We start from the raw sequence: 45,768 nt of genomic DNA on the forward strand, positions 1-45,768 counted from the left end.
TCCAAATATCCGCGCTGGGCCGCCTCAATTCCTTGCATACACCCAGTCTTAAGGACCACTGCGCGAAGTCCAGCAGGCGCGCCTTAAACCACCCAAATTGTTCAGCGCAGTCCTAGCGTCCGCCGAGCGCCGCGGCCCGGGCCTGTGCCTGCCCGGCCGCCTCCGGGTCTCCCAGGCGGCCGTAGATCCTGGCCAGAATGGTCCAGGGTTCCGCTGACTCCGGCGCCCGTTCCGCCGCGGCGGCGAGGTCGGCGATGCTGTCCTCAACATGGCCGAGGCCGAAGTTGGCGATGCCGCGATGGAGGTAAGGGGCGGAGTCGAAGGGGGCGCGCTTGATGATTGAATCGAGGGTGTCCTTGCCCTGCTGGAGGCGTCCGCTGTTGATGTAGCCGATGGCGAGGACGAGACCTGCCTCGGATGAGCCAGGGGTCCGGTCCAGGGAGATGCGGGCCCACTCGATGGCATGAGTGGCGGCTGCGGCGTCGCCGTCCGCGGCCGGCCCGGCGAAGGCCTGTGCCGCCAGCAGCGCCGTGTCCGAGTCCCAGGGCCGCAGGCCGTAGGCGCGCTGGAACTGCCCCTCCGCCGTCGGCAGGTCTCCGGCCGCGGCGGCGGATGAGGCGGCGGCCATCGGCCATTCGGCAATCGCCGCCGGCACGGCGACGCCAAGCCCCAGGGCCACGAGCAGGCCCGAAGCCACTGCTCCGGCGGGGAAGGACTTCCAGCCCCGGGCCGGGCGGGTTCCCTTCGCTGCGGGCCGGATCACGGGCGCGGCAACCCCCGACGTCGCCACCAGGCCGCCGCAGATGAACGCGGCCAATGGAGTGGTGGCCGGCGAGGTGAACGCGGTGAGGAGCATGAGGCCGTAGGCGGCCACGGCAGCCAAAGCGCCGGCGAGATTGTCGCGGTCGGCGCCCGGTGGCGCAGCGCGGATGCCGTTCCGGGCGCTGCGCAGAACGAGGAAGGTCAGCAGCACCGCCCCAAGCAGCAGCGGAAGTCCACCCGCTGCTGCGGCCTGAAGCGGCCAGAAGTGCGGCGAGTCCGGAGGGAAGGCAGTGCCCGCCCGGACGGCCCAATCCAGCGTGTGGTAGCCGGTGATGGCATCAACGAATCCGTTCGGGCCCACCCCGGCCCACGGATGGTCGCGGACGAGGTTCAGGGTCTCCTCCCACAGGAGCCACCGGCCGTTGACGGTGTCGCCGCTGAGGAGCCGTTCCCGGGCCACCGGAATGGCGACGGCGGCCGCGGCCAGCACGAAGAGTGCGGCAGCGCCGGCCACCATGGCTCGGGTCCGGCCGAGGGTCCGCGTTGCCGCCATTGTCGCTGCCAGCACAAGGACGACGGCGGCCAGCCCGAGTATTGCGGCGCGGGAACCTGACAGCACCGTCGTCAGGACCGCCGCCGTCAGGCCGATCCGGGCCGGCCAGTTGCGGCCGCGCAGGGCCGGGAGCGCCAGCACCGCGGCCGCCATGACGCCGATGATTCCTTGGTCTGTCGCGTTTCCCAGGGTGGCACCGGGGCGCAGGTCAGCGGCTCCGCCCAGGGGCCGGAAGCCGGCTGCCTCGAAGGCGCTGATGGCGCCCACGATCACCACCGCCGGGGTGAGGGCGCTGCGGAATGCGGCCCAGTTTCCGGCGCCGGCCCGTCCGCCGAGAACCTTGGCGCCCAAGGTAAGGACGGCGAAGTACAGCGTGATGACCAGCGCGCCTTCGAACCGCGGCCAGCGCCCCAGGAAACTGGCCACCGGGTTGGCGGAGAATGCCATCGAGACAGCCAGCACGATGGCCGTGGTCCACATGGCCCGCCGGATGCCCTGCGGCAGCCGGCCTCCGGCGGGGACGAGGGCTCCGGCGCCAAGTGCGATGAGCAGCCAGACAACCTTGATCCAGGTGAATCGGAACAGGCCGCCGGGCTGGAAGACCAGAACCGAACAGGCCAGCAGCCACACACAGGCCTGGGGCGCGAAGACCCGCGCCCTTCCCAACGCTTGGCTTGGGAAGGGCACGGGTCTCCTTTGTGATGCTGGATGGTGTACGGACTGGCAGCCGGGACGCTGTGCCCGGTGGACCTACCCGGCCATGACGGCCTTGCTGGCCACGCTGGTCTTGGCCGCCGTCGTGTACCCGGCCTTGGAACCGGTCACCGTGACCGTGACCGTCTTGCCGACATCAGCCGTGGTGAGGACATAAGTGGCCGCCGTCGCCCCGACGATGTTCAGGCCCGCACGCTTCCACTGATAGGCCAGGGTCACTGGCGCCGGAGCCCAGGTGCCGGGGACCGCCGTCAGCTTCTGCCCGGACACGGTGCTACCCGTGACCGTCGGAACGGGTGCAGCGGTCAATGCCAGCGGCGCCGTGACCGCCTTCGTCGCCGCGCTGGTCTTGGCCGCCGTCGTGTACCCGGCCTTGGATCCCGTCACCGTCACCGTGACCGTCTTCCCGACATCAGCCGTGGTGAGGACGTAAGTGGCCGCGGTCGCCCCGACGATGTTCACGCCGGCACGCTTCCACTGATACGCCAGCGTCACCGGCGCCGGAGCCCAGGTGCCGGGAACCGCCGTCAGCTTCTGCCCGGACACGGTGCTGCCCGTGACCGTCGGAACGGGTGCAGCGGTCAATGCCAGCGGCGCCGCCGTGACGGCCGTGGTGGCCGCGCTGGACGTGGCCGTGGTCGTGTAGCCGGCCTTGGAACCGGTCACCGTCACTGTGATTGTCTTGCCGACATCACCGGCGGTCAGCGTATAGCTGGCCGCCGTCGCCCCGGCAACCACCACACCCGAGCGCTTCCACTGATACGCCAGGGTCACCGGCGCCGGAGCCCAGGTGCCGGGGACCGCCGTCAGCTTCTGCCCGGACACGGAGGTACCCGTGACCGTCGGAACGGGCGCAGCGGCCAACGCCGGCAGCGCAGTGACGGCTGAGGTGGCCGCGCTGGTCTTCGCCGTCGTCGTGTACCCGGCCTTGGAACCGGTGACGGTCACCGTGATCGTCTTGCCGACATCGCCGGCGGTCAGCGTATAACTGGCCGCCGTTGCCCCGAGAATGTTCACACCCGAACGTTTCCACTGATACGCCAGGGTCACCGGAGCCGGACCCCAGGCACCGGGAACCGCCGTCAGCTTCTGCCCGGCCACGGGGGTACCGGTGACCGTCGGCACCGGCGCGCCCGTCAACGCCAGCGGCGCGGAGCCGAAGGAAAGCGTGCCGACGTCGGTCGGTTGGCCGACGGTTACCGCGACCGGAGTGGCGCTGGCCTCGCCGACGACGTTTCCTGAGTAGATCTTCGTTCCGTCCGCACCGGACTGCGCAACGACGAAGTACTTGCCGGTGCTTAGGCCCGTGAGGCTGAACCTGCCGCTTGAGTCGGTACCCCCGCTGCGTGTGGTGAGGCTTCCATCGCGGGTATAGGCCTGCACTCCCGCGTTGGGCAGCGGTTTGCCCGCCTTGTCCGTGAGCGTCCCGGTAATCGAGCCGCCGGTGACGAGGGTGGCGTCGATATTCGCCACCTTCTGGCTTGCCCCGACGGTCAGCGCCTGCGCTGCGCCCAACCCGGCGGATTCCGGCTTGTTGTTGTAGAACTGCGCCTCGGCGAGGGAAGAGCCGCTGGCCCGGTTGTAGGCGACTTTGTAGGACCCTGCCGCGAGGCCGCCGATGCTGTAGGTTCCATCAGGATCGGCGGAACCGTCCTTGACGACAGCCCCCGCTGAGTCCAGCACACTGATCGGGGTGTACTTGCCTCCGGCTCCGGTGATCTTGCCACTGATGGTGGAACCGGCGGCCAAAGCGGGATTAATACCGGTCAGGTCCTGCCCGGCCGCCACCGTCAAGGTACGGGCCGCATCGAAAGAGGCTGCCCTGTCGTACCACTGGTCGACTGCGCCCGTGTTCCAACCGGAAATGAAGAACTTGTAGGATCCGGCGGGCAATCCGATTACCTGGTAATTGCCGTCTGCGCCCACGTCGGCGCGTGCAACCTGGGTCGTGGAAGAGCCCGCAGGATAGACGCGCACCTCCGTAGCAGCGACGGTGATGCCGCGCATTATGGTCTTCCTGAGCTCGACGCCGATGGGTGCCGAGACTTTTCCGCTGATGGTGGCACCCTTGACCAGGGCGGCATCGATGCCGGTCAGGTCCTGGCCCGCAGCCACAGTCACAGCCGTGGCCGTGTCGAAGGAACCACCGCCCTTGTACCACTGGTCAACGGCACCGCTGACCCCTCCTCTGAAGGCCAGCTTGTAGGATCCCGCCGACAGGCCGGTGATCTTGTAGCTGCCGTCCGGTGCCACGCTGGAGTATTGACTCGGCTGACCTTGGGAGGCCGCCGGAGAGGCACTGACGGAAACGTTGGAAGGACTGGCGCCTGCCGGGGCGGCGACTTTGCCGCTGATCGTGGCGCCCTTGGTCAAGCTGGCGTTGACGCCGGTGAGGTCTTGTCCGGCAGTGACGGTGACGGCGGTGGCCTGGTAAGGGGAGACCGCATCCTGGTGCCACTGTTCCACGGCTCCGGTGTCGTAGCCCCAGAACTGGAGCCGATAGGATCCCGCCGGCAGCCCGAGGATCTTATAGCTGCCGTCCGGTGCCACGCTGACGGACTGACCCACCGGTGTCATTGAGGACGCCGACCAGGTTGAGACCCGCACGTTGGAAGCAGTGACGCCTGCCGGGGCGGTGACTTTGCCGCTGATCGTGGCGCCCTTCACCAGCGAGGCGTTGATGCCGGTGAGGTCCTGTCCGGCGGTGACGGTCACTGCCGTGGCCGTGTCAAAGGAGGCGGCATTCTGGTACCACTGCCCGAGGGCACCGTCGTTCGAGCCGGAGAACCTGAGCTTGTAGGATCCAGCCGGCAGGCCGACGATCTTGTAACTGCCGTCCGGTGCCACGCTGGAAGACTGTCCGCCCGGACCTTGCGAGGCCACCGGCGAGGCCACCGGCGAGGCACTGACCTCAGCCCCGGAAAGCCCCACGCCTGCGGGGGCCGTTACCTTGCCGCTGATCGTGGCGCCCTTGACCAGGGCAGTGTTGACACCTGCGAGGTCCTGGCCGGCGGTGACGGTCACGGCCGTGGCCGTGTCAAAGGAGGAAGCGTTCTGGTACCACTGGTCAGGGGCACCGCTGTTCGAGCCGGAGAACCTGAGCTTGTAGGATCCAGCCGGCAGGCCCGTGATCCTGTAGCTGCCGTCCGATGCCACGAAGGCTAACTGGCCCCACATGTCCCATGAGGCCGCCGACGAGGCACTGACGGAAACGCGGGAAAGATCGACGCCGGCCGGGGCGGTGACTTTTCCGCTGATCGTGGCGACCTTCACCAGGGTGGCGTTGACTCCGGTGAGGTCCTGGTTGGCGATGACGGTCACGGCCGTGGCGGTGTCAAACGAGGTGGCGCCCCCATACCACTGCTCCAGGACGCCGCTGTTCCAGCCGGAGAACCGAAGCTTGTAGGATCCCGCCGGGAGACCGGCGACAGTGTAGCTGCCGTCCTGTGCCACGGAGGCTGACTGAACCGATGGGCCTTGTGAGGACGCCAACGAGGCACTCACGGAAACGTAGGAAAGACTGACGCCGGCCGGGGCGGTGATTTTTCCGCTGATCGTGGCGCCCTTCATCAGGGTGGCGTTGACTCCGGTAAGGTCCTGCCCGGCGGTGACGGTCAGTGCGGTGGCCGTGTCAAACGAGGCGGCCTTCTCGTGCCACTGCTCAAGGGCGCCGCCGGAAAACCGGAGTTTGTAGGATCCCGCCGCCAGGCCGATGATGTTGTAGGTGCCGTCCGGTGCCACGCCGGACTGGCCCATTTGGCCGCGTGTGGCCGCAGAGGAGGCACTGACGGAAACGTTGGAAAGATTGGCGCCTGCCGGTACAGTGACTTTTCCGCTGATCGTGGCGCCCTTCACCAGGGTGGTGTTAGCACCGATGAGGTCCTGCCCTGCGGTGACTGTCACGGCCGTTGCCGTGTCGAAGGAGGCGGCGTTCTGGTACCACTGCTCAAGGGCGCCGCTGTTCCAGCCGGAGAAGTGGAGTTTATAGGATCCCGCCGCCAGTCCCGCGATTTTGTAACTGCCGTCCGGTGCCAGGTTGGACTGGCCCAATTGGCTTTGCGAGGTTGTCGAGGAGGCACTGACGAAAAAATTCGAAAGATTGACGCCTGCCGGTACGGTGACTTTTCCGCTGATCGAGGCGCCCTTCACCAGGGTGGTGTTAACACCGGTGAGGTCCTGCCCTGCGGTGACTGTCACCGCAGTTGCCGTGTCGAAGGAGGCCGCGTTCTGGTACCACTGCTCCAGGGCGCCGCTGTTCCAGCCGGAGAACCGGACTTTATAGGATCCCGCCGCGAGACCCGTGATTTTGTAGCTGCCGTCCAATTCCACGCTCACGTACTGGCCCATTTGCCATTGCGAGGCAACCGGAGAGGCACTGACGTAGACGCTGGAACGAATGACGCCTGCCGGTACGGTGACCTTGCCGCTGATCGTGGCACCCTTGGCCAGGGTCACGTTGACTCCCGTGAGAGTCTGGCCGGCGGTGACGGTCACTGCCGTGGCGGTGTTGAACGAGGCGGCGTTCTGGTACCACTGATCAAGGGCACCGCCACTTTTGCCGGAGAACTGGAGTTTGTAGGATCCCGCCGCGAGACCGGTGATTTTGTAACTGCCGTCCGGTGACACGCTGACAGGCGGGCCGCCTGGCTGGCCTTGCGAGGCCTCGGTGTAGGCATAAACAGAGGTTCCGGCGACGCTCACCCCAGCGGGAGCAGTCACGGTCCCCTGGATGGAAGCCGAAGCCGTATCGACTGCGATGGCCGGGACCATGCCCAGCATCATGAATATCGCCAGAACTGCGCTTATTAAGGCAGGCAGGCGGAATCGACTCGTCGTCGCGAGCATGTACATCCCCAAAAGTTCATGCGTCAGCCGGAGCTGCGCAACCAAAGTCTGCTGAGCCAGACTTTGCAAATCGTAACCTGTGACTTGCAATTTGACTCTCACTTATTACGAGGAGCTTCACCGTGTGACGCAGGAATGTGTTTTGCCCTTTGCGGCTCCGATTTCCAAGAAATGGGGCAGCCTGGTCTGAACGTGAAGCAATCCGGCCGCCGCCACCGCTCCTCCACAGAAATATGTCGGCGGTTGCAGGTAGCTTAGGTAGAGGGAAACCCGCCAGGCCGGGGACGCCGCAACCAGACCGCAACCGAGCCGCAACCAAGGACACCATGGACTACTACGCGATCAATTCGCTTCGTGAGAACCACGCGGGATGGTCCCTGCTCCGTGCCCAGAACGGCCCGCTGGCGGTCTGCTTCTTCATGACGGCGTTTACCGAGCCGAACCAGCGCAACATCGGCCGCCAGCAACTCATTGACGCCCTGGATGATGTGCTGTTCGGATTGCGGGATGCCTACGGCGAGGACAGGTTCCCGCGACCGGCGTCGGAATACCTCGACGACTGGGCCGCGCCGGAACGCGCGTGGCTGCGGAAATACTACGTGCCGGGCCAGGACGAGCCCCGCTACGACCTCACCCCCGCCGCGGAGGACGTGGTGCACTGGGTGGAGAGCCTGCGCGGCAGGGACTTCGTCGCCACCCAGTCACGGTTGACCAGTATCTTCGCCGTGCTCAAGGCCCTGGTCCAGCAGTCCGAGACGGACCCGGAGGTGCGGCTTGCCGAGCTCCAGCGCCAGCGCGACGGGATCGACGCCGAGATGCAGCGCATCCGCGACGGCAACATCCGGGTCATGAGCACCCCCGAAGCACTGGACCATTTCCAGCAGCTGACCGCGCTGGCCCGGGACCTGCTCTCGGACTTCCGCGAGGTCGAACAGAACTTCCGGAAGCTGGACCGCCAGGTCCGCGAACAGATCGCCACGTGGGACGGGTCCCAGGGCGAGCTCCTGGAGACCATCTTCGCCAACCAGCAGGACATCAGCAGCTCCCTGCAGGGCCGGACGTTCCAGGGCTTCTGGGACTACCTGATGTCCCCGCAGCTGCGCACCGAACTCCGGGACCTGCTGCAGCGGGCCACCCGGATCGAGGCGCTGGCCGGCGCCGAGAACCTCCACGCCGTGACCAGGCTGCACCAGGACTGGCTGCCCGCCGTCGAGCAGACCCAGGCGACGGTCCGCCAGCTCTCCCAGCAGATGCGCCGGCTCCTCGACGACAAGGTCTTCCTGGAGAACAAACGCATCATGCAGCTGATCCGGAGCATCGAATCCGGCGCGCTGTCCACCCGGGAGGCGCCGCCGTCGGGCGTCTTCATGGAAATCGCCGCCCCGTCCGTGGACGTGGCACTGCCGTTCGAACGGCCCCTCTATGAGCCCAGCCGGAAGGTGATGGTGGATGACGACGTCGTCGCCGCCGACGACGCGGACGTGGACGCCGGCGCCCTGTTCAGCCAGTTCCATGTGGACACGGAGCGGCTCAAAGCCAACATCGACGCCGTCCTGGCCGACGCGGAGCAGGCCACCCTCGCGGACATCACCGACGCCTACCCGCTGTCCCAGGGCCTGGCTGAAGTCGTCGCCTACTACCAGCTGGCCACGGAGTCGGACTGGGCGGACATCAACCCCGAGGCCACGCAGCAACTGTCCTGGTCACTGCCGGACGGAAGCATCCGCGAAGCGACCATCGACCGGATCATCTTTGGAAGGCCCGCATGAACCCCGCCGAAGCACTGGAAACACCGGAAACCCGGACGCCGGAGGAACTTCCCGGCGTCATCACCAGGCTGTTCAAGGGCGTGGTCTACGCCGAAGCGGACGAGAAGATCTGGCAGTCGCTGATCGGCCTGGCCTCCCAGATCCGCGACTATGTTGCCGTGCTCGGGCTGGACCTGATCCTCGACGAATCCGAGGGCTACGCCTTCCTGAAGTCACGGGAGGACCCGGACGGCGACCTCCCGCGGCTCATCGCGCGGCGCCAGCTGACCTTCAACGTGAGCCTGCTGCTGGCCCTGCTGCGCGCCCGGATGCTGGAGTTCGACACCAACAGCAGCGAGCTCCGCCTCATCATGACGGAGCAGGACATCGCGGACATGGTGTCGGTCTTCCTGCCCGAATCCAGCAACGAGGCCCGGATCCTGGACCAGCTCGGCGCCAACATCAAGAAAGTCGTCGAGCTGGGTTTCCTGCGGAAAATGCGCGGGCAGGCGGGCACCTACGAGGTGGCCAGGATCCTCAAGGCCTACGTGGACGCCCAGTGGCTCGAGGAGTTCGACGCGCGGCTGGCGGACTACCGCGCGTCGCTCACCGGCGCCAGCGCCGAGGCAACGGAAGGGGACGGCAAATGAGCACTAACACGGAACTGCAGGACAGCCTGTTCAGCCTGGACGAATCAGCCGCCGTGACGGCGGGCGATCAAGCGGACGACGCCGGCACTCCCCCGGGTTTCCGGCTGCACCGCCTGGAGCTGCTCAACTGGGGCACCTTCCATCAGGGGATCCGCACGTTCCGGCTGGACGGCGCCAACAGCCTCCTGACCGGTGACATCGGCTCGGGCAAGTCCACCGTGGTGGACGCCATCACCACCCTGCTGCTGCCGGCCAACAAAATTGAGTACAACAAGGCCGCCGGGGCGCAGAAGAAGGAACGCACCCTGATGTCCTACGTGCGCGGCTTCCACAAGAGCACCCGCAGCACGGGAGGCGAATACTCCAAGCCCGTGGCGCTGCGCGGGACGGGAACGCTCACCGTGGTGCTGGGCGTCTTCCACAACGCGGTGCTGGACAAGTCCGTCACCCTGGCCGTCACGCTCTGGGCCATGCAGGAGGCCGGCCAGCCCAGCCGCTTCTACTCCCTCGCCGAGACGGACCAGTCCATCGCGGCGGACTTTGCCAACTTCGGCCAGGATCCGGCGAAGCTGAAAAAGAAGCTGCGCGCCGCGGGCGCGACCGTCCATGACTCCTTCGACCCCTACGCCGCGGCCTTCAAGCGGCAGTTCGGCATCAGCGGGAACCAGGCCATGGAGCTGTTCCACCGCACCGTGTCCATGAAGCAGGTGGAGAACATCACCCACTTCGTGCGCACCAACATGCTCGAGGAAGACGACGTCGAGTCGCGGATCGGCAACCTCATCCACCACTTCGACGACCTGAAGAAGGCGCACGACGCCGTGCTCCGGGCCAAGGACCAGATCGGCCTGCTGACGCCCATCAAGGAGGGCTCCGCCCAGCACGCCCGGCTGAGCCGTGAGGACCAGGAGACCCGGACCCAGCGGGACCAGCTGCACCCCTGGTTCACGGACCGGCGGCTGACGTTGAGCCTGGAACACCAGGCGGAGCTGGCGCGCACCGGAGTCCGGCTGCGGGAGGACGGCGGCAAACTGTCCACCGAAATGAGCCAGCTGCGCCACGATCTGTCCGCCGTCAAGGAGGACATCCGCAGCAACGGCGGCGGCCGGCTGGCCGCCATCGACGCCGAGGCCACCCGCCTGGCCGAGGAATCACGCACCCAGCGGGCGCGCTTCGAGAACTACACCGAAGCGGCCGCCGGCCTGGGCCTGCAGGTCCCGGAGGACAAGGTCCTCTTCGACGCCAACCGGGCCCGGCTGGCCGAGGTGGAAGCGGAGCTCGGCGAGAACTCCCGCGGGCTGCAGGAAAGCCGGACCGCGCTGACCATCGAGCGGACCACGCTCACCGAGCGCGCCGCCGAGATCGGCGCCGAACTGACCAGCCTGCAGTCCCGCCCCAACCTGCTGCCGCGCCCCCAGCTGGAGCTCCGCCGTCGGCTGTGTGACGGGACCGGTATCCCGGAGAACGCGCTGCCGTACGCCGGCGAACTGCTGCGGGTCCGCGACGGGGAAGCCGAGTGGGAGGGCGCCGCGGAACGCACCCTCCACGGCTTCGCGCTCTCGCTGCTGGTGCCATCCGAGCACTATCAGGCCGTAAGCAAGTGGGTGGATGCCAACAACCTCCGGGGCCGGCTGGTGTACCTGAAGATCGGGGAGTCGTATTCACCCAGGGCAGCCGAGCCGGGGACGCTGGCGGCCAAAATCGCGATCAAGCAGGGCACCCCGTTCCGCGACTTCCTCCTGGACGAACTCAACAGCCGGTTCGACTACTTCTGCTGCGGGAATCTGGACGATTTCCGCCGCTATCCGAAGGCCCTGACCCTCAACGGCCAGCTCAAGGGCGGCCGGGGGCGGCATGAGAAGGACGACCGCCGGGACCTGGCGGACCGGCGCAACTATGTGCTGGGCTGGGACAACCAGGACAAGGTCACCCGCTTCCTCGCCGAGCAGGATGAGGTCCGGGGCCAGCTCCAGGGCAACACCGCCCGGCTCGGCAAGGTAGACCACTACCTCGGCGCGCTCGGGCGGCAGAACCAGCAGCTCGGCACGGTCCGGTCCGTGGCGGATTTCGCCGAGATCAGCTGGCAGCTCACGGCCCGCCGCATCGAGGACCTCAAGAAGGAGAAGAGCGACCTCGAGTCCGCCAGCGACGTCCTGCAGCAGCTGGCCGCCAGGGAAACGGAGATGTCCTCCCGGCTCGGTCGCCTGGAGGACCAGGCGAACAAACTCCAGCAGCGCATCGGCGCCAATGAGGAAGCGGCCAAGGAGATCGCCGCCGCGATCGAGGAATGCGCTGCCGTGCTGGGTGAGCAGCCGTTGACGGACGACGGCGGCGTGCTGGCCGCCGTCGGGAAGCTCGCCGCCGTCGCGCTCGGGGACAAGCCGCTGACGTACAAGAACACCGCGGCGGTGGAAAGCACCGTACGTGCCGGGCTGACGGACATCATCGACGCGCTGGTCAAGCGGATCGCCCGCACGGCGGAAACCACGGTGCGGCTGATGGCCGACTTCCGCAACAGGTACCCGAACGAGACCACCGAAATCGACGCCGCCCTCGAGGCCGCCGGGGACTACAACCGGCTCCTGGAGCAGCTGGTCAGCAACGACCTGCCCCGGTTCGAAGCGCACTTCAAGGACTCGCTCAACCAGAACACCATCCACGAGGTGGTGGCGTTCAACGCCTTCCTGGACAGCCGCCGGCAGGACATCGTGAACCGGATCGGCGAAATCAACCTCTCCCTGGCCGGGATCGAGTACAACACCGGCCGGCACATCCAGCTGGAGCACCAGAACACCACCGACCTGGACGTCCGCCAGTTCGGCATGGACCTGCTGGCCTGCTCGGAAGGGACCATCGGCGACGAGGAGCAGTACTCGGAGCAGAAATACCTGCAGGTGTCGCGGCTGATCGAGCGGTTCCGCGGCCGGGACGGCTACACCACGCTGGATGAACGCTGGACGGCCAAGGTGACCGATGTGCGGAACTGGTTCACGTTCTCCGCCTCCGAGAAGTGGACCGAGACCGGGGAGGAGTTCGAGCACTTCACCGACTCGGGCGGAAAATCCGGCGGCCAGAAGGAGAAACTGGCCTACACCATCCTCGCCGCCGCACTGGCATTCCAGTTCGGGCTCGGTTCCGGGCAGGGCTCCGGGCAGGGCGCCGGCCGGAATGCGGGCAAGAATTCCGGCGCCGGCCGCAGTTTCCGGTTCGTCGTCATCGATGAGGCCTTCGGCCGCGGCTCCGACGAGTCCGCTCGTTACGGCCTGGAGCTGTTCCAGCGGATGAAGCTCCAGCTGCTGATCGTCACTCCCCTGCAGAAGATCCATGTGATCGAACCGTTCGTGGCCCATGTGGGCTTCGTGGCGAACACCAACGGCGACGATTCCCAGCTGCGCAACATGACCATCCAGGAATACCGGGACGAACGGGACCGGCGTGCCGGCTGAGGCGTCGGCTAAACCCTCGCGGAGCTGGACCACGATTTCAGCGCTGCGGGCAGTGTCCCTTGAAGCCTGGAACCGCGGTCATTTGCTGCGTGAACTGCTGGAGCCTTCCGGCGCTTACCCGCGCCGCCGCCCGCTGAAACGCCCGACGGCGGCCGCGCTCCGGAGTGATTACGCCGCGGCGAGAGCATGGGCGGCTGAGTTGTTTGCCGCCACGGGTCCCTTCACCCTGGAGACCGCGGAGGTGGGCCGCACCACCATCGGTTCCAACCTGCTGCCCGCAGCGGCGGTGTTCGAGACTGTGGAGGATGAGATTGCCTTTGTTGGTAAGTCCAAGGACGCGGCCCGGTTCCGTGGGTTCTCCGAGGAGTTGTCTGCGCTGGAGCCCGCCTTCCGTGTGTGGGCGCAGAGACGTCCGCTGCAGCTGCTGGAACTGGGCGGTGACGCGTTGACCGCCGCCCGGGTGTCCCTTTGGCTTCGGGACAATCCGGACCCCGGCGTCTATGTCCGGCAGCTCAGCCTGCCAGGGGTCCACACCAAGTTCATCGAGAATCACCGGAAAGTGATCGATGAGCTGGCTGGGGAGCTGCGTGCAGACCCAGCCCTCCCCGCGGACGCCGCCGCGGGCACCGCCGCGGGCACCGCCGCGGAGGATGTCCTCCCGGACATGGCCGCTGAGCCGGGGTCCCTGCTGGGCCAGGCACCGGCACGGACACCGGCGGCACGCTTCGCCGCGCGGCACGGCTTCCTGCACCCGCCAGAGCTCGTCAGGTTCCGGGCGCTGGACCCCGAGCTGCCGCTGCTGGGTGACGCGCGGGACCTGACCCTCACGGCCGAGGCGTTCAGCACCCTGAACCTGCCGGTCCAAACCGTGATCGTCACCGAAAACCTGGTGAATTTCCTGGCTCTGCCCGATCATCCCGGCACCCTGGCCGTCTACGGCGGCGGGTACGGGTTTTCGGCGCTGCGGGACGCTGGCTGGCTCCGCGACTGCGAGATCCGGTACTGGGGCGACCTGGACACCCACGGCTTCCGGATCCTGGACCAGCTCCGGGCGGTGCACCCGCACGTGGTCAGCGCGCTGATGGACGAGGCCACGCTGTTGGCACACCGTGAGGCGTGGGGCAGCGAGCCAACTCCTTCCCGGGCTGCGCTCAGCAGGCTGACCACTGAAGAGTCGGCGCTCTACGCCGCGCTGGGCAGCGACCAGTTCGGACAGTCCGTTCGGCTGGAGCAGGAGCTGATCCGCTGGGACTGGGCGCTTGAGCGGCTGGAACCCGGTGGTAGAAGACGCTAAATGGGAAAACCCCTGAGGGGTCCTGACACTTCGCGATAAACGTCAGAATCCACTTCAGGTTCTCACAGATAGGTCCACATGCAACGGCCGCAGATCGGCGGCACGAACCTAGCGGCATCCGTACAAGTGCCTTAGGTTGGAATGTGGAGGTTGCACCATGGCAACAAAGAGAGCTCACCGCACTATCGTCCCTGCCGGGCAAGCAGCGCAGAAGATCACTTCTTGCTCGGACGTCACTCTCATGGCTCCGCATGTTTTCGACGACGTGATGGCATCTCTGGATGTTCCTGACGAGTCTGCAGAGCTGTCGGCGTTGTCCACGCTCCCGCGGCTGACCGGTCGATGACCAACGCGATCTGGCGCTCCTGACGGCAACGCGGAGAAAGCGTGCAGGAGGCACGTGCCGACCGAGCCGCTGCCAGCGGGCGCCGGAACGGTTCCGGGGACAGCGAGGCACGGCAAGGATGGCTGGACATGTAGTGAAAACTTCCGCAAAATCGTCGACCCCAACGGTACGATCTCCCTAGCCCTGCACGGCAGCAGCTTCCACGGAGCTGAAGATTGATGGGGACGAGCCAATTGTGGAACTGAAACGCATCTACTGGAGTCGCCAGGCTCTGCGCCTGGCATACATGGCTGTGACTTTGTGGCTACTCGCCTCCGCCATTCTGGCGCTGATGCCGAAGACAAACGTAGGTGCTGGCGCGAGCGCCTCGTCCGCCGCCGAGATTTTTCGCGGAATGTTCGACGATGTACTGGCGGCGGTCATAGCACCGGGCGCACTTGTCGTCATCCTGACCATTGCGGCGGCCATCATCAGCGGCCGCGACGTCCGACGCCGCGATCCGGTCCGGCGCTTCACGCGCCAACAGCGCCGCGATGGCATGGCGCGGGCTGGCGGTCAGTGTGAGCTGGAAGCGGGGTTCCAGCGTCGTTGTTCCCGGCCCGCCGAGCACGGCGACCATTTCTATCCATGGTCCAAGGGCGGATCCACCAGCCTGCAGAATTTCGTCGCCGCCTGCGGGAGATGCACCCGGGCCAAAAGCGCCAGGATCCCGTCGCCCCGCCAGCAGGAGAAGATAGAACGACGACGGCGGGACTACGTCACCCCCGACCGCTCCGTTGCCGTCGGCGAACGGCAGGCGCTCCCCTGAACCGGACGCCTCCGGAAACCGGCGCTGCTTGTCCAACAAACGCGTCACACACTGGAGTAGGCTGGATTTTCCGAACACCACTAAGCGAGGCATAACGTGCACGAGGACGCCGTCCGGTTCCTGTCTCAGCCGGTGGAGGCCCAGCCCGGCTCGCCGCTCCGGGTAGCGGTGTACTCCCGGATCGCCGAGGCCATCCGCAACAACCTTCTGACGCCCGGCTCGATGCTTCCCACTGAAACGGAGCTCGGCGCGGACATGAAGGTCAGCCGCACCGTGGTCCGCGAAGCGCTGATGCTGCTCGAGGAAGACGGGCTCATCCGGGCCCGCCGGGGCGTCGGCCGGTTTGTCGCCGACACTCTCCCCCGCATCGGAATCGAGCGGATCCGCCCCTTCGAGGAAGTTCTCGGCGGCCCCGGGCAGCACATCGAGATCAAGCGAATCCTCAAGGAGCGGCAGCCCGCCTCAGAGTTCGTCGCCCCCGGCGTGGGCGTGGAGCCCGGCGCCGATTGCTGGCTGTGGGAGTCGGTCCTGATCCGCGACGGTGAGGCCATCGCCCACCTGCAGGAAAACATCTCGGCCCTGCCGGTGAGCCTGGGCAGCAGTTCCGCTGCCGCCGGGCCGTTGGAGATCGACGACGACGGCGGCAGCACCCTGCTTGCCAGCCTGAACAACCGCTTCGGCCGGGTCCTCGGGCCCGGCGAATGCCAGATCAGCCTGAGCCAGGTGGGGCCCAGCCGGGCCAAGCTGCTGGACTTGCGGGCCCCGGATCCGGTCCTCGTGCTGACGCAGTACGTCAGGCACGCGAACCGGCCCTTCTACCTGGCGAAGTGCCTGATCGCGGCACGCGCCGGGCACCTGTCCGTGATGCAGTCCATCCAGTCCTAGGCAAATCCTTGCAGCACCTCCACAAGGTGCGGCGCGAAGTCGCCGTCGAGCTCCAGCACCACCCGGCAGCGGGCGCCGGGCTGCTCCGGGTAATCCATGTACCGTCCGCGGAGGTCGCAAATGGTCTGGCCACGGCCGGGACCGTCGGTCGTATCGACGTCGACGGTCACCACCGGGGCCACCGCTGCACTGACGCCGCCCACCGCGAGGGCCGCCGCGAGGGGGTCGTGCATCGCCGAGCAGGCCCGGCCGAACTGGCTCTCGTAGAAGCGGAAGTAATAGCCGAGCATGTCGCCGAGTGCCTGCGGGACCGGATGGCCCGCGGCGAGCAGTTCCTGTCGGTGGCTCTCCTCGAGCACGCTGGACATGGTGACGTCCAGCGGCACCAGGGTCACGTTCCAGTCGGCGGCGAGCACGTCCGCCGCGGCTTCGGGGTCGTTGGCGATGTTGGCCTCTGCCACGGGGGTGATGTTCCCGGGAGCGAAAGCGGCGCCGCCCATGATGGTGATGTCCTGCACCAGACCTGGCAACTCCGGGTCCAAACGCAACGCTTCGGCGATGTTGGTGAGCGGTCCGATGGCCAGGATCCGCAGCTGGCCGGGGTGTTCGTGGGCGAGCCGGACCAGCAACTCAGCGGCGGTTCCCGGCACCAGCTCGGCGTCGGCGGTCTCAAGGTCCACTCCGCCGATCCCGTTGGAGCCGTGGACGTGCGGGGCGCCGCCGCGGAAGGCGCCGGCCTGCGGGTCGTGGGCTCCGAGCGCGACGGGGATGTGGGCATGCCCGGCAAGCTGGAGCAGGTCCAGGGTGTTCCGGGCGCCGACGGCCGCACTGACGTTGCCGCTGACGGTACCGATCCCCCTGAGGTCCGCCTGCGGCGCGGCGAGCAGGTAGGCCAGGGCGAGGGCGTCGTCGATTCCGGTATCGCAGTCGAGGTAGAACGGGTGGCTGGTGGGCATGGTCATTGCTGGGTCTCTCGTTTCGTTGGTGCTGGACGTGTTACTGGACGGCATGGGGTTCAAAGCTTTTCGCCCTTGGGCGCCGCGACGAAGAGGCTGACGAGGAAGGCGGCCGCGGTGACGGCCACCGAGATCCAGAGGGCGGTGGTGTAGCCGGCGGAGGTGGCCTGGGCGGCGAACGGTGCCACGAGCACAACGCCGAGGCTCGCGCCGATGCCGAAGGAGGCGCCGTTGATGCCGGGCAGGGCGGCGGGTGCTTCCTTGGGTGAGAGCAGGACTGAGAGTCCGTTGATGGCGGTGAGGAACAAGCCGTTGTAGAAGATGCCGAGGGCTGCGACGGCGATCAGGACGGCCACCTGGTTATCGGCGAACGTGGCCGCGGCGATGGCGCAGGCCAGGCTCAGCCCGGTTCCGACCCGGAGGGTTTTGATCCAGCCGCGCCGGTCGGCGAGCCAGCCGGCGAGGGGTGCGGCGAAGACGCCGATCAGCGCGGCGGGGGTCAGGAACAGCAGCGCCGACAGGGAAGCGCTGAGCCCGAAGCCGTGGTGGATGTCCTGGCTGAGCAGCACCACCGTGAAGTTGATGATGGCGAAGATGCCGGCGAGGGTCAGTACGGTGGTGGCGATGACGGGCCAGACCTGGCGGGAGCGCAGGTGGTGGACGGCGATGAGCGGATGGCTGCGCTTCTTCTCGATCATCCAAAAGGCGGCAAAGGACGCGACCGCGCCGGCCAGCAGCGCCAGCGTGCTGGGCGCGGTCCAGCCGGCGGCCGAGCCGCCGGAGACGAAGTAGGTGATGAAGACCAGGAACACGGACAGTGACCCTGCGCCCCACCAGTCCATGGCGCCGCGTACCCCCTGTGGACGTCCGCTCGGGACGGTTTTGATGATGCAGGCGGCGGCGATGGCCGTCAGGACCAGGACGACGACGAAGATGGACCGGAAGCCGACGGTTTCGGCCATGAGGCCGCCGACGTAGCCGTCCGCGCCGCCGACGCCTCCGTTGATGGCGGCGATGATGCCCACGGAGGTGCCGAAGACGCGGGCCTGCAGGTTTTCGCTGAGGACGATGTAGGCGAGCGCGAAGACGGCACTGGAGACGCCCTGGAGGAACCTGCCGGCGATGAGGAGCGGCAGGGTGGGGGCGGCGATGCAGAGGATGGTCCCCGCGCCCATGATCCCGAGGACCAGGAGCAGGGCGGCGCGGCGGCCGATGAAGTCGCTCCAGCGTCCGATGACGGGTCCGGCGATGGCGCCGGCGAGGAAGAACATGGACTGGACGGGGGCTGCGCTCTCGGGGCCTTGGCCGAAGGAGGCCGCGATCTGCGGCAGCGCGGGGGTGACCATGCTGGCGTTCAGCTGGAAGGACAGCACGCCGAGGACAAGGGTGGAGATCAGCAGGGCGGCGCGGCGGCCGGCAATCTTCGGCGTCTCCTCGGTGATGGCCGGCGGCGAAGTGGTGACTGAAGCGGGGGTGTTCACATCAAACTCCTTTGTTCTGCAGGGGCGGTCCTGCCCTTGGATGTGAGTTGTTATACAACCATGTATGACGAACAAGTACAACCATGCCGTACACTATTTCCTAATCCAGCCCCCTTGGCACCGATAGGACTTCCCATGAGCACTCGACTTCCTGCCGTCACCGTCGTCGGCAGCATCAACCTCGACATCATCGCCACCGCGGACAGGCTCCCGGCCGCCGGGGAGACCATCGGCGGCGGCAGCCTGCACCAGCAGCCGGGCGGCAAGGGAGCCAACCAGGCGGTAGCCGCTGCCCGTCTGGGCGCCAGCGCGAGGATCATCGGGGCGGTGGGCGATGACGCCTCCGGCCGCCTGATGCTGGAGTCCCTTTCAGGCGCGGGAGTGGACGCCGCTGGTGTGGCAGTGCTCGACGGCGACGCAACGGGTACCGCGCTGATCGTGGTGGACCGCGACGGCGAAAACCAGATCGTGGTCTGCCCGGGGGCAAACTCCAGGTTCGCGGTGGAGGGCCTGCAGTTCGGGCCGGACGAGACGGTGCTGTGCCAGCTCGAAGTGGGCCTGCCCCTGGTGCTGGAAGCCGCCCGCCATTCCTCCGGTTTCTTCGTCCTGAACGCGGCCCCGGCGCTGGACCTGCCGCCGGAGCTGCTCGAGCGCTGCGACCTGGTGATCGTCAACGAGACCGAGTACGAGCTGATTCCGGCGCTGGCAGAGGCAAAGCTTGTCGCCGTGACGTACGGGAAGGACGGGTCGGCGATGTTCGAGCACGGGCGACGGGTGGCAGAGGCTCCCGCGTCGGCCGTGACAGTGGCGAACACCATCGGTGCGGGGGACGCATTTTGCGCGGCTCTGGTTCTGGCACTCCGGGCGGGCCTCGACTACTCCACGGCGCTGGCCGTGGCTAACGCCGTGGGGGCCGATGCGGTGGGAGATCCTTCTTCACAGCCGGCGCTGGCTCGCTTGGAGGAGTACGTTGCCCGGGTAGCTGGAGCCGGGGTTGCTGGGCAGTGAATTTGGTTTTCAGGCCGGCACGGCCCGCCGATTATTCAAAGGTCCGGACAATTACCCGGGAGGCGTACCTCCACGCTGGGCATTTCACGGCCGACCACCCGTATCTGAGCGTGCTGGACAACGTGGAACACCGGGCGGAGCATGCTGAGGTGTGGGTGGCCGAAGCCTCCGGCGCGGTGGTCGCGGCAGTGACGCTGACCTTCGCGGGGCGGCCGTACAGCGAGATCGCGATTGAAAATGAGCTCGAGTTCCGGATGCTCGCGGTTGATCCTTCTGTTCAAGGCGGCGGGGTTGGGCGCGCCGTTGTTCGTCAGGTCATCGAACACGCCCAGTCGCTGCCGGCTATCAGGGCGATCAGCATTACGAGTGCGACGTTTATGGAACGGGCACATGTTCTCTACGAATCCCTGGGCTTCCAGAGGGTTCCGTCTCGTGACTGGTACGTGCCCGGCGAGGACGTACTTCTCTGGGTGTTCCGGCTTGAGCTGCAGCCCTCCGGCGTTCCTCGCGGTACGCGACCGCGACTAGGCTCCTGACATCGGAGCGGGCCGCGGCGATGACGAAAGCGCCGTCCTCCCTAGCGGTTGACACGGCGTCAGGGTGCCGGCCCCGTTGATCCGGATCCCGTCCCTGCCGTGGCGTATGGTGCCGCTGAACAGCGTTGAACTTAGCCATATCGCATTCTGGGGAAGCGGCTTGGGGAGCGAGATGCCCGCCGCCAAGTCCCCGCCGAAGGTGACTTATGTACGGAACTGGTTCACCTTTTCAGCCTCGGAGAAGTGGACGGAGACCGGCGAGGAGTTTGAGCATTCACCGATTCCGGCGGCAAGTCCGGCGGTCAGAAAGAGAAGCTGGCCTACACCATCCTGGCCGCGGCACTGGCGTTCCAGTTCGGACTGGGCGCAGGGCAGGGCGCCGGCAGGAATACCGGCAAGGGCCGCAGTTTCTGGTTCGTCGTGATCGATGAGGCCTTCGGCCGCGGCTCCGACGAGTCCGCGCGCTACGGCCTGGAGCTGTTCCAGCGGATGAAGCTCCAGCTGCTGATCGTGACTCCCCTGCAGAAAATCCATGTGATCGAACCGTTCGTGGCCCATGTCGGCTTCGTGGCGAACACCAACGGCGACGACTCCCAGCTGCGCAACATGACCATCCAGGAATACCGGGACGAACGGGACCGGCGTGCCGGCTGACGCTTCAGCCGGACGGTCGCAGGGCTGGACGGCTCTGGCCGAGCTGCGCGGGCTGTCCCTCGCCGCATGGAACGGGGGCCAGCTGCTGCGCGAGCGGCTGGAACCCGGCGGCGTGTATCCCCGCCGCCGCTCCCTGAAGCGTCCGACGGCGGCCGGCCTCCGGAGTGACTACGCCGCGGCCCGGGCGTGGGCGGCCGAGCTGTTCACCGCCACGGGCCACTTCAGTCTGGAGACCGCGGAGGTGGGGCGCACCACGATCGGGTCCAACTTTCTCCCGGCCGCGGCGGTGTTCGAGACGGTGGAGGATGAGATTGCGTTTGTGGGCAAATCGAAGGATGCTGCCCGGTTCGGTGAGCTCGCCGAGCGGTTGTCAGAGCTGGACGCTGCCTTCCGTGCGTGGGCGCTGAAGCGGCCGCTGCAGCTGCTGGAACTGGGCGGGGACGCGCTGACCGCCGCCCGGGTGGCCCTCTGGCTCCGGGACAACCCGGCGCCGGGAATTTATGTGCGGCAGCTCGGCCTTTCCGGGGTGCACACGAAGTTCATCGAGAACCACCGGCGGACCATTGATGAACTGGCGGCGGAGCTGCGTGCAGACCCGGCCCTCCCCGCGGACGCCGCCGCGGACACCGCCGTGGAGGATGTCCTTCCGGACATGGCCGCTGAGCCGGGGTCCCTGCTGGGCCAGGCACCGGCACGGACACCGGCGGCACGCTTCGCCGCGCGGCATGGCTTCCTGCACCCGCCGGAGCTCGTCAGGTTCCGGTCGCTGGACCCCCAGCTGCCGCTGCTGGGCGACGCGAGGGACCTGACCCTCACGGCCGAGGCGTTCAGCACCCTGAACCTGCCGGTCCAAACCGTGATCGTCACCGAAAACCTGGTGAATTTCCTGGCTCTGCCCGAGCATCCCGGCACCCTGGCCGTCTACGGCGGCGGGTACGGGTTTTCGTCGCTGCGGGACGCTGGCTGGCTCCGCGGCTGCGAGATCCGGTACTGGGGCGACCTGGACACGCACGGCTTCCGGATCCTGGACCAGCTCCGGGCAGTGCCCCCGCACGTGGTGAGCGTCCTCATGGACGAGGAAACCCTGCTGGCGCATCGCGGTGGTTGAGCCTGTCGAAAATCCGGCCACAATTATCGGCTACAAAATGTTAGAATGAACACATGGCGCCGAAGTGGGTGGGATCAAGCGAGAAACACGGGATCCCGAGGGCCGACCAGATCCATGCCATCCTAAATGCAACGTTTGAGGCCGAACTGGAGGGCGAGGCGCAGGAGGGCCGGATTATGCTATTTATTGGACCGGCTCATGATCAGACCGACCGTGAATGGAAATCCTCGTGAACGATTTTCCTGGCACAGGGAAAGAAGCCGTCGTGTTCCATGCAATGACACTCGGTCCAAAATTCAAGCGATTCCGGGAGGAGTACAGCTATGACTGATCAGAGGAAAACGGACTACGATGCATTGGCCGATCGGCTGACCGGCGACTCGCCCCTGGAGGTGGCTGCTGTACAAGTCGGCAGCGACGCCGCTGCTTCTGGGCGCGCATTCCTGTTGCGAGAGTACGGCGGTGATGCTGCCATCAGGCAAGCCATACGCCGCGGCCGGCCCCGCGTCGGGGACTCGACACCGGGCGAATCCGCCACCGTGCGTGGGCGGATCGCCGATGTCGAATACCGGGCTTTTATGGAACTGGTGACGGAACTGGGTAAGCCGCAGTCCGAACTCATTCGCGAAGCCGTGCACCTATTGCTGGAACACCACAAGAAGCTCGCCAGTTAGGCTCAGAATCAGCTCACTTGTTCGCCACATCGCCGGGGTTACGCCTATAACGTCCAGGCGGAGGAGGCTCGGTGGTTGAGCCTGTCGAAACCGGGCCTGCCAAAACCCGGTGGTTGAGCCTGTCGAAACCACTGCGGGGCTTCCGGATCTCGACAAGCTCGATCACCGACGCGTGGTTGAGGCTGTCGAAACCACTGCGGGGCTTCTGGATCTCGACAAGCTCGATCACCGACGCGTGGTTGAGCCCGTCGAAACCGGGCCTGTCGAAACCCGATTGTAGGCAGTGCCGTGTAATTTAGGCATTACATCACCCCGGTCCGAGGACGCCCATGCATAGAGCCCCCACCACGCCCCGCTCGTGGAGCCTGCAGCGTGAATGGTCCCGGGCCTTCACGGTGATGCTGCTGGCCCTGCTGATCGGGGCGGTGGTCACCATCGTGGGCGTCCGGCTAGTCCTGGGCCAAGAGGAAGGTGCAGCCCGCCGTCTCCAGGCCGAGTACGGAAGCGTGGCGGAACTGGCCGCCGCCCTTGACACGCATGAGCAGCTGGGGCACCAGCTGCTGTCAGCGGCGCCCGTCAACCGGCAGGCGTTCATCCTGGAGCAGGAGAATATTTCGGGCCTCTTCAACAGTGCTGCCGCGGTCCAGGCCGCGGATGACCGCCGGCAGGCGGCCCTTCGCACCGCACGGCAGGACTGGCAGACCGGCCTGGAGAAGGGCGGCCTCTGGGGTGACCAGGTGGTGGGCCTCACGGGGAACAACGCGGCTGACGCTCCCGCCTTCGCGGCCGCAAACGCGCATGTGCGGGCGGAGCTGGCGGGGATCCAGCATTCCTCCCTGGAAGCGCTGAACAGGGGAATCGTTGACACCGGCGACCTCGAAAATCTCCTGATCGTTGGCAGGTCCGGGCTGCTGTTCGTGGCGATCGGCGCCACCCTGTACTTCCGCCGTCGTATGGTCAAGGATCTGGTGCACCCCGTCAACAACCTTCGGCGGGGCGTCCTCAAGCTGCAGGCCGGGGATTACAGCCACCGCCTGGACGTCGCCCGGCATGATGAGCTGGGTGAGGTGGCCGTTGCCTTTAACGGGATGGCCGCCGCGCTCCAGGACAGCCATCGGACGTTGACGTACCGGGCGACGCACGATGACCTCACCGGGCTCGCCAACCGCGCGGCCCTGGCTGAGCGCCTGGCGGCATCGTTTGAACCGGGCAGCGACCTCCGGACCCGGCACGAGGGCCTGCTGTTCATCGACATCGACGATTTCAAGGACGTCAACGACTCGCTGGGCCATGGGGGCGGCGACGCGCTGCTGGTCCAGCTGGCGGGGCGGCTGCGGGCCAGCGTGCGTGGCCACGACCTGGTGGCCCGGCTGGGAGGCGACGAGTTCGCCGTCGTGGTTTTGGATAACGACGACGGCAGCCCGGCCACCGGGCGCGTGGCCGAACGGATCTACGAGGCGCTGAGCGAGCCGTTCCTGATTGGGGAGCGGTCCCTGCGGGTGTCCTTGAGCATGGGCGTCGCCCAAAGGACCGCGGACACGGCGGACGTCACTGAGCTCCTGCGGCAGGCGGATTCGGCCATGTACCGGGCAAAGCATGGTGGAAAAGCCCGGTACGAAAACTTCAGCTGAGGTGAAAAGCGGGGCTATGGGCTCGCAGGCCAAAACATCAGGCTGGCCCGTGTCGGTCCCGGTTTCAGTCGGCCTGCTGACAAACGTAGGGCCGTACCACGAGGCACTCACGGCCTACCGGTACGGCGACCCCGAGCCGATCATCACCGTCACCGCCGAAGCGTCGTTCCTGGCGATCGACAACGGAGCCCGGCTCGCCAACGACGTCGTCGCCATCACCGAAGGCTGGGCCTCGGTGAATGCCCGTGGTCATCGCAACACTCGCTGGCAATGCACCACAGCCTAACCACGAAGAGCTCCGGACAGATAATTCTGGCCGGAGCTCTTCTCTATTTATGTTTGTTGTTGCGGTTGGAATTGTCCTCGAGACTGAGACCTTCGGATGCTTAGCTGGGTCGCGTGGCGGTGCGTGCGGGAAGGCGCCGGCGGAGCCTGACCATCCCGTACAGTGCCGGCAGGAGGGCGAGCAGGCCGAGCGCCCAGCCGAGGGCCGGCTGGGCGGTCAGCTCCGTCCATACGGTGACGGCGAGCAGCACCGCGGCCCAGAAGCCAAGGAATCCGATGATGATGTCGAAGTCCTCGCCGGAACGGACACGCTGGCGCCCGATGCCGGCTGTCTGCTTGTTGCCCCGCGGTGCTGCTCCGTCCGTCATTTGACTGCACCCGCTGTCAGACCGGCGACGATCTTCCGCTGGAAGACCAGCACCAGGATCACCAACGGGACTGTGACAATGGTGCCCGCCGCCATGATGGCGGTGTACGGGATCTGGTTGGGCTGCGCACCGGCAAAGCTCGCGATAGCCACCGTGACGGGCTGCGTCTTGTCGCTGGAGAGCTGGCTGGCGATCAGGAACTCGTTCCACGAGGAGATGAACGCCAGGATCGCCGTCGTAAAGATGGCCGGCGCTGCCAGCGGCATGATCACCTTGCGGAAGGCCTGCCCCTGGGTGCACCCGTCCACGCGGGCCGATTCCTCCAGCTCCCACGGCATTTCGCGGAAGAAGGAGGTCATGGTGTAAACGGTCAGCGGAAGCACGAATGAAATGTTGGGGATGATCAGCGCCTGGTAGGTTCCGATCCAGCCGATGTTGGTGAACAGCTGGAACAGCGGCGTGATGAGGGCGACGCCGGGAAACATCGAAGCCCCCAGGATGAAGCCCAGCACGAGGTACTTGAACCGGAAGTTCAGCCGGGCCAGCGCGTAGGCGGCGAAGACACCGATGAGGAGGGACACAGCAGTGACCACCACACCGATGAACACGCTGTTGAGCAGCGCCTGGCCGAACCGGTTGCCGAAGGACGTGTCGAACGCCGTGTTGAAGTTGTCCAGCGTGACGTGGGTCGGCAGCAGCGAGGTGTCGTAAGTGAAGCCGACGTCCCGGAATGCCGTGACGACCATCCAGTACGCGGGGGCCAGGCACCAGGTCAGGATCACGGCGGCACTGATATACGTGCGGCTCTGGACCCATTTCTCCCGGTTCTGGGAAGCCCTTCTGCCCTTGTCCTGCTCCGCCCGGAGGGTTGATGCGGCCGTCGCGGTGCTCATTTCTTCCCCTTACCGGTGGCTCCGCTTTGCTCCACGACATTCGCGCCGAGGAACCGGACGAAGATGAAAGCGACCAGGAAAATGATGACGAACGTGATGGTGGACAATGCCGCCGCCGCGTTGAACCCTTGCCTGATCTGGTTGATCACCAGGATGGACAGCGTGGTGGTGTTGTTGGCGCCGCCCGTCAGGATGTAGGGCAGGTCGAACATGCGCAGTGCGTCCAGGGTACGGAACAGGACGGCCACCATAAGCGCTGGCTTTACCAGCGGCAGGGTGATCATCCGGAACCTCTGCCAGGCAGTGGCACCGTCCACCTTGGCGGCCTCATAGACCTCCGCGGGGATCATCTGCAGCCCTGCGAGGATGAGCAGTGCCATGAACGGCGTCGTCTTCCAAACGTCCGCGATGATGACTGCCCACTTGGCCGGCCACTCACTACCGGTCCAGAGAATGGAGGTGTTGAACAGCTTGTTGGCGATGCCCTCGAAAGCGAAGATGAACAGCCACAGCTTGGCGGTCACGGCTGTGGGGATAGCCCACGGCACGAGCACGGCTGCGCGAACCAGGCTGCGGCCCTTGAAGGTCCGTGCCATGATCATGGCCATCCAGAATCCCAGCACGGTCTCCAGCGTCACGGTCACGATCGTAAAGAAGAACGTGGTGGCCGTGGCCGACCAGAACTGGGCGCCCAGGGTTCCCGGCGGACAGGCCAGCGTCCCGCCGCCGGGGGCGGAGCACTGCTGGGCAATCCAGTTCACGTAGTTCTGGATGCCGGCCGGGCCGCCGGCGGTGAAAAGTCCGGTGGCGGGGTCAAGTCCGGCGTCTTTTTGGAAGGACATCATTATGGCACTGATGATCGGGTAAACGATCACAATGCCCAACGCGATGACGGTGGGGGCAAGGAGCCATGCGGCCCACTTACCTTGGCTGAGGATCTTGTTGTCCTCACCTACGCCTTTGGGGCCGTGATGTGTCGGGGCACCGCCCGACGCCGGTGACTTTACCGGCGTCGGGCCTAATTTAGTTGCCATGACAGAACTACGATCCCGCACCGGCGGACTCGATGGACTTCTGCATGTCAGACAGTGCAGAGTCCACAGACTTCTCGCCCTTGATGGCTGAATAGGCGTTTTCCTGGATAGCCTTGGTGACCGCCGGGTAGAAGGGGGTGACCGGACGCGGCACAGCGTTCTCAATGGAAGTCTTCAAAACCGGCAGGTACGGAAGCTTGGCCACGAGTTCCTTGTCCTCGTAGAGCTTGGTGAGGACTGGGGCGAGGGAACCCTGGGTGGCGAAGAATCTCTGGGATTCCTCCGACGTGATGAACTTCAGGAAATCAGCGGCGGTGGCCTTGTTCTTGGAGTAGGCGCTCACACCGACATTGTGGCCGCCCAGCGAGGAGGCACCGGGTCCGTCCGTGCCGGGGAGTGCGGTCATGCCGAGCTTGTCCTTGACCGTGGAGGATCCTTCAGTGGTGGCCAGGTTATAGAGGTACGGCCAGTTGCGGTGGAAGAGGAGCTTGCCGTCCTGGAACGCCTGGCGTCCCTGTTCCTCCTGGTAGGTGATGGCTTCCTTCGGGATGTTGCCGTCGGCATAGGCTTTCGCCACGTTTTCCAGCCCGGTCTTGGCTTCCGCCGTGTTCAGGCTGGGCTTGCCGTCCTTGTCCAGGACAGACCCGCCGGCGGAGTTGATGGCCTCCGCCGCGTTGACCGTCAGGCCCTCATACTTGGAGAACTGGCCTGCATAGCATCCGATGTTATTCGCCTTGGCGATGGAGCACATGCCCATCATCTCGTCCCATGTCTTGGGCGGGGTCGGCACGAGGTCCTTGCGGTAGTACAGGATGCCGCCGTCGGAAGACTCCGGCGCCGCGTAGAGGGTGCCTTGGTAGGAGGCCCCTGTGACCGTCGAAGGAAGCATTCCGGCGGTGTCGATCGCCATCTTGTCCTTGAGCGGCTGCAGCCAGCCTCTGGCCGCGAACTCGGCCGTCCATACGAGGTCCACGGCCATGACGTCGTAACCGGCGTCCTTAGCCTGGAAGTGCTGCACCAGGTCATCGTGCTGCTGGTCGGCCTGGTCGGTCTGCTCCTTGAACGTGACCTTCTCATTCGGGTGAGCGGCATTCCACTTGTCGACCAGCGGACGGACGACGTTGTTGTTATCCTTGCCCTGGACATATGTAATCGGGCCGCGGCCATCCAGGTTGGCTGCGGCGTCGCCGCCACCGGCTGTGGTGCCGCTGCTCGTGTTGCCGCCGCAGGCGGACAACGCCAACGCGCCTGCCATCATCAGTGCCGCCGTGGCGGTCAGCTTTGCTTTCATGATTACTCCTTTGTAAGTGAACCCGGGCCGGGACGCCGGCGGGTTGGTGGTGGGGGTCAGATGATCCAGGCAGTGGTGTCCGCCGGAAGCTTTCCATCCGTCAGTGGGCTGCTGCTGAGGACGACGGTGCCGGCGGCCAGTTCGACGGGCCCGGTGCCGAAGTTGGTTATCGACTGCCAGCCGTTGGGCCGGATGAAGTGCAGCACCGAATCGTGGGGTCCGCCGAGCCATTTGAGTAGTTCGTCGGTCTGGAGGTTGCCGCGGAGCCGCAGTGCTTCGCGGTACAGCGCAAGAGTGGAACCGGGCTGCATTTCCTGCCTCGCCACGGAGTAGGCGCTGAACCATTCGGGTTGCGGCAGGTGTGCCGCGGCATCGCCGAATCCGAACGCGATACCTTCGGAGGTCCAGGGCAGCGGGACGCGGCAGCCGTCACGGCCGATCTCAACGCCCGGATTGCGGAAGAAGGAGGGATCCTGACGGTCGGTAGCGGGTATTTCGACGACCTCATGCAGCCCCAGCTCCTCGCCCTGGTACAGGTAGGCCGAGCCGGGCAGGGCGAGCATCATCAGGGTGGCGGCGCGGGCCCTGCGTTCGCCGAGTTCCCGGTTCAGGGCCGGCTCGGTCCCGGCGGACTTCAGCCACGCCTGGGCCGGGCCGTTTCGCCCGGGACCCTTGGGCAGGCCGTACCGGGTGGCGTGACGGACGACGTCGTGGTTGGAAAACACCCAGGTCGAGGACGCGCCGGTGACCTGGGACTCGGCCAGATTGCGGGCGATGATCTCCCGGAACTGTTCGGCGTCAAAGGCTGCCTGCAGGAGGTCAAAGTTGAATGCCTGTCCCAGGCCCTCCGGGCTGGCGTAGCGGCCGCGGCGGTCGGCGTGCACCCAGGCTTCGGCGACGGCGGTGCGCGGCGGGTTGTACTCGTTGAAGAGTGCCCGCCATTCGGCGTAGATCTCGTGGACTTCGTCCCGGTCCCAGAACGGGTGAGTGCCGTCCGTCGTCTCGTCCTCGGCCGCCAGCTCCGCCTTGGCCGGCAGTGGTTCGCTCAGATCTTTGGTCAGGGCGTGCGCCACGTCGATGCGGAAGCCGTCAACGCCGCGGTCAGACCAGAAGCGCAGGGTCTTGAGGAAATCCTCACGCACCTCGGGGTTGTCCCAGTTGAAGTCCGGCTGTTCCTTGGCGAAGAGGTGCATGTACCACTGGCCGGGGGCGCCGTCGGGTTCGATGATGCGCTCCCAGGCCGGGCCGCCGAAGAGAGATTCCCAGTCCGAGGGCGGGAGGCCGCCGTCTTTGCCCTTGCCCTCGCGGAAGATGTAGCGGTCCCGGGCCGCGGAGCCCTTGGGCGAGGCCAGTGCCTCCCTGAACCAATCGTGCCGGTCCGAGGAGTGGTTTGGCACGATGTCCACGATCAGCTTGATGCCCGCGGCGTGCAGCGCGGCGGTCATCTCGTCGAAGTCCGCCAGGCTGCCGAGCTTCGGGTCCACGTCGCGGTAGTTGTCCACGTCGTAGCCGCCGTCGGCCAGAGCCGACGGGTAGAACGGGCTGAGCCAGACGGCGTCAATCCCGAGTGACTCCAGGTAGGGGACCTTGGCCGTGATGCCCTTAATGTCACCCAGGCCGTCACCGTTGGAGTCGGAGAAGCTGCGCGGGTAGATCTGGTACACGGCGGCCTGGCGCCACCAGTTTGCACCCGAGACGTCCTTGGTGTCGTCAGGGGTGCTTGCGGTTTTGGTGCTCAAGGGTTGCTTCCTGTTCTGCTTTCCGGAGGACCGGGGATCATGTGCCGGATTTGGGCGAGTATGGCCTCGTCAACGAGGCAGTCGACGCGCTTCGTCGACGCGCGTCAATAGATGACAATAGAAGAGGCAAGCGGGAGTGTCAAGGGTCACACTGAGAGTCGCGCCGGTGCCTGAGCAGTTTTCAGGAGGGGGCGACGGCCGTGCTGCCGCGTTCGATCAGTTCGGGAACGACCAGCGTCTGAAAGGCTGAATAGTCCTCGCCGCGAAGGCGCCTGACCAGATACTTGACCGCCAGCCGGGCCATATCGCCGTGGCTCGGGGACAGGCTGGTCAGCGCGGGCTTGCTCATCTGCGCCGCCCCCTCGCTCGCGTTTACGGCAACGATGGAAAGATCCTGCGGAATCCGGACCCCCCGCTCGGCCGCGGCTGCCATCAGGCCAAGAGTCGCCGGCTCATTGAGCTCAAGAAGGGCAGTCAGGCCTGGGGCCGTTCTCCTGATTTCTTCAAAGACGTCCCAGCCGGCCGGAAACGTCGGCGATGCCGTGAAGACGTGCGCCCGGATGCCAAATTTTTTCGCTGCGGCGAGTACCGCGTCCCGCGTTCTCACAACAGGCCCATGGCCGGCGTCCAGATCAGCCTGGGTCCGGGCAAGGAAACCAATTTCCGTGTGCCCCAAACTGGCGACATGATCCACGGCCATTGAGCCGCTTGCCTCAAAATCGGTGTCCACATAGGCCAGGTCACGCGGATCTGCTGTCCGGCCGATCATCGTGAAGGGAATGTCAGCTTCAATCAGGAAGGGCACGCGCTCGTCGGTCGTCAGGACTTCCATCAGGACCACGCCCTCAACGAGCCCTTGATTGACGACCTTGCGGACTTCCTCAATGTCGTCCGCACCAAAAGGCCAGAGGAGAAGATTGTAGCCGTCTTCACGGGCCTGCTCAGAAGCCGCGCGGATGTACTCAAATTCAGTGAGATTGAACCCGATCTCACTGAGCGGAAAGATCAATGCGATGATTCCGGTGCGTCTCCCGGCGAGGCCCTGAGCCAGAACATTCGGCGTGTAGTTCAGATCTTTCATCGCGCGGAGAATTCTCTCCCGCGTCCCGTCTGAGATCGGCCGGGTGCCGCTGAGCACGTACGAAACTGTACTCCTGGAGACCCCGGCAACACGCGCAACATCGGCCATAGTCGCCACGTATAACTTCCCCCTCGGACTGGTCTCGGCCAAAAGGACATCCGCGGAAGCGCCAGAGTCGGTCGGCCGCGCTCATCGACGCGCTTCCTCCATCATAAGCCGACCGCTCCGACTACGATTTAGCCGCACCAGGACCGGCAGTCACACCGGTGTTCCTTGAGACAGTTTGGAGAGGCGCTCAGCAGGCGTCTCCCACCCGAGCGTTTTGCGGGGGCGGGTGTTGAGACGGAGAGCGACGTCACGGAGTGTTTCCACGCTGTGGGCGGACAGGTTTGATCCTTTCGGGAAGTATTGGCGGAGCAGGCCATTCATATTCTCGTTTGATCCGCGCTGCCAAGGACTGGCGGGGTCGCAAAAGTACACCGGCATTTGCGTAGCCGTGCTGATGTCCTTGTGCCGTGCCATTTCGCTGCCCTGGTCCCAAGTCAGGGACTTCCGCAGATGTGTAGGCAGAGCGCCCATGTTTTCACGATGCCGTCCCTCACAGTCTCGGCCTCATGATTGTCGGGCAGATGAATCAGCATCACGAACCGACTGGAGCGTTCCACGAGGGTACCGATGGCCGACTGGTTCAGGGTCCCGGTGATTAAATCACCCTCACAGTGCCCCGCAACGGCACGGCCCGCGACCTCCGGCGGGCGCTCGCTGATCATAAGCATCGGGTCATAGAACCTGCGGATTCGCTGGTTCACGCTGAGCTGCGGCTTCCGCACGGCTCGCCCGGTCCGGAGGCACTTCGACAGCTCGCGCCCTAATGCTCCGAGGCCCCGACGATACAGTCCCTGGTAGATCGTCTCGTGCACCACGTGCATCTCGGGTCTGTCGCGGAACCGGGTGCGAAGCGTGTTGCTGATCTGCTGCGGACTCCATTCCTGCAGCAGATGCTGCTGGATGAACTCACGCAGCTCCAGACAGCCGTCGATCTTGCCTGTCTTGGGCCGAGCGCGGCCCGGCGCTGGTTGGTTGACTGGTACGCCCGCCACGGGTTTGTTGCCACCGGGGGCGGCAACTTGAGGCTTTACATGAAGGTCGCCACGGCCAGGAAGTACCTTGAACCCGACCGATGATGGCTGCCGGGCCACTCTGATGAAAAGATCTGGCAGTCGCTGATTGCCCTGGCCTCCCGTGTCCGCGACTACGTGGCCGCGCTGGGGCTGTACCTGATCCTCGATGAATCCGCGGGCTACGCATTCCGTGGCGCCGACAGCGATATCCGCTGCCCACACCAATCCGCGGCATTGTGTGCTCCGAATCACAGTAGATCAGCGGGATCTCCTCACTGGCCGTTGACCGAGGAGTGAATTGTGAATCGCAAATCTTTAGTGGCCCTTGGGGCCTCAGCCGTTGCCTTGATCGCAGCAACCACACTGGCAGCGGGGCCCGTGCAGGCCCATGAGTCGAAATCAGACGAGAAAACCGTCACCCTGACCGCCAAGTTGCGGCAGCTCAACGGCTCCGGGGCGTCCGGCACCGCCACCGCCGTCGTTGGCGATCAAAAGATCAAGCACATCGAGGTGCACGCCAAGGGTCTGACTCCTGACGCGCCGCACGCCCAGCACATCCACTTCGGCAAGCAGGCCGAGAACGAGTGCCCGACGCTCAAGCTGGACACCAACAAAGACGGGCGGCTGACCACCCTTGAGGGCGTGCCCGCATACGGGCCGGTTGTCGTGTCCCTGAATACGACCGGCGACACCACCCCCGCCAGCTTCCTGGACGTCACGCGCTTCCCGGTGTCGAAGGACGGCAAATACAACTACAGCCGCAACAACATTGACTTTACCGATGTTGCGGGAGCAGGGCGCCACGGCGGGCTCGGCACCGCCAAGCAGATCGCCGACGCCATCCGCGACGGCAAGGGCGTGCTGGTCATTCACGGACAGGACTACGACAAAAACGGCAAGTACAACTTCAGCAACCCCGAAGGCGCGAGTGAGCTGAACCCGAACCTGCCGGCAGAGGCGACCGACCCGGCTGTCTGCGGCGTCCTCGAGGAGCACTGAGCCGGCAGCCACGGTGCCGGAGACGGCCTCAGTGACAGAAACAAACGCCGGGGCCATCCCTAGGCCGGCCGGGACCGAATAGAAGGTACAGGCTGTTGCAGCCGCGGGCCGTCCGGCCCGGCTGCAGCGGCCGGCAAGGTGCAGTGGCGGGGTCCATCCCGCCTGCATCTCCGCTTACCGAACATTCAAAGGAGACCATCATGACAACTATGAACAACACCCGCACGGCGGGGCGGGCCAACGTCCAGAAGGCATCGATGGTTGTCGGTGCCGTGTTCCTCCTGGTCGGCGTCCTCGGCTTCGTCCCGGGCATCACCAGCCAATACGACCAGCTGCAATTCGCCGGGCACCACTCCGGGGCAATGCTGCTGGGCCTGTTCCAGGTTTCGGTGCTGCACAACATCGTGCACCTGCTCTTCGGTGTCGCGGGGCTGGCGCTGGCCCGGACCGCAACAGGCTCCCGCTCCTACCTGCTCTTCGGCGGGGCCATCTACCTTGTGCTCTGGATTTACGGACTCGTTGTTGACCAGGAATCGGCCGGGAACTTCGTGCCGCTGAACGGCTTCGACAACTGGCTCCACCTGCTGCTGGGCATCGGCATGATCGCCCTGGCGATGATCCTGACCAAGGGCCGGACGAACCGGGCGCGGTAACCCACTCCGGCGCGGGCCGGCAGCTTGCCTGCCACCCGCAGCGCGACATTCGACGGCGGGACTCACCGGAAGGTGATTCCCGCCGTCGGCGTGTGCGGCACGTTTCCGGTGGCCTCGGGCAGCGATACGTGGCCATGCAGGGTGCCTGTCGGCAGGCCATCCACCGCTGATCTGAACGGCCATTTTGCCGCGGTGCAGAGCTGGGCCTTCGAGATCAAGGATTGGGCAGCTAGAGGGGGGCTGCCCCTGGCTGACGAGACCCGCCGCGCGCACGGAACCAACCAGCTGCTCCCGACGCATGTAACCATCGCATCGGCAGATGCGGCAGCCGCCCTCCTGGGCAACAAATGGCCGGAGCGGCTCGCGCGGGGTCGCGCCCGTGCGGCCCATCTGGGGGCACGGTTTCCGGGTGTTGACGCGGCGGCTCTGACTAAGGCGACCGACACCTACACGGATGCCGATTTCGCCCTGCTGTGCGACGCCGCGGAATGGTTCGCAAGGAATGACGCCACGGGGCTCACAGCACGCCAAGTACCCATCGAGGGCCTGCACGCCAAGTGGCTGAACACGCATGCCAGGGAGGTGCGCACCTTGGCTGGGGTCGAGGATCTCGGACTGCTGCCGAAGCATCCTGCCCGGCTGCACTTCACCTACTTGGACCCGAGCTATCTTCATGGCCACGGGCGGCGCCATGACTCAATCACCGTAGGCGACTCCATGGCACCGGCCTACGCGCCCCAGGTGGTCATCATCTCCGAGAACAAAGACACAGCCATCTACTTCCCCGCATTGGCCGGCGGAATCGCGGTCGAAGGCGGCGGAAATGCAGGTCCCCAACCTGCAGCCCAAACCCCCTGGCTCGCCGCTTGCCCCAACGTCTTCTACTGGGGAGACATGGACGCAGTTGGCCTCACGATCCTGAATGACTTCCGGGCCGCGGGACTGCAGGTGCGATCACTGCTGATGGATCGCACTGCATTTGCGAGCCACGAACGCTTCGGCGCCACCACGGACGCAAACGGTCTGCCGCTGAATGTGACCAAGAGGCGCGATCTCCCTTTCTTGACCCCAGCTGAACGCGAACTCTACAACGATCTCACCGACCCATCGTGGACTCGGGTGCGCCGAGTAGAGCAGGAACGCATCCCCCTGCCTTTGGCTCTGGACGCGGTCGTGATGGCCCTCGCTGAATCTTGAGGACGCTCCCACGGGTTGGCCCTGGATTTCCGGGGACTTCCGTGTCCCCCTAGGGGTCGGGCGGGGGCCGAGCTCCTGCGGTCGGCCCTGCGCGTCCGGCTGCCCCGTCCGCGGCTGACCAGGCCAAAGCCGATTCCGGCACTGTCGCCAAAGGTGCCGGCTCGGGGGTGTGGCCGGCGCTGCAGCCGGTGCGTTGAAGGGCGCCGTCATGACCGAGACCGGGCGTAATGAAGGGGCGGCGAGACGGTGCCCGCAACGGGGCATCTCCACCTCCCCGGTGACCGTGCTGACGGCGATCAGGACGCCGTCAGGGCCGCGAAGACGTGGCCGTCAACCCGTCGACGTCCTGGACATAGTCCACTTCCCCTCGACACGTGTTATCCTGGCACTTATTCCTCCGGGCGCAGCTTGCGCTATTGCGCCACCGCGGCAGCGATCGCATACACATCGGCCGGCATTGGCCGATGCAGCTTCCACGTGATAGCAATCGGCTTCTCCCCCGCGTGCTGAACGTAGTCCACCTGTCCGAGGCACGTGTACGGAACCGTCAGACCGGTCTCGTCTTCTGAGGTATCCCGGGTGAAGATCAGAATCTTCGAACCGTGCGCAGCCCGGTCCAGGTACCGCCTGCCGGTCGGGCTTCCGGGTGATGTCGCGTTCTGCGATTCCCAGTGGAACAGCTCCGGGCTGATCGCATAGTCCTTGTACATCGTCGTGGCCGAGTGCTTCATGTCGTCCTTGTTCAGCGTGACGAAGTAGGCGTCCGTGGACGTCGCCGGGCACCAGGCCACACCCTCACGGTGCTGCACGTTCTTGCCGAGCTCCAGCGATCCATACTGCAGCGCCGCCAGAATCTCTTCTCGCCGGTACGTCGCGTGGGAGAGCAACGGGATGTACTGCAGCCCGGAACCCAGGCCCTTGGCAGCATGCTTGGACGCGGCCACGCCAAGCTTCACGAGCTGGCGGATCTCACCGCAGACATACTGGTAGCCGCGCAGGTAGTCCAGGCCGGCGTCGTACGACTGGAAACCGCCGCCGTCGTCCCACAGCGTGTAGAAGAGCATTCGGGCAAACGTCTGCTCGCGCATGCCGAGCTCCGCGTAGCGGGGCGCGTCGGCACCGACCAGCATCGAGTAGGCCTCGGCACGTTCCGGATCGTCCACATGGATCAGCGCGGCCATGCGGCCGAGGAGCTTCTTTTCCTCGGCGTCGGACAGCTCCCGGATCTTCCCGGTGAGGACCACCTCCAACGGCGAGTACCCCTCGATCAGCCCGGCCTGGCGGAGGTAGCCGGTCCACGAGTCCTTGGTCGAACGGTAGATCGACTTCACGTCGTTCCCGGACCGCTCGAGGTACCCCTCCAGCTCGATCTCCGCGAACGAGGCGATATCCCGGACCAGCTGCGCCCGGCTGAACCGCAGCTGTGCCCTGATGTTGTCCAGCACGACTTTTTGCGCCACCCGGTCCAGCACGATCTGCGAGCCCGACGGCAGGTACGGGAACTCGTCCTCGACAGCCTTCTCCAGCTCCTTGCGCCCATAACCGGTCAGCGCCCGGTAGCGCAGATCGAAGCGGAACTCGCGGCGCTGCTGGCCGATGAAGTCCATGACCGTCAGCACGGCCTTGCCCTCGGCACGGCGCAGCCCCCGCCCCAGCTGCTGGAGGAAGATCGTGGCGCTCTGCGTGGGCCGGAGCATCAGGATGGTGTCCACCTGCGGCAGGTCCAGGCCTTCGTTGAACAGGTCGACGGCGAAGATGCAGTTGATCTCCCGTGTGCGGAGCCGCTCCAGCGCCGCCGCGCGGTCGACGTCGTCGGTGCTCCCGTCGACCGCAACGGAGGCGATGCCGGCACGGTTGAACACCTCGGCCATGTAGTGGGCGTGCTGGACGGAGACACAGAAGCCGATGGTCCGCATCTGCTCCGTGCTGGTGACCTTGTCGCGGAGTTCGCGGATCACCTTGGCGGCGCGGGCGTCGTTGCCGGTATAGAGGTTGTTCAGCTGCGCGGTGTCGTAGTTGCCGCGCTTCCACTCCAGCTGGCTGAGGTCGACGTCGTCCGAGACGCCGAAGTAGTGGAACGGCACCAGCAGGTCCGCGTCCAGGGCGTCCCACAGGCGCAGTTCGCTGGCGGTGCGGCCGTCGAAGAACTGCTTGGCGACGTCGACGCCGTCGCCGCGTTCCGGCGTCGCGGTCAGCCCGAGGAGCTGCTGCGGCTGGAGGTGGTCGAGCAGACGGCGGTAGGTGGGCGCCATGGCGTGGTGAAATTCGTCGATGACGACGACGTCGAAGAAGTCCGGTGCCAGCTGGTCGATGCCGAGGGATGACAGCGACTGGACCGAGGCGAAGATGTGCTTCCACTGCCGGGGTTTGTGCTCCCCGACGTAGAGTTCGCCGAAGGCGCCGGCCTGCATGACGTCACGGTACGTGCGCATGGCCTGTTTCAGGATTTCCTGGCGGTGGGCCACGAAGAGCAGCTTCAGGTCCTTGCCCTCCGCTTCGCAGAGCCGCTTGTAGTCCAGGGCTGCGATGACGGTCTTCCCGGTGCCGGTGGCCGCGACCAGAAGGTTGTGGTTGAAGCCCTTGAGCCGCTCGGCTTCCAGGTCCTCGAGCATCTCCTCCTGGTGGAGGTACGGCTGGACTTCGAGTCCGGTGGCTGCGTCCGGGGCTGCAGTGCGCCGGCCTCCGTTGCGTTCCAGCGCGGCGTCCAGCTTTTCCCCGTCGCGTTCCGGATCGTAGCTTTGGAAGGCGCGCTGCGCCCAGTAGCTGTCGAAGGTGATCTCGAACTTCTGCAGCAGCGTGGGCGTGCCGACTGAGCTGAGCCTGACGTTCCATTCGAGGCCGTCCAGGAGGGCGGCCTGGCTGAGGTTGGAACTGCCGACGTAGGCGGTGTCGAAGCCGGAGTTCCGGCGGAACAGCCAGGCCTTGGCGTGCAGCCGCGTGGCCTGGGTTTCGTAGTTGATCTTGACTTCGGCGCCGTACCGCGTGACGAGCTCGTCGATGGCGCGGCGTTCCGTGGCGCCCATATAGGTGGTGGTGAGGACTCTCAGTCTGGCTCCGCGCTCCTTTAGCTGCTCGAGGGCCGGCTCGAGCAGGCGGAGGCCCGTCCAGCGGACGAAGGCGCAGAGAAGGTCGACGGTGTTCCATTGCCGACACAATCTCGGCGCGGAGTTCCGCAGCGAGGTTCGGATCGTCCTTGCTGTTGGTGAGCAGGGCCGAATCACTCAGCTTTGTGGTGGGACGGCGGAGCTGTCGGCGTTTTAGGGTGTCCGGGCGGTGGAGGGACTGGAGCTGCGTGGGGCCATCTGAGATTCGGTCCGTGGTGTCCAGTTCTTGGAGGAGGCGGTTGGCGAGGCCGACTCTGTCTGCTGGCTTGGCCGCTGAGAGGGCGTGGCGGACGGCATTGGCGACGTGCTGAGAGAGGACGTCCGGGGTGTCGTCGTCCACGACCGACCCAAAATGCGGTTGTAGCTGAGGAACCTTGGAGAGGCTCGTCATCAGCTCTTCGGTCTTGAGCAGTTCGTATAGACCTTCGGGCAACTCTTCAATTGCCGATCCCCCATCGGATGTGTTCACTGCGCCAGGCTATTTGGTCGAGCACATAAAGCCCAACGGGCTCGCGGTGATAGCATCGCAAAGTTTCCCGCGGTAGGCGCTTGGGCGCCGCTCGGGTACCTTCCGGCCGTTGCGCCCCAAGCGCTACCAACGGCTTGTCAGAGGGCCCGTAGTCCTCGGCGGATTCTGCCGGCGAGTGAAACATCACAACCATTCCAGAGTCGTTGATCGACCTCTGCGCTCAGAAAGGGACGGGCCGGCCCTACTACATGTCGCCGCGAGACTTGCAACCAGAACTAGCTCCCTCACCAGGTTCAATTCTATTTCCTGTGTGGTTTGGCACAAACAGACAGACGGCAAAAGTCCCCGACAAACGACCTTGGTACTCCGGTGACCGCGATGAAATAGGTTCTTTGCACTACGGCCGCTGCCTAGTTCATATTCCGCCTGACATGCCTTTCGGTACGGTGGCCTCGCCTTGGTGGCGTCACTTATACTCAATTTCCGCTTGGGATCGGAAAATGCGAATCGCCAAATTCGAAACTTTCAACAATGATGATGACTTTGTCGGCAGTTTGAGGAGCTCTTTGTCCGAGACGGACGATGGAAGTATCCTATTGTACATTCATGGCTACAACACCAAGTTTGAGGATGCAGTAATCCGTGCTGCCCAAATCGGTCATGACCTGGATATACGTGGTCAAATGGCGCTTTTCAACTGGCCCTCCAGAGGAAACATACGTGGTTATATCGCAGACCAGAACCGCGCCGATGCCAGCGAATCGAGCCTGGAAAAGTACATTGAGTTATTGGCTACCAGCACCGGCGCAACCCGAATAAATGTAATTGCCCATTCAATGGGTAACCGAGTCTTTTCAAGGGTTGTGTCTAAGTTTGAGCACCTCGCGAGTAGCAGAAAAATAAAGCTAGGTATCATAATCCTTGCAGCACCCGACGTGGACCGAGGTACATTCAGTAGTCTTGCATCCGCTTTCCCTACCTTGTCGGAAAACACCACAATGTATGTTTCATCGAAGGACAAAGCACTGCGACTTTCTGGGCATTTGCAATCCTTTGAGCGCGCGGGTCATACACCGCCCGTCACCATTCATCCCGGAATTGACACTATCCAAGTGGGAAACCTTGATTTATCTCTATTAGGCCTTGGACACAACTACTTTGCAGAAACACACCCGGTGTTGTATGACATGGCCAGCCTGCTGCAGGGCAATACCAACCCTGAGCACCGAATGCGCCTAAAGCGGGTGTTCGATCAAGGACGTCAAGGTGTGCTTGCCGTCAGTGACCCTCCATATTATTGGCAAATACGGCGTTGAACGTCGTCCTTGCACTTCGGCACCCACGGCGGAGGGCGCACCCGGCCAAGCCGGACGCGCCCTTCGTGTGCACGGAACCCGCCAACTGGTTAAAGCCGCCTGATTCAGTCCATGAGCACTGGCTGCTTGGCGCCATCCGAAGACTCGACAACGGGCAGGACCCTCCCGCTCCGGTGGTGCAGCCAGTTGGCCACCGCCAGGAGTGCCACAAGTGCGAAGGTGCTCAGGAGCTGGGGGCGTGAATCCTCGCCGATGAAGCCAACAGTGAAGATCGCCGCGAGGATGAGCAGGCCAAAGCACGTGAGCCACGGGAAGCCGGGCATCCGCAGGGGAAGCTCCGTCCCGTCGCGGTCAGCGCGGAGGCGCAGCGCGAGCTGGGCCAGGAGCGCGGACGTCCACACCAGCAGGCACGTCGAACCCACAATGTTGAGCAGGACGGGAAGGACCTTCTCGGGGAAAGCCAGCTCCAGCACAACCGTGACAACGCCGAAGGCGACGCTGGCCAGGACTGCAACAACCGGGACCCGGGCCTTGGACACGGAGGCAAGCACGCGTGGTGCTTCACCCCGCTCGGCGAGGGAGTAGGCCATCCGTGACGCACCGTAGAGGTTGGCGTTGAGGGCGGAGAGCAGCGCTGCGACGGCCACCAGGGTGATGGCAGTGGCTGCGCCGGGCATGCCGGCGGCATCCAGCACCGCGGCGAACGGGCTCTTCAGCCCCGCCGAACCGACGGGAACCACTGCGGCGATGACGAAGATGGCGCCGATGTAAAAGACCAGGATGCGCCACAGCACCGTCCGGACCGCTTTCCTCACGCTGCGGGCCGGCTCGGCGGTCTCAGCTGCAGCCACGGAGACAATCTCGGTGCCGCCGAAAGCGAACGCGACGACAAAGAGTGCCGTGGCAATCCCGGCGAAACCGCTGGGGGCGAATCCGGCACCGGTGAAGTTGGACAGGCCCGGCGACTGTACGCCCGGCAGCCAGCCGAAGAGCAGGGCGGCGCCGACCAGGAGGAACCCGACGATTGCTGCCACCTTGAGCAGGGCGAACCAGAACTCGAACTCGCCGAAGTTCTTCACACTGGTGAGGTTCACGGCGGTGAGCACCACGATAAACACGAAGGCCATCAGCCACACCGGCAGGGCCGGGAAGATGGTGGCAAGCAGGCCTGCCGCACCCAGCGCTTCGGCCGCGATGACCACCACGAGCTGCAGCCACCAGAGCCAGCCCACCGTGGCACCTGCCACCGGCCCGTAGGCCTTGGCGGTGTAAACGGAGAAGGCACCGCTGTCCGGATTGGCGGCGGCCATCTCGCCGAGGGCCCACATCACCAGGATGATGAGGGTGCCGGCCACAAGGTAGGAGATCAGCACGGCCGGGCCGGCAGCCTGGATGCCGGCGCCGGAGCCGATGAACAGGCCCGCGCCGATGGCGCTTCCGAGCCCCATCATGGTGAGCTGCCGGGGTTTAAGTGCGGCGCCAAGTGGGCGGCCAGACGTCATTGTCTGTTGTTCCATGGGGAGTCCTCTGGTTGTAGGTGGAACGGATGAGGTTTCAGGTCAGTCGGTTTTCAGGCTGCGTGGGCTTCCAAAAGCCGGAGCACGCGATTGTTGGAGGCGGGATCGGCAACGGTGATCCGCACGCCGTCGCCCTGGTACGCCCGGACCAGGATGCCCGCGCGGTCAAACGCGTCCACCAGCCTCGCCTGGAGGCGGTCATCCGCACGGATCCACAGGAAGTTGCCCTGGCTCGCCTGCAGCTTCCAGCCCTGGGCTTCCAGCTGAGCGGCCATCCGGGCGCGCTCCAACTTGACGGCGGCCACCCGGGCTTCCATCTCCTCCCCGGCGTCCAGCGACGCGATGGCCGCCTTCTGGGCCAGCGCGCTCACGGCGAAGGGAAGGGCGGTCCGGCGCAGTCCCTCAGCGATGTCCGGCGCCGCCATGGCGTAGCCAACGCGCAGCCCGGCGAGTCCGTAGGCCTTCGAGAAAGTGCGCAGTATGCAGACGTTGGGGTGCTGGCGGTAGAGGGCCAAGGAATCGGGTCCACTGCCCGCTTCGGCGTATTCCACGTAGGCCTCATCGATCACCACGAGGATGTCGGAGCGGACGGAACGCAGGAACCACTCAATCCGTTCATGGCTGATCGGCACACCGGTGGGATTGTTGGGGGTGCAGAGCAGGATCACCTTCGTGCGGTCAGTGACGGCCGCGGCCATGGCTTCGAGGTCGTGGCCCTCAAAGCTGTCCAGCGGGATGCGGACCGGCCGGGCGCCTGCAAGCTCAACCAGGATGGGGTAAGCCTCGAAGGAGCGCCACGCGAAGATCACTTCATCCCCGGCGTCGCACAGTCCGGTAACGATCTGCTGGAGGACGCCGACGCTGCCGGGTCCCACCGCCACCTCCCTGGCCGTGACGCCGAGGTGGCGGGCAATCCGTTCACGGAGTTCGACGGCGGCACTGTCAGGGTAGCGGTTCATGGTACCGGCCGCCGCGGCCACCGCAGCGGCGGCAGCGGGCAGCGGTTCGTAGTGGCTTTCGTTGCTGGCGAGGGCTGCGATGTCAAGGCCGGCGCTGCGCCGGCCCGGGACGTAGGGCGGAAGTCCGGCCACCGCGCCACGAAGAGTGGGGAGCGCGGTGTCCGGTGCGGTCAGGAGCTGATCACGGGTCATGAGGAACGATCATGATTGTGACCGGGCCCACATTGCAAGATACCCTCTGTCCATTGGGACTTCTGCTCAACTTCTACTGTCTGTGGTGAAAATATGACCATCCCGAACCCCCGCACCGTGGATTCGCTCGACGGCAGGATCATCCTGGCCCTCGACAAGGATCCGGAAGCCAGCGCCCTGGCACTGTCGCGGACGCTCGGCGTCGCACGGAACACGGTCCACGCCCGGCTGGCCCGGCTCGAGCGCAGCGGCGCCCTCCGTTCCTTCAGCCGGAGGCTGGATCCCGCCGCGCTGGGCTATGACCTGATGGCCTTCCTCTCCCTGTCCATCAGCCAGACGCGGACAGGTGCGGTGGAAGACGGGCTCGCCGCGATCCCGGAGGTCATCGAGGTGCACGCCACCACCGGGGACGCGGACCTCATGGCCAAGGTGGTGGCGCGCAGCACGGCCGATCTCTACCGCATCACCAATGAGATCCTTGAAATCGAGGGGATCCAGCGGACCAGCACGGCCATTTCCGTGCTGGAGCTCATGCCGCCCCGCTACGACGGCCTCCTGGCCCGGCTCTCGGAGCAGGAATCCCGCCCTTCGGCCTAGGACGGGTGATGCGCGCCACAAGTGGGCATATTTTCACTCATACCTGCATCCACCTGCCAAATATCCCAATCAAATTCGCCCCTCTTGCTCATCTGTGAACCAGCCCACAAGATTCCTGCATGACTTCACTTACCGTTTCCGGCCGCGTGGCGCAGGTTCTCAGCAGCTATCTCAGCGATGTTTTCGGCGTGATGGGCAACGGCAACGTCTACTTCCTGGACGCCGCGGAACAGCTGGGCCTCCGCTTCTCCCCCGTCCGCCATGAAGGCGCCGCCATCGCCGCGGCCGACGCCTACTACCGGACGTCGGGACGCCTCGCAGCGGGCACCACCACCTACGGCCCCGGCTACACCAATGCACTTACCGCCCTCGCCGAGGCGGTGCAGGCGCAAATCCCCGTGGTGCTGGTCACCGGGGACGCCCCGAGCAGCGGCGCCCGGCCCCAGGACGTGGACCAGGCGGCCATCGCCGCGGGCCTCGGCGCGGCCACCTTCACCGTCACCCGCGACGCCGCGGGCTCCATCACGCAGCAGGCGGTGGAATACGCACTCACCACGCGGACCGCCGTCGTGATCGCCATTCCCTACGACCTCGTAGCCCTCGAGGCTGCGGACGAAGAGCTTCCCGAGCCGCTGGCAGCGGCGGTGAGTGACGACGTCGACGGCGGCCTGGGGCAGGTAGCCCGCCTGCTCGCCGGGGCGAAGCGGCCGCTGATCCTCGCCGGCCGCGGTGCGCATCTCGCCGGCGCCGGCCCGGAGCTCCGGGAGCTCGCTGACCGCCTGGGCGCGCTGACCGCCGGAACCGCCCTGGCGCTCAATCTCCTCCAGGGCGAGGGGTACCTCGGCGTGGCGGGCGGCTTCGGCACGGACACCGCGGCCGGGCTTATGGGTGAGGCCGATGTGGTCCTCGTGGCCGGGGCGAGCCTGAGCCCCTTCACCATGCGGTTCGGGCACCTGCTCGGCGCGGACAGCACCGTCATCCAGATCGATGCCGCCCTGCAGCCGACGCACCCCCGGGTGGATACGTTCGTCAGCGCGGACGTGAAGTCCGCTTCGGGACGCATCCTGGGGATGCTGGATGGCCTGGCCTCGCAGGATGCCAGCCGCGCAGAAGGCTGGCGCGCGGAAGCCCGCAAACGCCTGGCCGAGGGACCGTCGCACCAGGCAGGCTCAGTCGAGACGCCGGACGGACGGCTGGACCCGCGATCCCTTGCCACGGCACTGGATGCTGTGCTGCCGGAGCGCCGCACGGTGGTCCAGGACGGAGGGCACTTCGTCGGCTGGGCACCCATGTACTGGCACATCCCGAGGCCGCAGGACCTGGTCATGGTGGGGACCGCCTACCAGGCCATCGGGTTGGGCCTTGCCAGCGCCGTCGGGGCAGCCCGCGCAGTGGAGGACGGCCGCACGCTGGTGCTGGCCTCCGGCGACGGCGGTTTCCTGATGGGCCTGTCCGACCTCGAATCGCTCATTAGTACGGCGGGAAGCGCCGTCGTCGTGATCTACAACGATGCCGCGTACGGAGCCGAAATCCACCAATACGGCTCCCAGGGCCTGACCGAAAAGCCCATGCTGATCCCCGAGGTGGACTTCAGTGGCATCGCCCGCGCGCTCGGTGCCGAGTCGGCGATCATCCGCTCGCTGGCGGACCTTGCCGCGCTCAAGGACTGGATTGACGCCGGTGCAAAGGGAACCTTCGTGGCCGACTGCCGGATCACGTCGAGCGTCCGGGCCCCGTGGCTGAGCGAGTGGATGGAGGCCAAGCAGGAGGCGAAGGCGGCGGTGGCGGGGTAGATAACCCCGGCGGCCGCGGGACCTTGCAGACTACGCCGTTGGTTCAACGTTCCGGGCGGCCGACCAGCATGGGGTGGGCGAAAGATCAGCGCAGTATTGTCTCAAGAACGATTCTTTCAATCCCATGAAGAACTAGTGTTCCGTGTTAATGGTTTGTTTGCGTTTCATCTTACCCAATAGATACTCCGCGGACTTGGTCCAGGTGAACGGTTTGGCGTCCTTGTTGTAGTTTTCGATGTACCGCTCCATGGTTTCTTCCAGGTCCTTCACCGAGCTGAATGTTCCACGCTTCAGGCACTGGCGGGTGATGATCCCGAAGAAGATCTCCACCATGTTCAGCCAGGAACAGCTTGTCGGAGTGAAGTGCATAGTCACCCGGGGATTTTCAGCCAGCCAATCCTTGACGTTCTGGTGCTTATGAGTGCCGTAATTGTCACAGATAACATGCAGCTCAACCCCGGGGTGGGCTTGGGCTACCTGCCCCAGGAAGTCGACGAACTCGACATTGGTGTGCTTCTGGTAGAAGGCATTCGCGCTGAGTTTGCCGGTGAGCACCTCCAGGGCGGCAAACAGCGTCGTCGTGCCGTTGCGCTTATAGTCATGGGTCTGCTGCAGCGGGTGCGTCGGGGACAACGGCTGCTCTGCCTGGGTGCGGGAGAGGGCCTGGATCTGGGTCTTCTCATCGATGCTCACCACCACCGCGTTTTCCGGCGGCGACAGATACAGGCCCACCACGTCCCGGAGCTTGGACTCCAGGGCGGGGTCGGTGGAAAACTTGAACGTCTCGATCCGGTGCGGCTGGATCTTCCAGCGGCGCCAGATCCGGGCGACGGAGGAAAAGGAAATCCCGTGGCGCTCGGCCATGATCCGGGCGGACCAGTGCGAGATCCCCAGCTCCGCCGGCGGCTTCCCGTCGTTGGTCAGGGTGTCGGCGATCAGGGCAAGCTCATCGATCTCCCGCTCCCGGCCCGGGCGCTGGACATCGGACAGGGCCTCGATCCCGCCCTCGGCATAGCGGTTACGCCATTTCAGGACCGTGGGTGCCGAGAAGCCGGTGGTCT

The 45,768-nt window shown here is 65.6% G+C and carries 34 protein-coding genes and 2 pseudogenes; 20 read left to right on the plus strand and 16 right to left on the minus strand.

Annotated features, from left to right (window positions below; all coding sequences use genetic code 11):
- Nucleotides 1–112: 112 nt before the first annotated feature.
- Together J9611_RS00940 and J9611_RS00945 are read right to left on the minus strand one after the other, a co-directional pair.
- Complete coding sequence (locus tag J9611_RS00940; protein ID WP_307856992.1) at nt 113–2,002, minus strand: O-antigen ligase family protein; 1,890 nt, start codon at nt 2,000–2,002, stop codon at nt 113–115.
- 63 nt (nt 2,003–2,065) lie between these two features.
- The gene (locus J9611_RS00945; RefSeq protein ID WP_211876838.1) at nt 2,066–6,811 is read right to left on the minus strand and encodes a beta strand repeat-containing protein; all 4,746 of its coding nucleotides are present in this window, start codon (nt 6,809–6,811) and stop codon (nt 2,066–2,068) included.
- A 389-nt stretch (nt 6,812–7,200) separates the two neighbouring features.
- Here J9611_RS00945 and J9611_RS00950 point away from each other — a divergent pair, with 389 nt between their 5' ends.
- From J9611_RS00950 to J9611_RS00975, 6 genes are all read left to right on the plus strand, one after another.
- Nucleotides 7,201–8,643, plus strand: a complete 1,443-nt coding sequence (locus J9611_RS00950) for a DUF3375 domain-containing protein (protein ID WP_211876839.1) — start codon at nt 7,201–7,203, stop codon at nt 8,641–8,643.
- A complete protein-coding gene (locus J9611_RS00955; RefSeq protein WP_211876840.1) occupies nt 8,640–9,272 on the plus strand; it encodes a DUF4194 domain-containing protein in 633 nt (210 codons plus the stop codon). Before J9611_RS00950 ends, J9611_RS00955 begins: the two co-directional genes overlap by 4 nt.
- Nucleotides 9,269–12,718, plus strand: coding sequence for an ATP-binding protein (locus tag J9611_RS00960; RefSeq protein WP_211876841.1), 3,450 nt, complete (start codon nt 9,269–9,271; stop codon nt 12,716–12,718). Before J9611_RS00955 ends, J9611_RS00960 begins: the two co-directional genes overlap by 4 nt.
- 52 nt (nt 12,719–12,770) lie before the next feature.
- Complete coding sequence (locus tag J9611_RS00965; protein ID WP_211876842.1) at nt 12,771–14,012, plus strand: Wadjet anti-phage system protein JetD domain-containing protein; 1,242 nt, start codon at nt 12,771–12,773, stop codon at nt 14,010–14,012.
- A gap of 581 nt (nt 14,013–14,593) precedes the next feature.
- Nucleotides 14,594–15,166, plus strand: coding sequence for an HNH endonuclease (locus J9611_RS00970; RefSeq protein WP_307856993.1), 573 nt, complete (start codon nt 14,594–14,596; stop codon nt 15,164–15,166).
- 96 nt (nt 15,167–15,262) lie between these two features.
- Complete coding sequence (locus J9611_RS00975; RefSeq protein WP_211876844.1) at nt 15,263–16,051, plus strand: GntR family transcriptional regulator; 789 nt, start codon at nt 15,263–15,265, stop codon at nt 16,049–16,051.
- On the opposite strand, the gene J9611_RS00980 is transcribed toward J9611_RS00975, so the two are convergent.
- Both J9611_RS00980 and J9611_RS00985 read right to left on the minus strand, forming a co-directional pair.
- Entirely contained in the window at nt 16,048–17,013 is a 966-nt protein-coding gene (locus J9611_RS00980; RefSeq protein ID WP_211876845.1) for a nucleoside hydrolase, read from the minus strand. The genes J9611_RS00975 and J9611_RS00980 overlap by 4 nt on opposite strands.
- A gap of 53 nt (nt 17,014–17,066) precedes the next feature.
- Nucleotides 17,067–18,488 carry an MFS transporter gene (locus tag J9611_RS00985; protein ID WP_211876846.1) on the minus strand — a complete coding sequence of 474 codons (1,422 nt, stop codon included), beginning with the start codon at nt 18,486–18,488 and terminating at the stop codon, nt 17,067–17,069.
- A gap of 135 nt (nt 18,489–18,623) precedes the next feature.
- Here J9611_RS00985 and J9611_RS00990 point away from each other — a divergent pair, with 135 nt between their 5' ends.
- The 6 genes from J9611_RS00990 (at nt 18,624) to J9611_RS01015 (ending at nt 22,468) form a co-directional block, all read left to right on the plus strand.
- Nucleotides 18,624–19,496: a ribokinase gene (locus J9611_RS00990; protein ID WP_211876847.1), complete on the plus strand. Its 873-nt coding sequence runs from the start codon at nt 18,624–18,626 to the stop codon at nt 19,494–19,496.
- Between the two features lie 110 nt (nt 19,497–19,606).
- Nucleotides 19,607–20,032: a GNAT family N-acetyltransferase gene (locus tag J9611_RS00995; RefSeq protein WP_372447738.1), complete on the plus strand. Its 426-nt coding sequence runs from the start codon at nt 19,607–19,609 to the stop codon at nt 20,030–20,032.
- 330 nt (nt 20,033–20,362) lie between these two features.
- A complete protein-coding gene (locus tag J9611_RS21655) occupies nt 20,363–20,686 on the plus strand; it encodes a hypothetical protein (RefSeq protein ID WP_246527210.1) in 324 nt (107 codons plus the stop codon).
- Nucleotides 20,676–21,794 carry a DUF3322 domain-containing protein gene (locus tag J9611_RS01005; RefSeq protein WP_211876849.1) on the plus strand — a complete coding sequence of 373 codons (1,119 nt, stop codon included), beginning with the start codon at nt 20,676–20,678 and terminating at the stop codon, nt 21,792–21,794. The genes J9611_RS21655 and J9611_RS01005 overlap by 11 nt, the downstream gene beginning before the upstream one ends.
- Before the next feature lie 53 nt (nt 21,795–21,847).
- The gene (locus tag J9611_RS01010) at nt 21,848–22,027 is read left to right on the plus strand and encodes a hypothetical protein (RefSeq protein ID WP_211876850.1); all 180 of its coding nucleotides are present in this window, start codon (nt 21,848–21,850) and stop codon (nt 22,025–22,027) included.
- A 90-nt stretch (nt 22,028–22,117) separates the two neighbouring features.
- Complete coding sequence (locus tag J9611_RS01015; protein ID WP_211876851.1) at nt 22,118–22,468, plus strand: ribbon-helix-helix domain-containing protein; 351 nt, start codon at nt 22,118–22,120, stop codon at nt 22,466–22,468.
- A 13-nt stretch (nt 22,469–22,481) separates the two neighbouring features.
- Here J9611_RS01015 and J9611_RS01020 read toward each other — a convergent pair whose 3' ends face one another.
- On the minus strand, nt 22,482–22,697 hold the full coding sequence (locus tag J9611_RS01020; RefSeq protein WP_211876852.1) for a hypothetical protein: 216 nt from the start codon (nt 22,695–22,697) through the stop codon (nt 22,482–22,484).
- A gap of 100 nt (nt 22,698–22,797) precedes the next feature.
- Between J9611_RS01020 and J9611_RS01025 the strand changes: the two genes are divergently transcribed.
- Nucleotides 22,798–24,099 (plus strand): GGDEF domain-containing protein, encoded by a 1,302-nt coding sequence (locus J9611_RS01025; protein ID WP_211876853.1) that lies wholly within the window; start codon nt 22,798–22,800, stop codon nt 24,097–24,099.
- Between the two features lie 49 nt (nt 24,100–24,148).
- Nucleotides 24,149–24,385 (plus strand): hypothetical protein, encoded by a 237-nt coding sequence (locus J9611_RS01030; RefSeq protein WP_211876855.1) that lies wholly within the window; start codon nt 24,149–24,151, stop codon nt 24,383–24,385.
- A 100-nt stretch (nt 24,386–24,485) separates the two neighbouring features.
- Here the strand turns inward: J9611_RS01030 and J9611_RS01035 are convergent, their stop codons facing one another.
- The 7 genes and pseudogenes from J9611_RS01035 to J9611_RS21660 all read right to left on the minus strand — a co-directional run.
- Complete coding sequence (locus J9611_RS01035; protein WP_211876856.1) at nt 24,486–24,752, minus strand: hypothetical protein; 267 nt, start codon at nt 24,750–24,752, stop codon at nt 24,486–24,488.
- Nucleotides 24,749–25,645 carry a carbohydrate ABC transporter permease gene (locus J9611_RS01040; RefSeq protein WP_211876857.1) on the minus strand — a complete coding sequence of 299 codons (897 nt, stop codon included), beginning with the start codon at nt 25,643–25,645 and terminating at the stop codon, nt 24,749–24,751. Before J9611_RS01040 ends, J9611_RS01035 begins: the two co-directional genes overlap by 4 nt.
- A complete protein-coding gene (locus tag J9611_RS01045) occupies nt 25,642–26,679 on the minus strand; it encodes a carbohydrate ABC transporter permease (RefSeq protein WP_211876859.1) in 1,038 nt (345 codons plus the stop codon). Before J9611_RS01045 ends, J9611_RS01040 begins: the two co-directional genes overlap by 4 nt.
- A 7-nt stretch (nt 26,680–26,686) precedes the next feature.
- Nucleotides 26,687–27,970 carry an ABC transporter substrate-binding protein gene (locus tag J9611_RS01050; protein ID WP_211876861.1) on the minus strand — a complete coding sequence of 428 codons (1,284 nt, stop codon included), beginning with the start codon at nt 27,968–27,970 and terminating at the stop codon, nt 26,687–26,689.
- Between the two features lie 56 nt (nt 27,971–28,026).
- Nucleotides 28,027–29,709 carry a glycoside hydrolase family 13 protein gene (locus tag J9611_RS01055; protein ID WP_211876867.1) on the minus strand — a complete coding sequence of 561 codons (1,683 nt, stop codon included), beginning with the start codon at nt 29,707–29,709 and terminating at the stop codon, nt 28,027–28,029.
- 181 nt (nt 29,710–29,890) lie between these two features.
- Complete coding sequence (locus tag J9611_RS01060; RefSeq protein WP_211876870.1) at nt 29,891–30,898, minus strand: LacI family DNA-binding transcriptional regulator; 1,008 nt, start codon at nt 30,896–30,898, stop codon at nt 29,891–29,893.
- A gap of 150 nt (nt 30,899–31,048) precedes the next feature.
- Nucleotides 31,049–31,776 (minus strand): annotated as a pseudogene (locus J9611_RS21660) (IS30 family transposase); the annotation flags it as partial.
- Between the two features lie 480 nt (nt 31,777–32,256).
- Between J9611_RS21660 and J9611_RS01075 the strand changes: the two are divergent.
- From J9611_RS01075 to J9611_RS01085, 3 genes are all read left to right on the plus strand, one after another.
- The gene (locus J9611_RS01075) at nt 32,257–32,910 is read left to right on the plus strand and encodes a hypothetical protein (RefSeq protein WP_211876880.1); all 654 of its coding nucleotides are present in this window, start codon (nt 32,257–32,259) and stop codon (nt 32,908–32,910) included.
- A gap of 200 nt (nt 32,911–33,110) precedes the next feature.
- The gene (locus J9611_RS01080; RefSeq protein WP_211876882.1) at nt 33,111–33,563 is read left to right on the plus strand and encodes a DUF4383 domain-containing protein; all 453 of its coding nucleotides are present in this window, start codon (nt 33,111–33,113) and stop codon (nt 33,561–33,563) included.
- A 72-nt stretch (nt 33,564–33,635) separates the two neighbouring features.
- Entirely contained in the window at nt 33,636–34,760 is a 1,125-nt protein-coding gene (locus J9611_RS01085) for a DUF3322 and DUF2220 domain-containing protein (protein WP_211876883.1), read from the plus strand.
- Between the two features lie 413 nt (nt 34,761–35,173).
- Here J9611_RS01085 and J9611_RS01090 read toward each other — a convergent pair.
- Nucleotides 35,174–38,255: pseudogene (locus J9611_RS01090) on the minus strand (DEAD/DEAH box helicase).
- A gap of 578 nt (nt 38,256–38,833) precedes the next feature.
- Here J9611_RS01090 and J9611_RS01095 point away from each other — a divergent pair.
- Nucleotides 38,834–39,649 carry an alpha/beta hydrolase gene (locus tag J9611_RS01095; protein WP_211876884.1) on the plus strand — a complete coding sequence of 272 codons (816 nt, stop codon included), beginning with the start codon at nt 38,834–38,836 and terminating at the stop codon, nt 39,647–39,649.
- Between the two features lie 104 nt (nt 39,650–39,753).
- On the opposite strand, the gene J9611_RS01100 is transcribed toward J9611_RS01095, so the two are convergent.
- Nucleotides 39,754–41,166 carry an amino acid permease gene (locus J9611_RS01100; RefSeq protein WP_211876886.1) on the minus strand — a complete coding sequence of 471 codons (1,413 nt, stop codon included), beginning with the start codon at nt 41,164–41,166 and terminating at the stop codon, nt 39,754–39,756.
- 53 nt (nt 41,167–41,219) lie between these two features.
- The gene (gene hisC, locus J9611_RS01105) at nt 41,220–42,317 is read right to left on the minus strand and encodes a histidinol-phosphate transaminase (protein WP_211876888.1); all 1,098 of its coding nucleotides are present in this window, start codon (nt 42,315–42,317) and stop codon (nt 41,220–41,222) included.
- A 93-nt stretch (nt 42,318–42,410) separates the two neighbouring features.
- Here hisC and J9611_RS01110 point away from each other — a divergent pair, with 93 nt between their 5' ends.
- Together J9611_RS01110 and J9611_RS01115 are read left to right on the plus strand one after the other, a co-directional pair.
- Nucleotides 42,411–42,914, plus strand: coding sequence for an Lrp/AsnC family transcriptional regulator (locus J9611_RS01110; protein ID WP_211876890.1), 504 nt, complete (start codon nt 42,411–42,413; stop codon nt 42,912–42,914).
- Nucleotides 42,915–43,033: 119 nt separating this feature from the next.
- Nucleotides 43,034–44,707, plus strand: coding sequence for a thiamine pyrophosphate-binding protein (locus tag J9611_RS01115; protein ID WP_211876892.1), 1,674 nt, complete (start codon nt 43,034–43,036; stop codon nt 44,705–44,707).
- A 132-nt stretch (nt 44,708–44,839) separates the two neighbouring features.
- Here the strand turns inward: J9611_RS01115 and J9611_RS01120 are convergent.
- Nucleotides 44,840–45,768, minus strand: a 929-nt coding sequence (locus J9611_RS01120; RefSeq protein WP_211876895.1) for an IS630 family transposase, incomplete at its 5' end; no start/stop codon positions are given.

The organism is Pseudarthrobacter albicanus (genome assembly GCF_018224015.1).
GTDB classification, from domain to species: Bacteria; Actinomycetota; Actinomycetes; order Actinomycetales; family Micrococcaceae; genus Arthrobacter; species Arthrobacter albicanus.

Coding starts and splice junctions, on each gene's coding strand:
- J9611_RS00955 (WP_211876840.1), top strand. CDS start 8,640: ATGAACCCCGCCGAAGCACTGGAAACACCGGAAACCCGGACGCCGGAG.
- J9611_RS01025 (WP_211876853.1), top strand. CDS start 22,798: ATGCATAGAGCCCCCACCACGCCCCGCTCGTGGAGCCTGCAGCGTGAA.
- J9611_RS01015 (WP_211876851.1), top strand. CDS start 22,118: ATGACTGATCAGAGGAAAACGGACTACGATGCATTGGCCGATCGGCTG.
- J9611_RS00945 (WP_211876838.1), bottom strand. CDS start 6,811: ATGATGCTGGGCATGGTCCCGGCCATCGCAGTCGATACGGCTTCGGCT.
- J9611_RS01095 (WP_211876884.1), top strand. CDS start 38,834: ATGCGAATCGCCAAATTCGAAACTTTCAACAATGATGATGACTTTGTC.
- J9611_RS00990 (WP_211876847.1), top strand. CDS start 18,624: ATGAGCACTCGACTTCCTGCCGTCACCGTCGTCGGCAGCATCAACCTC.
- J9611_RS00960 (WP_211876841.1), top strand. CDS start 9,269: ATGAGCACTAACACGGAACTGCAGGACAGCCTGTTCAGCCTGGACGAA.
- J9611_RS01050 (WP_211876861.1), bottom strand. CDS start 27,970: ATGAAAGCAAAGCTGACCGCCACGGCGGCACTGATGATGGCAGGCGCG.
- J9611_RS00950 (WP_211876839.1), top strand. CDS start 7,201: ATGGACTACTACGCGATCAATTCGCTTCGTGAGAACCACGCGGGATGG.
- J9611_RS01060 (WP_211876870.1), bottom strand. CDS start 30,898: ATGGCCGATGTTGCGCGTGTTGCCGGGGTCTCCAGGAGTACAGTTTCG.
- J9611_RS01100 (WP_211876886.1), bottom strand. CDS start 41,166: ATGGAACAACAGACAATGACGTCTGGCCGCCCACTTGGCGCCGCACTT.
- hisC (WP_211876888.1), bottom strand. CDS start 42,317: ATGACCCGTGATCAGCTCCTGACCGCACCGGACACCGCGCTCCCCACT.
- J9611_RS01035 (WP_211876856.1), bottom strand. CDS start 24,752: ATGACGGACGGAGCAGCACCGCGGGGCAACAAGCAGACAGCCGGCATC.
- J9611_RS01010 (WP_211876850.1), top strand. CDS start 21,848: ATGGCGCCGAAGTGGGTGGGATCAAGCGAGAAACACGGGATCCCGAGG.
- J9611_RS01110 (WP_211876890.1), top strand. CDS start 42,411: ATGACCATCCCGAACCCCCGCACCGTGGATTCGCTCGACGGCAGGATC.
- J9611_RS01040 (WP_211876857.1), bottom strand. CDS start 25,645: ATGAGCACCGCGACGGCCGCATCAACCCTCCGGGCGGAGCAGGACAAG.
- J9611_RS01115 (WP_211876892.1), top strand. CDS start 43,034: ATGACTTCACTTACCGTTTCCGGCCGCGTGGCGCAGGTTCTCAGCAGC.
- J9611_RS01080 (WP_211876882.1), top strand. CDS start 33,111: ATGACAACTATGAACAACACCCGCACGGCGGGGCGGGCCAACGTCCAG.
- J9611_RS00980 (WP_211876845.1), bottom strand. CDS start 17,013: ATGACCATGCCCACCAGCCACCCGTTCTACCTCGACTGCGATACCGGA.
- J9611_RS01045 (WP_211876859.1), bottom strand. CDS start 26,679: ATGGCAACTAAATTAGGCCCGACGCCGGTAAAGTCACCGGCGTCGGGC.